The sequence below is a fragment of the Burkholderia sp. SR8 genome (genome assembly GCF_052851275.1).
This window is the reverse complement of sequence record NZ_JAULUC010000006.1, coordinates 285,270-342,392: the sequence shown is the minus strand read 5'-3', so window position 1 is coordinate 342,392 and position 57,123 is coordinate 285,270. Positions and strand designations below refer to the sequence as shown.

The window sequence follows — 57,123 nt, the reverse complement described above, 5'->3', positions numbered from 1 at the left end:
GCCGCGCGTGGCCGATCCGACGTTCGCCGATCCCGAGTACGACTTCACCGCGATTCCCGACGACACGTTCGAATCGGTCACGCTCGACCATCCGTTCCGCACGGCGTTGGCCGACCGGCCCGGCGTGATCGGCGACGCGGCGCGCGTGACGCAGCCGGGCGGCACGGTGAGCCAGCGCTGGCCCGGCTATTTCCTCGACGAAGCCGAACCGACCCGCGTAATCGACGACGTGATGCAGGCCTTCCATGCGGCCGGCCTGACCGACCTGCGTGTCGAGTTCGTGACGCACGACGGCCCCGTCGTGCTCGGCAGCGGCACCGATTTCGGTGCGCTCGACCCCGAGGCGGGCTGGTTCCGGTTCAGCGGCACGGTGCCGGACGCATCGACGGCCGGCGCGGCGCATGCGCCGGGCCGCACGCCGGTCGAGGCGAGGCTCGCGTTGCCGGAAGGCGCGCGGACGGTCACGCACGGCGAACTCGGCCAGGCGCTCGACAACGCGCATACCGGCCCGCGCAACCACGCGTACGTGCCGACCGAAGCGTTGCCGGACGGCACCGCGTTCGCACAGCCCGATCTGACGCCGCAGGAACGCGTCGCGGCCAGTGCCGCCGCGAACCTCGCGGCCGTCGACGCTGCGGCACCGGCCGACGTCGCGCTGCTGTCGGCGCTCGGTCACGATCCGGGCCGCGCGCTGCGCATCGCCACGCCCGACGGCGGCGAGCTGTACAAGCCGGCCGGTGTCGACATGTATGTCGTGCGAACCCGCGACCCGGCGACCGGCGACGTGTCATACCGGCTCGTCGGCATCGACCGGTCGGGATTGCCGGAAGGCTATGCGGCCGTGCATGCCGGCGGCGCGCGTGCGGTCGGCGCGAGCGACGGCCGCCCGACCTGGCCGACGATCGGCCCGGCGGGCCCCGCCGCCGGCCGCCTTGCAAGTCCGGCCGGCGAACCGTCCGGTGCGGCGACGCCTGCGTCCGCCTCCGTACACGCGAATCCGCCGGCGGTGCCGCAACCGTCGACGGCGGCCGAAGCGGCCGATCCGCAGGCGATTGCCGCGACGTGGCTCGACAGCCTCGGCCGGCGCACGCTCACGCGCGTCGACGGCCGGCACGCGCCGACACTGGACGGCCTCGGGCGCAAGCTCGGCCCCAACGCGCACGTGCTGATTACCGAGCACACCGACGCGCCGGCCGCCGACGGCGAACACGCGGCGCCGGCGTTCGTCGCGGTGCTCGAGACGGACGAGCATGGCGTGCTCGGCCCGGTGCGAATGCTGGACGGCTCGCGCGTGCCGAAGGCGCTACGCAAGGCGCTCGTGAAAACGGGAGCCAGCGGGCGCACGGCACGCCGGGCGTTCGATTTCTACGTGTCGCCGGTCGCGCACGACGAGCTGATGCAGTTCGGCGGCGCGTCGAAGATCGAGACGCGGGACGGCAAGTCGTCGTGGTCGGTGAGCGCGTCGGGCCATCCGGTCGACACCGCGCTTGCCGCCGACGTCGTGAAACTGCGCGACGCGCCGGGATTCAAGCGGCCGCGTCAGGCCGTGGCTGCGGTCGAGGGGGAACGGCGCTGGATTCATGTCGTCGAGGAGGAGACCGGCAAGGTGCTCGGCTACGCGGAGCGCAACACGAACCACGAATGGAAGTATTACGAAAAGGCGCCGCTCGGCGATACCGAGGTCCCCGAACAGGATCTGCGCACGGTGTTCCGGCGTCGCCGCCGCGGCGGCATTCCGGTGCTGCGCTCGCCGCGGCGTGGCATCCGGTTCGTCGTCAGCGACGTGAAGCCCGAGACCGTCGACCGAATCGGCGGCTTCCAGCCGGCGAAGGATCCCGCCGAGGTGGAGAAGCCGCCGCGCCGGACGCTCGGCGACGTGTTCCAGTCGAGGGTGCCGCTGCGCCGGCCGCTGACGCCAGCGGCGCAGGGCGGCGCGAGCGAAGCGGGGGCGCGGTTGCCGGTCGATCCGCACCTGTTGCCGTCGGACAAGTCCGTACTCAACGCCGTAGACTTCAGCGGCAACAGCGTGCCGCATCTGCTGACGGCGATTCGCAACGGCGCGGTCGACGGCAATCACCACGTGATCTACGTGTTCAAGACGGACGGCGCAGTGGGCGAAGCGCTCGGTAATCCGCTCGGCGTGATCGCGGCGCGCAACGGCGAGATGCGCTGGTTCGACGAGATCCGGCACGTGAACAACCTGCGTCATCAGGGCGTGCCCCTCGATGAAATGCCGATCGGCAACGATCGCTTCGGCACGGACATGCATTTCCTGCTCACGCAGTTGCGGCCGCGCGAGTTCCTGCGCAGCGCGAGGCCGACCCGCATCGCCGCGCTGCAGGCGCGCGAGAAGGCGCTGCGCGAGCAACTGACCGATGCGGAGGCGCGCGGTCAGTCGTCGGCGCCGTTCCGCGCACTCGCTGCGCGGACGCGGAACCGTTACAACGAGGTGCGCGCCGACCTGCATCGCTTGCGGCACGCCAGTACCGCGCCGGAGCCGCTGTCGATCGAGCCGTACCAGCCGGGGCTGTCGTCGTCGACCGTCGTCGCGTTCAACCTGCGCAACGGTGCGGCGAAGACCGAGCAGTATTTCCCGACGCACGATCAGATCGAGGCCTATAACAAGCAGGCGCAGCGCGCCGGCAAGGTCAAGCTCGTGCTGAAGGGCGAGCCGCAGGCCGTGATGGTCGACCCGGGCATGTGGCGCACGCTGCTCAACCGTCTGTATGTCGGGCGCGACGTGTCGACGTCCGCGTCGCGCTTCTTGCCGGTGCCGGGCAAGCTGCGCGCGCGCACGCGGAAGTTCGGCGCGGCGACCGTCGCCGATCACCGGATTCAGCAGTTCTTCACGCGCTCGGACCCGGCGTTGCAGGATCGCATGGTGCCGATGGCGCGTTCGCTGTCGCTGAGCGACGATCCGGTGCTGATGCGCAAGATGGTCGAGCAATACGGCGGCGTGACGCCCGTCGTGACGCTCGTGGTCGATCCGCATCTGCTCGCGGCCGTACTCGGCAAGGCGCATGATCCGGACTTCCTGCGCGCGGTGAAGGCGCTCGGCGACCAGAAGAACGCCGTGTTCGACGGCGAGAACGGCGTCATCCATCCCGCGCCCGGCACGGACGGGAAGGCGCTCGCGCTCGACCATCTCGCGCACCTGCATGCGTGGCTCGACGAAGCGGCGCGCACCGGCTTCGCGATCCGGCTCGAAACCGCGCCGTCGCGCGCGCTCGTGTCGGGCACCGACTACCGGTACCAGTCCGGCACCAACGACGCCTACCACGACTACGTGAGGGTCATGACGGCGCTCGAGAAGTGGTCGAACGCGAATCCCGGCAAGACCGCGCCGAACGTGATGGTCACGTTCCACGGCTGGGATGCGGTGCCGGAATCGGTGCCGGGCGCGGGGCACGAGAAGCTGCTGCGCGCGGTGCTCGAGCGCGAAGGGCTCGAATGGGTGCACGTCGGGCTGTCGCTCGGCACGCACGGCGCCGACTTCATCGGCAACCAGGACCTGACCGGCGCGCTCGCCAAACTGATCGTCGAGAACCGCAAGAATCCCGCGATCATCAATCGCCTGCACGGCGCCGATGCACTTACCCGCGTGTTCGAGCGTGTCGACCGGCAGACGCTCGCGAACCAGCATCAGCTGCTGTTCGCGGAAGTCGAACGGATCGGCGCTGCGGACGGGATGACGCCCGCGGAGATCGCCGGACTGCGCCAGAAGCTCTACGAAGGCAACACGACCGTGTGGCTGAACCAGGCGCGCAAGGCGACCATCGAGCATGCGACGGAGTACTGGAAGGGCGATGGCAACGAGCCGCATGGCAAGACGCAGAAGCTCGCACGCGCGTTCGCCGGGCGCTGGCTCGGGAAATACGGCGACGGCGTGCCCGATCGCGTGATCACGCGCGCTCGGCCGTCTGCCGCGGATCCGCTCGAGCACTGGAGTGCGGTCGTGCACGATCCCGCACTGATCAACGACGGCACCAAGCCGATCGGTACGAGCCGCCGGGAGACCGCGCAGGTCGCCAACGTGGAGATTCCCGATGCGGCGCGAGCGCAGGCCGAACTGCATGCACTGCGCGTGCACGACGAGCCGATCGGCCCCCACCGGCCGCCGCCGTCCGGAAAGCGGATCGCCCGCGAAATCGGCGGCGCCACGGTGACCGGCGCGGCCGCCGGGGGCGTGGTCGTCGCGACCGGCAATGAGCTCGTGCGCACCGCGTCCAATTCGCTGTACGCCGGCCTGCGGGTCGGTCGCGTGTTCCAGGCGCTGCATCACGGCGCGGTCGCGAGCCTGAAGAATGCCGATCCGCGCGTGTTCGATCACGTCGTCGACCGGCTCGTGCGCGGGCTGCAGAAACAGCTCAAGGCGAACGGCTTCGACGTCGACGGGCGCGGCACGCAGCTCGAGCAGATCGCGCACGAAGGCAAGGCCGCAGCCGCGCAATTGCGCGCGCTGAACGAAGAGGGGACGCTGACGTTCGACGAGACCGTGACGCACCTGAAGGCCATCGCGGACGACATGCTCGGACAGATGCAGGGCGTGGTCGGCGGGACGTCGCTGAAGCTGTTGCACCGCGGCAGCCCGCGGCATTCGGTCGGCCGGGTCGGGCGGCTGTTCGCGCTCGGCGGTTACGGCGGCACGATCACGATCAACGGATTCAAGTTCCTGCAGGGCAACTGGCTGGCCGGCGGGCAGGCCGTGGGCGGGATCATCAGCGCCGTGTCTACCGGGATCGTCTACAAAGGCGGTGCGCGCGGCGTGAATGCGGAGAATCGCAGTCAACTCGCGCGGATCGCGAGCGCGACCGGCGACTACGTGACGTCGGCCGTGAGTCTGACTACCGGCATCCACGGCGCGATAGCCGCGCATACGTTCGGCGACGGGATGACCGGCGTGCTCGGTGCGATGTCCGGCGCGCTGCTGGGCGCCGGGCGGCTGCATTCGCAATTCCCGAACGCGACGCCTTGGATGGCGCGCCTGCCGACCGGCATCGCGTTGCTGCCGGTGGGGATCTTCGCGATCACGCAGGGGTACGGGCTGATTGCGGCATTCACCGGGTCGGACGAGAAGGACAAGAAGCCGGGCTCCGGCGCGACGCCGAAGCCGACCCCTTCCGGTTCGACCAGCGCGTCGCTCGCACCGACACCCACGACGACGACGACACAGCCGGGCGCATCTGCGTCACCGACTGCGGCGGCGAAGCCGTCGGCTACGCCATCGCAACCGGCCCAGCCTTCGACGGGTTCACCGAGCGCGACGCCGACACCGACGCCCACGCCGCTGACGGTCAACGTCGTGGCCGGCAATTCGCTGTGGACGATCGCGGAAGATCACGAAGGATCGCTGCTCGACGCGGCGCACGTGCCGACCGACGAACGGCAACGGATGTCGGACGGCCAGCGGATCAGCGCGGCATTCAACGAGATCCTGCAGCTGAACCGGAATCTGGCGGGCCACCCCGGCGAGATCGATCCGGGGCAGCAGGTCATCGTCGGGTGAGAGGGGGAACGGGGGCGCCAGCGGAGGTTGGGGAGCGAACGCGGGCCTGGATCGACGTCCCGTGGCTGCGTTCGCTGCGCGTATCGTCGACGCGGGCCGCCACCCGATCGGCGACGCCCTTTCGCCGGGCGGAATTCTTTCTGCGACAATTGCCGGATTTTCGAACCCGCTCCCCCTGTTATGAAGAACGCGACTCCGACGATCCGCGATGTGGCAATGGCAGCAGAGGTATCGGTCGCGACGGTATCGAAGTACGTCAACGGAACCAAGCGCTTCTCGCCGGAAGTGGAGTCGCGCCTGAAAGCGACGATCGAAAAGCTCGGATACCAGACGAGCCCGCTGGCACGGTCGATGATTACGGGACGCACGCGTACCATCGGCCTCGCGATCCTGGACATCAGCAACCCGCACTTCGCCAGTGTCGTGAAAGGGGCCAATCGGGTGGCGCTCGCGCACGACTACACGCTGCTGCTGGTCGATACGGAAGAAGACCCGACGCGCGAGCGTTCGCTGATCGAGGCCCTCGCGCAACGCGTGGATGGATTGATCGTGAGCTCGCGGCTGTCGGAGCGTGAAGCCGACTGGATGCTGGGCCTGAAGAAGCCGGTCGTGATGCTGCGACATCTCGACGAACTCGCCCTCCCGACGGTCGGCATCGACAATCGTCTTGCCACTTATATGCTGGCCCGGCATCTGCTCGATCTCGGACACCGGAAGATCGCCTATCTGGGGTTTGGCCAGGCGTCGATCGACCCGGAGCGGATTCGCGGCGCAAGCGAATGCCTGGCGGAGGAGGGGCTGTCGCTCGATGTGTACGATGCGCATGCACCGACGTCCGTTGCCGGCGAACAGGCTTGCTCGAGAATCCTGCTGGGCCCGCGCCGGCCGCACGCGGTGATCTGCTACAACGACCTGATCGCGCTCGGATTCATGAAAGGCGCGAAGGCGCTCGGATTTCATCTGCCGCGCGACCTCGCGGTCACCGGCATCGACAATGCGCCGTACGGCGAATATTCGGAACCCGCGCTGACGACGGTCGATACCCAAAGCGAGAAGATGGGCGAGCTGGCAACGCGCAAGGTGATCGACGCGCTCGCCGGCCAGAACGATGCCGCGCGTCTTCTGCTCGAACCCCGTCTCGTCGTACGAGACTCCACTTCGATTCGCGCGCGGTCCTGACCGACCGCGGGGTCATTGCCGTTGGGACGCGGGCCGGCGGCGCGGCCGCACCGCGAAGCCGACCGGCTCGGGGCCGGACTGCCTTCCTTCTCTTTCGTCACGCCCGTGGCGATACTGCGCGCCGTGTTCGCGCGTCCTGCAGGATAAACGATTACCCATTCCAGGGTTCGCCTCGGTTTCGTTTCCCGGCGGGCGACGCTTCGATACGCGTTTATACCGACTAGGAAAACCATGTCCACCGCACTATTCTTGGATAAACGTTTTCCCGTCGCACTTGAGCCTGGCACGTTTGGCGAGCGGGGCACGCGGCGCGATGTCTCGACGTCGCCCGACCGGCACATCGGCGAGCGCCGCCCGCCGGCACATGACGCGATCGATTGAACGGAACGCAGCCAGCGCGCGGCGACGCGTTGGGAGCAGCTGCACAGCGTTGAAGCGACGACATGAATAAGTAGTGCAAAACATATCGAAAGATCGTCTGGAGACAACAGGAGCGAGACATGGGAATTTCGATCAGGAAATCGGGGGTCTGTCTGGCAGCGGGGTTGACGGTGCTGTTCGGCGGGTGCGGCGGCAGCAGCGACAGCAGTCCGACTGCATCGTCGCCAGCCGGCAATGCATCGCCGTGGATGGACACGTCGTTGAAGCCCGAGCAGCGCGCGGCCTTGCTGGTGGCGGCCATGGCGCTGCCCGACAAGGAAGAGCAACTGGTCGGCGGCCCCGGCGTGATTGCCGAGCTTCCGCAATGTTTCGGCGCGCGCCATATTCCCGGCCTCCCGAAATACCACATTCCGACGCTTCGCATCACCAATGGGCCGGTCGGCATCGGCCAGAACGATTGCGTTCCCGCCGGTTCGGCGTCGAGCGGTGCCGCGGCGCTGACGAGTGCGGCGTCGGCCAAGGCCACCGCATTGCCGTCCGCCATCGCGGTGGCCGCGTCGTTCGATCACACGGTGGCGACGCAATTCGGCGACGTGATCGGCAAGGAAGGCGCAAACCTCGCGCTTCACGTGTTCGAGGCACCAGGGCTGAACCTGGCCCGGCTGCCTGTCGGCGGCCGGAACTTCGAGTACATGGGCGAGGATCCGTATCTCACCGGCACGATGGGCGTCGCGGAGATCCAGGCGGTCCAGTCGCACGGCATGATCGCGATGGCGAAGCATCTCGTCGCGAACGAGCAGGAAACGAACCGGATGACCATCTCGGAAATGGTCGACGACCGGACGCTGCATGAGCTGTACATGCTGCCGTTCGAAATGGCGGTGAAGGACGGGCAGGTGGGTGCGGTCATGTGCTCGTACAACGCCGTCAACGGCTTCTCGATGTGCGAGAACAAGCACATCCTGACCGACGTGCTGCGCGGGCAATGGGGTTTCGGCGGTTACGTGCAGTCCGACTTCTTCGCCGCGCACAGCACCGCGGGAACGATGCTGGCCGGGCTCGACAACGAAATGCCGGGCGTGATCCTCCCGGGCGTGGCGACCTGGTGGACGCCGGACAAGCTGAACGCCGCGCTCGCATCCGGCGCGATCAAGACGTCGGATATCGATACGGCGCTGGCGCGCCGATATACGCAGATGTTCAAGGCGGGCATCTTCGACCGTGCGCTGGTTCAAACGCCGATCGATGCAGCCGCGGACGGCGCCGTTGCCAAAGCGATCGGCGAGCAATCCGCGGTGCTGCTGCAGAATGACGGCACGCTGCCTTTGAGCAAGGCGGTGCAGAACGTCGTGATCGTCGGCAAGGCTTCGCAGGTGTTCGCGCAGCAAGCGGTAGCGGGCGGCAGCAGCGTCGGCAACCCGATGGGGTCGGGCGGCGGCAGTTCGGACGTGGTCGCGCTCTATACCGTTTCGCCGCTGCAGGGGATGCGCGACGTGCTCGCCAACCTCGGCAATTCGACGGCGAAGGTTCACCTCGTCCTCGTCGACGATGCCAACGCGAACGCCACCATCGACGGTAGCGCGTCGACGTTCGCGGCGGCCCGGTCGTTGATCGGCAGCGCCGACGCCGTGGTCGTGATGGCAGGATCGATTTCGGAAGAGGGCGCGGACCAGACGACGTTCGTCGATGCGACCGGCTTGAGTCTCGACGCCGGCAAGTACCTCAACACGCTCGACTGGTACGGGCCGAAGGCCAGCGCGCTGACGACGACCGGTACCGTCAGGAGCAGCAATACGCTCGCGATGGTCCAGAGCGTGGTGGCCGCGAATCCGAAGACCGTGCTCGTGCTCAAGGACAACGCGGTCGAGGCGCTCGACCCGACGCTGCTCAAAGGCGGCGCGTCCGCGCCGGCCGCGATACTCGAGGCATGGTTCCCGGGGCAGGAGGACGGGCACATCGTCGCTGATCTGCTGTTCGGCGTGGCGAATCCGTCGGGCAAATTGCCCGTGACGTTCCCGCAGGTCGGCCAGGGGTTCATGGATTCGATCAGTGCCGCGCAGTATCCGGGCATCGCGGTCAACGGCGTGCCGACGGTGACCTACACCGAAGGGCTCAACATGGGTTATCGCTGGTACGACGCGATGAGCACGCGCCCGGCGTTCGAATTCGGGTTCGGGCTGTCGTACACGACGTTCACGATCCAGAACGCAGCCGTTTCGCCGGGCGGCAACGGCACGTACAACGTCACTGCGTCGGTCACGAATACAGGGAAGGTTGCAGGAGCGGAAGTCGTGCAGGTCTACGTCGGCTTGCCGTCGTCGTCCGGCGAGCCGCCGAAGCGCCTGGTCGGGTTCCGCAAGGTTCTCCTGAATCCCGGTGCATCGCAGACGGTCACGATCAACATCGATCCGAAGGCGAACAACCATCCGTTGAGCATCTGGGACAAGGATGCTCAACAATGGTCGCCTGCGAGCGGTGCGACGACGGTGTATATCGGCAATTCGTCCAGAAGCCTCGGCCCGGCAGGGACCATCACGCAGTAACGCCGATCCGAATCCCGGTTGGGCGGTCCGGCCGATTCACGGAGCACGGTGAACGGCGATGGCCGCTCTCCAGCCGCCATCGAAATTCCACTGCTTCCGGACGAACGACATGAGAAAAAGCAACATGGATCGGGGTCCGTCGGGCTCCGTTTCGGCCGCCCGCCGGACCCGGGCAAGTATGTCGTTGCTGGTGCCGCTTCTCGGCACGCTGTCGATCGCGGGCTGCGGCGGCGTTGATGCAGGCAATACCGCACCGGTCATTCAGCGCTTTGCCGCGAGTGCGCCGACGATCGCTGCCGGCCAGACCACGACGCTGTCGTGGGAAGCCGACGGCGCGAAATCGGTTTCGCTGAGCGGCGTGAGCGCCACACCGGCTGCTTCGGCCGTGGTCGCGCCCGCGGAGACGACGACCTACCGTCTCACCGCAACCAATGGCCCCGACGCATCGGCTACGCGGGATGTCACCGTTACCGTTGTGCCGTCCGCGACGATCGGCAGCGTCGCGGTGAATCCGGCACAGCGGGGCAGGGTGATTCCGGCAGGGTTTCTCGGTTTTTCGCATGAGTGGGGCCAGGGGCAGTTGTTGATGGGAGAACCGTCGAATCCCAACCCCATCTATCGACAGCTGATTGCGAATCTCGAGGCCTATGGCGGCGGCCCGGTGTCGCTGCGCATCGGCGGCAGTTCGACCGACAGCACCGGGCAGCCCGACGCCACGACGGTCGCCCGTTCGCACAGATGGTTGCGGACAGCAAGAGCATGCCGTCCGGTGTTTCGTTCATTCTCGGCGTGAACTTCAAGGCCGGCGACGTGGCGCTCGCGACGAACCAGGCGACGTCGTACCTCGACGGGATGTCTGACGGTTCGGTGCAGGCGATCGAAATCGGCAACGAGCCGGATCTTTACCAGAACACGACCTATCCGTTCTCGACGTTTCTGACGGACTTCCAGGCCTTCCGTCGGAGCATCCGCGCCGCGAAACCGGGAACGCTGCTCGTCGGACCGTCGATCGCGCGTTTTCCGAATACGCAATTGTCCAAGCGTCTGCCGCCGAGAACGGACTTCGCGACGACGGATCAGCTGAACACGTTCATCCAGCAGGAGGCGCCGTCGCTCGCGCTGGTCAGCTGGCATGCGTACGTGACGGCCGGCGCGAACGCGGGCAACACCGTTCCGTCGGGTTTCCTGCTTCAGCCGACGTCTTCGACGCTCAAGCCGTCGCTCGCCGCGCCGTACGTGCCGCCGGCCACTGCCGCGGGCAAACCGTTTCAAATGGCGGAGATGAATTCGCTGTCGTCGTCGGGCCAGGATGGCGTGAGCAATGCGTTCGAAGCCGCGCTTTGGGCGACCGATGCGATGTTCGAGTTCGCGAACGTCGGCATCTCGGGCGTCAACTTCCATAGCAACAACTGGAACAGCTTCAATCAGTGGGACGCGTATGGTGCGTTCCATTTCAATGTTCCGCAGTCGCAGTATGTGGCGTCGAAGGCGATTGCGCCGCCGGCCGGCACGCAGTTCTCGCCGCAATATTCGCTTCGCGAAGTGCAGTCGTTGTACTACGGGATGCTGCTGTTCGCGCAGGCGACCGCGCACCAGGCCCGACTGTTGCCGGTCACGCTGCAGACCAGTGCCAACGTGAAGGCGTGGGCGACGCTCGATCCGACGACGAACACGGTCAATGTGCTCGTGCTGAACAACGATCAATCGGCATCCGGCATCGTGAAGCTGGCGATTCCCGGTTACCGCTCGGGAGTCGTTACGCGGATGATGGCACCATCGTTCAGTTCCAAGATCGGCATCACGCTCGGTGGCCAGACGTTCGACGGTAGCCAGGATGGCAAGCCCGTGGGGATTGGATATGGCGAGACGGTGAGCGCCGCGGACGGTACGTTCACGGTGACCAGCGGCGCGGCGAGTGCGTTTCTGCTGACGCTGTCGCAGTAGTGCGGGATGTGTGTCGGGGTACCGGGGCGGCCCCGACACGCGCTCAACGTTGGTTTTGCTCCGTTCGTTGCCTTGCTTCGGCCGTTACGCAGTGTCGAAGGCCGGCGTCTGACGGGGAAGGGCGGCGGCATTTGTTTCGACCGTCGTCGCGGGCCGATCGCCGGCAAATTCCCGAAGCACCCAGCTTCTCAATATTGCCGTTGCCTCCCGGGTAGCGGAGCGCGGGCTATAGACGAGGTCGTACTGGAAGCTCTCCAACATCAGATCGAACGGCTGTACCAGCGTGCCGTTGGCGAGTTCGTTGGCAACCAGCGTGCGGCTTATCAAGCCGATTCCCTGTCCGGCAAGGGTGGCCTGCATCGCGTGGACCTCATCGTTGAACCGCAGGCCGCCGTTCGGATCGGTGCCTCGTATTTTTGCAGCGTCGAGCCAGCGAGCCCAGGTAATTGCCCGCGAATCGTCGCGAACGGGCGGGCCCCAATCGAAATGAATCAACGTCGCATGCTGCAGATCCTTCTCGTTCGCGATGGACAAATGCGGACGGCACACCGGCGTAAAGCGATCGCTGAAAAGCGGTTCCGAAACGAGGCCGGGATAATAGCCGGCGCCGTAACGGATCGATGCATGTGCGGACTGATCAAGGTCCACGATCGCATTGGTCGCATCGAGCCGGAGGGTCCAGTCGGGATACGCGGCACGAAATCCACCGGCGCGGGCGGCGAGGCATTTCGCGGTGAATGCGACGGTGGACGTCAGCGTGGCGACCCGGGTCTCGTCGATGTTGCGAGCCATCTCGATCGCACGCTCGAAGCTGTCGAAGCCGTCGCGAAGCGCCGGGAACAGCGCCTTGCCGTTCGCAGTGAGCCGCACTCCGCGCGTCTGGCGCTCGAACAGTTTGACGCCCAGCCAGTCTTCCAGCTGACGGATCTGATGGCTCACAGCCGTAGGCGTGACGTTGAGCTCCTCTGCGGCCGCCTTGAAGCCGGTGCGGCGCGCCGCAGCCTCGAATGCGCGTAGCGCGCTCAACGGAGGTAGTTTGCGCATGGATTAGCTGAGCTCATCTGTAAGGTGAGAATTGACCATTTGTTGCGCCGGAAAGCTCCGTCGATACTGCGTTCTGACGATCAGCCAAAACTCGATAGAGGGCCTTTCATGAAAATCGAACAAGTGCACACGAATCCCGATCCCTATGCGCCGTTTCTATTATCACAGGCAATTCGGGCCGGCGGTTTCGTCTTCGTTTCGGGGCAGCCTGCCATTGGCGACGACGGTGAAATTGACGGTCCGGGAGATTTCGATCGCCAGGCCAGGCGCGCCTTCAGCAATCTGGAGCGCGTGTTGAAGGCGGCCGGCTCGGGAATGAATCAGGTCATCAAGACGACGATTTACCTGACGTCGATGTCGTATCTCGACAGAATGGTCGATGTGCGTCGCGAATGGTTTTCCGCGCCGTATCCGGCCGAAAGTCTTGTCGAAGTCTCGGCCCTGTATTCACCGGACGCGATGATCGAGGTCGAGGCCATTGCCGCCGTGTCGGATGCCGCGTCGTAGAACCGTTGGCCCGGGTGGTTGAATTAAGTTCAGCTGGTCCAGCTCCGATATCTCGTCAAATTGCTTCTTCCGGCTCGGCCGCGTTTCGAGTGTGCGCGTCGAGTCGCCTCGATGTATTCGCACGCGGTATTCGCTATCGCTTTGGCGCCCGCCGCTGCACAGGCACAGCATTGGCTCCGGCGTCCAGGTGTCGAAAGAAATGGCCAGGAATGCTCGGCCTTTTCGCAAGCGATCGAACATCGAGCCGAGGTATCTCATGAACTGGATCGGTACGTGGCGTAATCAATATGGTTCCACACTCAACATTACAGACGACAAGCAGGGCGTCATACGCGGTGAATTCAGTACGGCGTTGCAGGACAGTGCCTTTTTTGGTGAGGATCTGCCTGTCTCCGGCGTCTGGTTTGGCGATTGCATCAACTTCGCCTTCGGTATATCGAACGACCGTGCTACGGCGATCTGTTCTTTCACGGGCATGCTCCGTGATGGCAAGCTGCAAACCTTATGGCATGTCGTGACCAGCAAGGCGCCTCGACATGGTTCTCAGCCATCGGGGCTTGGATGGGCACATGCTGTTCAAACTAACGGCGATACGTTCGAGAAAGTCGCGGATTGAGCCAGCCATCGTGATCCGTTCCGTTGCAGCCATCGCAGCCTCCGGCGCCGGGAAACCGGCAGCCGGACAGCTTACGCGGCCCGAAAGCGGACATTTCAACTTTGCCCAGCTACGACATTACAAGTTTGCTCCTACATCGATCCGGTTGATAATTCACGTTATGTAAAATCAAAAGCACCACGGAAATCCGACCTGCCTCCAGCTTCTTCCATTCCATCATCCCGCCACCGACGAAAAAGGCGCGCCGCGTACCCCGCAACGCGCCCCCGCTCAATCTACGCCCATCAAACCGCCATCACCGTCACCGACTTCGTGACGAGATACGGCTCCAGCGCTTCCGGGCCGCCTTCCGATCCATAGCCCGAATCCTTGACGCCGCCGAACGGCATTTCCGGCCACGGCGTCGCCGGCTGGTTGATCCACAGCATCCCGACTTCGAGTCGCTGCGTCAGCAGATGCACGTTCGCGAACGAACGCGTGAACGCGTAGCCGGCCAGCCCGAACGGCAGCCGGTTCGCTTCCGCGATCGCATCCTCGAGCCTGTCGAAGCCGCGGATCGCCGCCACCGGGCCGAACGGCTCGTTGTTGAACACGTCGGCTTCCAGCGGCACGTTCGCGATCACGGTCGGCGCGAAGAAGTTGCCTTCCGAGCCGATCCGCTCGCCACCGGTCTCGATGCTCGCGCCGACCTTGCGCGCGTTGTCGACGACCGACGCCATCGCGGTCAGCCGGCGCGGATTCGCCAGCGCGCCGAGCGTCGTGCCTTCCTCGAGCCCGTTGCCGACCTTCAGTCCCTGCGCATGCTGAACCAGCGCGCGCGTGAACTCGTCGCGGATGCTGTTGTGCACGAGGAAACGCGTCGGCGAAATGCACACCTGGCCCGCGTTGCGGAACTTCGCGCCACCGGCGGCCTTCACCGCCAGCGCGACGTCCGCATCCTCGGCGACGATCACCGGCGCGTGGCCGCCCAGCTCCATCGTCGCGCGCTTCATGTGCTGGCCCGCGAGCGCGGCGAGCTGCTTGCCGACCGGCGTCGAGCCCGTGAACGTCACCTTGCGGATTACCGGATGCGGAATCAGGTACGACGAGATTTCCGCCGGATCGCCGTACACGAGGCCGATCACGCCGGCCGGCACGCCGGCATCGACGAATGCGCGCAGCAGCGCGGCCGGCGACGCCGGGGTTTCTTCCGGCGCCTTCACGAGGAACGAGCAGCCGGTCGCGAGCGCGGCGCTCAGCTTGCGCACGACCTGGTTGACCGGGAAATTCCACGGCGTGAATGCCGCGACCGGACCGACCGGCTCCTTCACGACCGTTTGCTGCGCGCCGAGGTTGCGCGGCGGCACGATCCGGCCGTACACGCGGCGGCCTTCGTCGGCGAACCATTCGATGATGTCGGCGGCCGACAGCACTTCGACGCGCGCTTCCGTCAGCGGCTTGCCCTGCTCCTGCGTCATCAGCTGCGCGATGCTGTCGGCACGTTCGCGCACCAGCGCGGCGGCCTTGCGCATCGTCGCCGCGCGCTCGTGCGCGGGCACCTTGCGCCATGCTTCGAAACCGCGCTGCGCCGCGGCCAGCGCGCGGTCGAGATCGGCGATGCCCGCGTGGGCCACCTTGCCGATCGCCTTGCCCGTCGCCGGGTTCACGACGTCGATCGTCTTGCCGCTCGCGGCGTCGACCCACTCGCCGTCGATCAGCAATTGCGTATCCGTATAAGTCACGTTAGCCATCCAGACACCCCTACTTGCGTCGATAAAACGCGCGCTGCCGCGAACGGCCGCGCGCAGGTTGACAGAAAACGCTGCGTTGCCGGGCGCCCTGCACCCGGCAACGTGCGAAGACAGGCACGCGTGCCCGCCATTGACCGCCGCGGCGGGCCGTGCTCAGCGCGCGGCTGCCGTCGCGTTGCGGAGTTTCGCGACGTCCGCCGCCTGCACGGCCGGCGCGCCGTTGTTCCAGCCGGCGCGCATGAACGTCAGCACGTCGGCGATCTGCCGGTCGTTCAGCTCGTTCGCGAACGCCGGCATCGGATACGCGGACGGCACGCCGCCGATCACGAGCGTGTCGCTGCCGTTCAGCGTCACGTTGATCAGCGACGATGCATCGGCCTCGAGCACGTTCGGATTGCCGGCGAGCGGCGCGAGCAGCGACGCGTAGCCGCGGCCGTCCGCGCCATGGCAATGCAGGCAGTAAGCGTTATACACCTTTGCGCCCGGATCGTTCGCCGGCCGGCCCAACGCGACCTGCGTCGCCTTCGGATCGTAACGATAAGGCGGCGCGCCGTTGCCGCCCGCCGCCGGCAACGATTTCAGATAGCGCGACATCGCCGCCAGATCGTCGTCGGTCAACGCCTGCGTGCTGTGGTTGATCACGCTGACCATCGAGCCGAACGCGGTCGCATGCCGGTTCGCACCGGTCTTCAGGAACTGCGCGACGTCGGCCTCGTTCCAGCGGCCGAGCCCCGTATTGTGCTCGCCGGTCAGGTTCGACGCGAACCAGTTGTCGATCGGCGCGCCCGACAGGAACGCGGCCCCGCTTTCGTCCAGCGCCTTTTCCTGGAAGCCCGCGCCGCGCGGCGTATGGCACGACCCGCAATGCCCGAGCCCCTGCACGAGGTACGCGCCGCGGTTCCACATCGCGTCCTTCGCCGGCTTGTCGGTATACGGCGTCGTGTCGAGGAACACCGCGTTCCACAGCGCGAGCGGCCAGCGCATGTTGAGCGGCCACGGAATGTCGGACGCACGGTTCGCCTGCTTCACCGGCTCGACGCCGTTCATGAAATACGCGTACAGCGCCTTCACGTCGTCGTCGCGCAGCTTCGCATACGACGGATACGGCATCGCCGGATACAGGCGATGGCCGTCCTTCGCGACGCCCGAGCGCAGCGCGTTCGCGAACTCCGCTTCCGTATAGCCGCCGATACCCGTGTCCCGATCGGGCGTGATGTTGGTCGTGTAGATCGCGCCCATCGGCGTGACCATCTTCAGGCCGCCGGCAAACGGCGCGCCGCGCGGCGCGGTGTGGCACGCCACGCAGTCGCCGGCCTTCGCGAGATACGCACCGCGTGCGACCAGCGCGCTGTCGGCCGGCGCCGTTTGCGCGGCCTGGCTCCCGGTACCGGCCATCAGCGCGGACAGCGCGAGCAGCGATCCGCCGAGCGTGCGGGCCGCGCGGTTCAGGCGGTGCCGACGATTCAGGGTGAGGTTTCGCATCGTTCGTCCCTCCCCTCAAGCCGTCTTCAGCTGGCTGCCGACCGGCAGCTTGCGCAGCCGCTTGCCGGTTGCCGCGAAAATCGCGTTCGACAGCGCCGCGGCCGTCGCGGCGGTGCCCGGTTCGCCGATTCCGCCCGGCGCTTCGGCGCTTTTGACGAGATGAACCTCGATCGGCGGCGTCTCGTTGATGCGCATCATCCGGTAGTCGGTGAAGTTGCTCTGCACGACGCGGCCGTCCTCGATCGTGATCTCGCCGTACAGCGCGCCCGTGATCCCGAAGATGATGCCGCCCTGCACCTGCGCCTCGATCGTGCTCGGGTTCACCGCCATCCCGCAATCGACCGCACACACGGCGCGCTTGACCTGCACTTCGCCGTCGTCCACCGCGACGTCGATCACGATCGAGAAGAAGCTGCCGAACGCATGCATCACCGAGACGCCGCGCCCTTGCCCCTTCGGCAGCGGCGTGCCCCAGCCGGCCGCCTTCGTCGCGACGTCGAGCACGTTGCGCGCACGCGGCGTCTTGTCGAGCAGCGCACGGCGATACTGCGCGGGATCGGCCTTCGCCTGGGCGGCGAGCTCGTCGATGAAGCTCTCGACGACGAACGTGCTGCGCGTCGGGCCGACACCGCGCCAGAACGCGGTCGGCACGTGGCGCGGCTCCTGGCGTACGTAGTCGACGAGCTGGTTCGGCAGGTCGTACGGAAGGTCGTTCGCCACCTCGACCGCGTCCGGATCGACGCCGTCCTTGAACGCGGGCGGCGCAAAGCGCGCGAGGATCGACGAGCCGACGATCCGGTGCTGCCATGCGACCGGCTTGCCGTTCGCGTCGAGCCCGGCCGAGATCCTGTCGTAGTAGTACGGGCGATACATGTCGTGCTGGATGTCTTCCTCGCGCGTCCATACGACCTTCACCGGCGCACTCACCTGCCTCGCGACCTTCACGGCCTGCGCGACCATGTCCGTCTCGAGCCGCCGGCCGAAGCCGCCGCCGAGCAGGTGGTTGTGCACGACGATCTTCTCGGGCGGGAACGCCGTGATCCGCTGCACCGTGTCGCGGGCGCGCGTCGGCACCTGCGTGCCGAGCCAGATTTCGCAGCCATCCGCGCGAACGTGCACCGTGCAGTTCACAGGCTCCATCGTTGCGTGCGCCAGGAACGGCTGTTCGTAGACGGCGTCGATGCGCGTCTTCGCGTTCTTGAACGCGCTCGCGACGTCGCCGTTCTTGCGCGCGACCGCGCCCTTGCCGTTCGCGGCCGCCTGCGCGAGATCGGCGACGATGTCCTTCATCGACACCTTCGCGTCCGCGCCTTCGTTCCACTTGACGACGAGCGCCGCTGCACCGCGCTTCGCGGCCCACGTGTGGTCGCCGACCACCGCGACCGCATTGTCGACGCGCACGACCTGGCGCACGCCCGCGATCTTCTTCGTGGCCGTGTCGTCGACGCTCGCGACCGTGCCGCCGAACACCGGGCTGTTCACGATCACCGCGTACAGCATGCCGGGCAAGCGCACGTCGAGACCGAACTGCGCGGTGCCGTCGACCTTCTCCGGCGAATCGAGCCGCTTCACCGGCTTGCCGATCAGCTTGAAATCGGCCGGCTGCTTCAGCGCGACGTCCTTCGGCACCGGCAGCTTTGCCGCGGCATCCGCGAGTTGGCCGTACGCTGCGCGCCGGCCGCTCGACGGGTGCTGCACTTCGCCGTTTTCGGCGCGGCACGTGGCCGGATCGACGTTCCATTGCTTCGCGGCCGCCGACACGAGCAGCGTACGCGCGGTGGCGCCCGCACGGCGCAGCGGTTCCCACGCGTAGCGCACCGACGTCGAGCCGCCGGTCAGTTGCCCGCCGAGCAGCGGATCGAGGAACAGCTTCTCGTTCGGCGGCGCATGGTCGAGCGTCACGTTCGACAGCGGCACCTCGAGTTCCTCGGCGATCAGCATTGGCAGCGCCGTGTAGACGCCCTGCCCCATCTCGACCTTCGGCATCACCAGCGTGACCTTGCCGCTGCGGTCGATCTGCACGAACGCATTCGGCGCGAACACGCCGGCGCGCGCGCTTTCGTCGGCATCGCCGCCGATCACCGAGCGCCGCGCATCGTCGCCGGCGGCCGGCATGCTGAAGCCGAGCAGCAACCCGCCGCCTGCGGCCGCGCCGAGCGACATGCCCAGCTTGAGAAACGAACGGCGCGACACGCCCGTGCCGGCCCGACCGGCTTCGATCAGTCCTCGCGACATGTCAGCTCCCCTTCGCGGCGTGCTTCACGGCCGCGCGAATCCGGTTGTACGTGCCGCAGCGGCAGATGTTGCCGGCCATTGCCGCGTCGATGTCGGCATCGCTCGGGTTCGGGTTCGATGCGATCAGTGCGGTGGCCGCCATCACTTGCCCGGACTGGCAGTAGCCGCACTGGACGACGTCGAGCTCGCGCCACGCTTCCTGGACTTTCTGCCCGGCCGGCGTCGTGCCGACGGCTTCGATCGTCGTGATCTTGCGGCCTGCGACAGCCGCGACCGGCAGCACGCACGAGCGCGCGGCGACGCCGTCGAGATGCACGGTGCACGCGCCGCATTGCGCGATGCCGCAGCCGAATTTCGTGCCGGTCAGGCCGACGACGTCGCGCAGCACCCACAGCAGGGGCATGTCGTCGGGGGCGTCGACCGTGCGGTTCTCGCCGTTGATATTGAGGGTGACCATTCAGCCTCCGGGGGCCGGTGTATTTGGGGGAGGCGGCGCGACCGGCGCGCCGGATCGTTCATCGCCGTTGCGCAACGCAGCGGCTGCCGCGCGGCCCGGGTGGGAACGAGCCGCGGCGGGAATGCTTGACTGCCGCTTATTCGGCCGCGTCGATGCCCGACAGCACCTTGATGACGGGCGGCGCCGAGAACCAGTCGGCCGACTTGCTGCGAAACGCGGTGAAGTGCGGGCTCGCGAGGTGGGCGTCGAATGCGGCCTGGTCGTCGTAGATCTCGAACAGGTGCAGCGCCGGAGAACCGTCCTGTTCGCGGAACAGGTCGTAGCGGCGGTTGCCGGGTTCGACGCGCGTCGCCGCGACCATGCTGCGCAATTCGGCCTCGACGGCCTGTGCGTGTTCGGGTTTCGGAAACACCGAGGCCATAACGTAAAGCGCCATGTTTTTCACTCCTTGGGAAACGCAATCGAGGATGTCACAAGCCGGCGCCGCAGGACGCCAGCGTACAAATGAACGGACAATGAACGCTCGCGTCAGGCCAGTTCGTCCGGCCCTACGCGCACGACGACCTTGCCGAAATTCTTGCCGGCGAGCAAGCCGATCAATGCATGCGGCGCATCGGCGAGATCGGCGACCACATCCTCGCGCGTCTTGACCTTGCCTTGCGCGACCCACTCGCTCATCTCCTTCAGGAACGCCGCATAGCCCGTCGCATAGTGATCGAGAATGATGAAACCCTGCATCCGGATGCGCTTGCGCAGAATCGTGCCCATCAGCGCCGGCACGCGATCGCGGCCGCTCGATACCGCGGTGTCGTCGTACGCCGCATCGTTGTAATGCGCGATGATTCCGCACACCGGCACGCGCGCATGGTCGTTCAGCAGCGGCCACACCGCGTCGAACACGGCGCCGCCGACGTTCTCGAAATAGACGTCGATGCCGTTCGGGCAGGCGTCCTTCAGCCTGGCCGCGAACTGCGGGTCACGGTGATCGACGCACGCGTCGAAGCCGAGCGTGTCCTTCACGTATGCGACCTTGTCGGCGCCGCCCGCGACGCCGACCACGCGGCAGCCCTTCAGCTTCGCGATCTGGCCGACCACCGTGCCGACCGCCCCGCTCGCGGCGGCCACGACCACGGTTTCGCCGGCCTTCGGCTCGCCGATCTTCAACAGGCCGGTGTATGCGGTGAACCCCGGCATGCCGAGCACGCCGAGCGCATACGACGGATGCGCGAAGTCGCGACCGAGCGGAATCAGATCGCTGCCGTCGGACAGCGAATAGTCCTGCCAGCCGCCGCCCGCGACGACCAGATCGCCTTCGCGGTACGCGGGCAGGTTCGATGCGACGACGCGGCTGACCGTGCCGCCGACCATCACGTCGCCGAGTTCGACCGGCGGCGCATACGACGGCGCGTCGCTCATCCGGCCGCGCATGTACGGATCGAGCGACAGCCAGACCGTGCGCAGCAGCACCTGACCGGCGCCGGGGGCCGGTACTTCGACGGTCTCGGTGCGGAAGTCGTTCGGGGTGGGTGCGCCGACCGGGCGCGAATTCAGGACGATTCTGCGGTTTGCTGCCTTGCTTTGCGGCATGGGAACCTCCGTCAACAGGAATGGACGTGCAACGGACACGAACGGATCAACGTCGAGCCGTCGTGATGCGTATCGCCGCGGCCGTGCGGGCCAACGTGGGGCGCAGCGTCGCAGCGATACGGTGAAGCAATCTGGTTTTCGCATGAGTAGACCAGTCGTCTAGCTCGCGCGGAAAAACAAGGCGCGCCAAAGCGCGCCGCGGTTACACCTGCCCGCCATCATCCGCGACGGGCGGCAGGTTCAGCATCCGCCGCGTTTCGCGCATCGCGCGTTCGAGCGGTTTGCGGTTGCGGTGGATCTTCTCCAGCAGCGTGGCGCCCAGCCACAGCTCGTACAGGATCGCGGCCGTGTACGCCGGATCGTCGACACCGCTCAGCGAACCGTCGGCCAGCCCGGCCTCGATGCCGCCCGCGAGCCGCTCGATGATCTGGCCCGTGCCGCGCCGCAGGACCGCGCGCATCGCCTCGGACAGATCGGACACTTCCGCGCCGAGCTTCACCGCGAGGCACTTGCCTTCCGGATCGTCCGCGCACTGCGTGTGCAGCCAGTTGCCCCAGTACGTCATCAGGCGCTGCGCGCCCGTGCCGGCCTGATGCTTGAGCAGGTTGTCGAGATGCTCGAGATAGCCTTCGAAATACGATTCGAGCAGCGCCTCGCCGAACGCCTCCTTCGAGCCGAAGTAATGGTAGAACGAGCCCTTCGGGATGCCCGCCGCAGCGAGAATCTCGTTCAGACCGACCGCCGAAAACCCCTTGTGGAGCATGATCGGTTTCGCGATATTCAGGATGTGCTGGCGGACTTCCGCGCCTGAAGATGCATTCATGATGGCGTATCTTAGCAACGATTAGACCGGTCGTCTAGTAACGTCGAGCCGGCGAATTGAGCGGCACTTTACCCGAATCGCGACGCGTCGCGGGCGTGGTGTCACCGTACCGTCGCGCCCGCGTCACGCGGGTTTGGGAGCACGTTTCCGGGCGACCGGTTTCGCCGCGCGCAGAACGCCGCCAGCCGGGCGGCCCGGCGCCCTGCGCGCGGGCGCGCGCGCTGCACGTTCCGCGCGTTCGGCACGCAATGCGTCGAGCTCGGCGACGTACGCTGCGTTGGCCGCGCGGACCCCGTCGAGCTGGCCCTCGAGCATCCCGCAGCGATGTTGCGTGTCGGCCAGTTGCGCCTGCAGCGTCGCGAGATCCTTGCGGTGCTGTGTATCGCGCTGTTCGGCGCGCGCTGCCGCCGCGTCGAGTTCCTTTTGCAGCCGGGCGGCGACGAGCCGTTCGCGATCGATCTCCTGAAGCGCCCGTTTCTCCGATGCGCGCAGGCGGTCCTCGGCACGGCTGGCGTCGTCGCGCAGACGGTCCAGCTGCGACGTGAAATCGGCGCGGGCCTGCGCCAGTGCGCGGTCGGCGTCTGCGTTGTCGGATTTCAGCCGGTCGACTTCCGCTTGCAGTGCGCGGCGCGAGGCTTCGTCGGCCGCCCTCGCCTGCTCGAGCTCGTGGATGCGCACCTGCGCAGTCAGCAATGCCGCCGTGCGTTGCTCCAGCGCGGTTTCGGTGCGGGACAGCTCGGTTTGCAACGCGGCGACGTCCGCCTTCGCGGCCGCGCGCTCGGCCTCGACGTCGGCGCGCAACGCGTCGAGCGCGGCGGCGGCTTCCGTGCTCGACCGCTTCCACAACGCAGCGATCAGTTCGCCCGCAGCCGCCTGCAGATCGGCCGGCAAGTCCGGATGCTCGATGCGCACGCGGCTCTTTTCTCGCAGCTCCGCCCAGAACTCGCCGAGCACCGCCGTCGGCGTGCTCATGCTGCCCTTGCGCACCAGCTGGTAGAGGCGGTTCGCGGTGGGTGTGATGCCGAAGCGGAAGAACATCAGCGCGCAAACCTCGCGGTACAGCTCGCGGGTTTTCGGAAAGTCGACTTTCAGGCGGTCGATTTCGGCAATCAGGCGGGATTCGTCGGCGGCGAGGTCGGACATGGCGGATTTTCGAATGAATTTCGTTGATAATATAACGTAAACCGTTGAATATCCAATCATTCGGCGCCGATGATTTGACATTATTTCTATAATGTCGAGAATGCCGGGCGGCGAACTTCACGCGCCGCGTCTGCCCTTGCAAATGGACAGGCGGCAGTACTTCGGAGGGGAAAAACGAGCAGCAGACGACACGAAAGCCGGGCGCGCGGCGAGTACAGTCGCACCCGCCCTTCCGCGAGGTTTCGCCCGGCCGCCAGGAAAGCATGAGCACGCGATGGCGCGCCCGTATCAGCGACGCGGTGTCGCGTCCTTGAAGAACTCGATCAATTGTTCCGTCAGGAATGCGGGGTTCTCGTCCGGCAGCCAATGACCCGTATCGGGCGCCACGCCGCCGCGCACGTCGAGCGCCAGCTCTCTCGCCATGTCGAGCTGCTTCGACCCGTTGCTTCTGTCGCCGGCCAGCGCCAGCACCGGCATATCGAGTTTTCGCTTCATGAACGCCTTGAACCGCACCTCGTCCTGAGGAAACGCGCGGTAGAGTTCGAAGCCCGCACGGAGCGCACCCGGCGCCGCGTATGCGTTCGCGTACACGGCAATGTCGTCGTCCGACACCGGAACATGGGCTCTCTTCTTGTAGAAATCGAGGATGTACGCGTGCTCCTTTCCGGTAATCAGCATTTCGGCAATGTCGCGCTGTTGATGCAGTCCGAAATGCCAGATTTGCGGATCGGAACGGGCCTTCGCGTCGTCCCACACGCGCGTTCCAGGCACGGGAACGTCGAGCATGGCGAGCCTCAGCACGTCGGCGGGCCATTGCGCGGCATACGCGTAGGCGACCATCACGCCTATGTCGCGCCCGACGAGATTGATGCGCGCCGTGCCGAGCCGTCGGACGAGCGCGCGGATGTCCGCAGCCATGGCGGCCTTGTCGTAGCCGCCGAGCGGCTTGTCGGATTCCCCCGCGCCACGGTACTCGACTGCGACCACGCGATAGCCGGCTTCCGCAAGCGGCGGCATCACGTGACGCCACGTGTACCAGGTTTGCGGCCAGCCATGCAGCAGGACCACCGTCTCGCCATCGTCCGGTCCACCGATCACGTAATGGAGCCGGATATCGCCGACGCACTCGTGGCGTCGGCTGAAGCATCGATCGAAACCGGCCGGCAGGCCGGCCGGCGGCATGCCGGAAGCGTGTTCATCGTTCATGGGTCTTCATTCCCTCCGTTTCTGTCGTTCACCCGATCGACCTGGTTCACGCCCCGGAGCAGCCATGGCCGGAGTTGCCTCGTAAGGAACGGCATGATGATCCAGGTCAGCGACGAGGTCAGGAGGACCGAGCTGATTGCGAGTTGAACAGGACGCCCCAGTCCGGGCAGCAGCGCATCGAGCGCGTAGACGATGAGCAGGAGAACCGGATACACCGCCATCCACGTGACGAGAAACGTCTTCCACTTCGGCGTGGCCGGCTTGCCGGCGATCGCGAACCATGCATCCATGCCGATGGCGGCGTCCCGATGCTCGTCCGATATCTCGTCGCCTTTCGCGACGAGTCTTCGCCGTTCGTCGGAGGCTTCCCACGCATGCAGGTGCTCCGGCGAATCGAAGCGATAGACCAGATAATTTATGCCGCCCGCATCGTGCAGCCGGACATTGCCGAGATGTCCCGGATAGCGCCGCGCAACTGCATCGATTTCGCGCGCCCATTGGTCGAATTGCCTTTCTCGCCCCGGATGGACGACCCGGCTGACAACGATCGTGCTCGATTCGCGCAGGGCGTCGGACGGTGAGAGACGTCGACTATCGTGCATCGGGTTGCTCGAGAAATGATCAATGAAGGTTGCCGTCCGGTGGCGTGACCGTGCGACCTGCGGTTCCAGCCTGTCGACCCATTGGCGGCCCTTGCCGCTCGCCTCCGCCGGTGCCGCCGAACCGGCAATCCGTCGACGGACGCTGTAATTTTTTCAGCGCAGTGGACGCCGAGGTGCAGCGCTTTTCAAAGCGTGCCGCGCCGATGCCGCCTCAACGCGCCGCTTTCGTCTGTCATTTGCGTGCCACCACGCCCGCGTACCGTTCGAACTTGCCCCGATTTCGACACACGAGCAGCCATGCAGCGCACGTCGCGTGCCACGCCCCACACTTCTGCGGCCACGTCCCGCGCCCTTGCCGTCAGTCTCGCGATCAACCTGCTGTTGCTCGTCGCCGAGGCGAGCGCGGCATGGTCCGCGCATTCGTCCGGCCTGCTTGCCGATGTCGCGCACGCTGCGATCGATCTCGCGGCCGACGCGCTGATCCTCGTCGCGTGCCGGCTCGACGCGCGACTGCCGCCGGAACGGCGCCCGACGTACGAACCGCTCGCGCTGGTCGGACTCGGTGCGTTGCTCGTCGCGACGGGCGTGCAGATGATCTGGCATGCGGCCAGCCGGTTCGATGCGCCGCCGGCCGTGCAACCCGGCGCGATGACGTTCGCGTTGATCGTCTTCACGTTGACAGGCAAGGCCGCGCTGTCGCGGTGGATGCTGTGCAAGGCCCGCGAAACCGGCTCGGCGCTGCTCGAAGCGAGCGGCTGGCATGTGCGGACCGACGCGCTGTCCGCGTTGCTGGCGGCGCTCGCGCTGAGCGCGGCTGGGGTCGGCCTGGGTCGGCTCGACGATGTCGCGGCGCTTGCGATCGGCGCGATCGTGATCCGGACGGGCACGGGTTTCATCCGGCGCGGTTGCGGGCAATGGCCCGCGTTGTCGGGATGGGCGAATCGCTCGACGCACGAGTCGTGACGATTGACGAAGCGCGAGATCCGTTCGCGCGCCGAGTGCAGCGGAGGCACCGATACCCTTCATCGGCAGCACATGAAACGAACGAGGCTCGCACCGGGCGAGCCTCATCTATGACATGACCGTATTGCCGCACACTTACCGCACCCCCATGCATTGACCATCGCCGACTGCCCGGCAGACGAACGCGTACGTTACCGGTCGATGCAGCGCCGTACGACGGCGCGGCCGCCGTCAACCCAGCGGCACCACGCTCCCGAGCAGGATCCGCACGAGCGTCGCCTGGCGCGTCACGCCCGTCTTCGAGAAGATCGCCCGCAGATGCGTGCGCGCCGTGTTCTTGCTGATCCCCGACTCCTCCGCCGCCTCCTCGAGCGTGAGCCCGTTCGTCAGCAGCAGCGCGAGCGACGTCTCCGCAGGCGTCAGGTCGAACAGCTTGCGGATGATTTCCTGCGCGCCCTGCGGCTTGCGATCGGGGTCGCGCAGGAACAGCGTGACGGCCGGTCGGCGCTTGTTGTCCTCCGACCAGTCGGACAGCAGCACGGTGCGCACCAGCAACCCGAGGCGCGGCTTGTCGAAGCTGCGCGTGATCGGCATCGCTTCGACGATCGCCGCGGCCGTGCCGTGGTGCCCCATCACCGCATGACGAATCAGCCGCTTGAGCGTGCGGTTCTCCTGCGCATCGGTCGCCTCGATCGTGCCGCGCGCGGCCGTCAGCCCGTTGTTCTGCTTCAGGATTTCATCGGCGACGCTGTTCATGTCGATGATCGTGCCGTTCTCGTCGAGCGTGATCGTGCCGATCTGCATCCGGTTGATCGCGTTCGCATAGATCGAGCGCTCGACCTCGGCCGTGTCGAGCCGCGAATGCAGCTCGACCGCGCGCTTCAGGTGCGGCAGCAGCAGCGCGCAGATCGCCTTGTCGCGCGCGGAGAACTGCTTCGACGCATGATTGCGGCACACGCGGAACCGGCACTCGACGCCCGATGGCGTGCGCAGGTCCGCACCGAGGATGTAGCGCACGTCCTGCGGCTTCAGGAACTGCTTGTACAGTTCGCTCGACAGCCAGCCCGTATCGCCGAACACGTCGTCCACCGTGACCACGCGATCGGCCGGCAGGCCGACGAACGGATCGAGCGAATAGTAGTAGTTGTTGTACGACGCCTCGCCGTCACCGGGCACCACCGGCCCGAATTCGGATGCGTGCACGGACAGCGGCGCGCGACGATCGCTCGCCGCCGCACGCAGGATCAGCGTCACGTAGTTGGCGTGCAGCAACCGGCGCACCATTTCGAGTGCACCGGCCCACGGCGGCGCCTCCATCGGCCCCTGGTAGATGCGCGCCATCAGTTCGCTGAAATCCGCGACGCCGATGTCGGCCTCATCGCTTGTTGACTGGCTCTCTTGCGGAGCCCATCTCGTCTCCATCAGCACGCTCCATCCTCCATGCGACTCGTTGTCGGTGCGACTCGTCCGCGCCGCCATGATTAAGACGTGTCTTAATTCCGGCGTCATCGGGACATTCACTGAATGGTGAGCTTTGGCCATCCGCGCGCGCGAACCATCGTCCAATCGGATGATGTGGCGCACGGTCCGCTGCGCTGGAATGCCCGTCAGGCCGTGCCGGCAAGCATCCGGCGCGGGCTCAGGGAAAACCGCGATGCGGGTTTACCTGATTCAGACCGCATCCGATTCAGACAGGAGTCCCCATGCCGCTCGACCCTCAGGCGCAGGCGCTGCTCGCCGCGCTTGCCCACGCGCCCGCGATCGATTTCGATCGACTGACCGTTGCCGCATACCGCGCGAGCCTCGCCGGAGGCAGCGCGTTCGCACCCGGCGACGCGATTGCCGCCGAAGCGGACTGGCAGATCCCTGCGACCGGGCGCCAACTGTCCGCGCGACTGTATCGGCCCGACGCCGAAGGACCATTGCCGCTGACCGTGTTCTTCCACGGCGGCGGCTTCGTCGCATGCGGGATCGACTCGCACGCAAACCTGTGCCGCAGCCTCGCCGCGCGGGCGCGCACGCTCGTGCTGTCGGTCGCTTACCGGCTCGCGCCCGAAGCGCGCTTCCCGGCGGCCGCGCAGGATGCGTGCGATGCCGTGCGCTGGGCCGCCGCCGGCACGCGCGATCTCGGCGCGCGCGCCGGTGCGATCGCCGTGGCCGGCGACAGCGCCGGCGGCAACCTGGCCGCGGTCGCCGCCCTGCAGTTGCGCGGCTCGGACATCGCGATCGCGCATCAGCTGCTGCTGTACCCGGTGGTCGATTGCGCGACCGAGCATCCGTCGTACGAATCGCTCGGCGACGGCTATTTCCTGACGGCGGACGCGATGCGCTGGTTCAAGCGCCAGTATTTCGACGACGGCGCCGACCGCGCGTCACCGCTGGCGAGCCCGCTCGCCGTGGCAGACCTGTCGGGTGCGGCGCCGGCCACGATCGTCAGCGCCGAATTCGATCCGCTGCGCGACGAAGCCGAGGCATACGCGCTGCGTCTCGCGCAGGCCGGCACGCCCGTGTCGCTCGTACGCTGGCCTGGGCAGTTGCACGGCTTCGCGAGCATGCTCGGCGCGGTCGACGCCGCCGACCGCGTGCTGACGTTCGGCGCCGACGCGCTGCGCCGCGCGTTCGACGCAACGGAGGCGCAATGACGCTCGCCGGCACGCTCGAGATCGTCGACGAACTGCGTGCGGGGCGGATGGTCCTGCTCGTCGACGAGGCGGATCGCGAAAACGAAGGCGACCTCGTGATCGCGGCCGATCACGTGACGCCCGACGCGATCAACTTCATGGCGCGCTTCGGACGCGGGCTGATCTGCCTGACGCTGACCGCCGAGCGCTGCGAGCGACTGCGGCTGCCGCCGATGGCCGACCACAACGGCACGCCGTTCGGTACCGCGTTCACCGTCAGCATCGAGGCGGCCGCCGGCGTGACGACCGGCATTTCGGCGGCCGACCGTGCGCGAACGATCCGCGCGGCGGTTCGCTCGGGCGCGCGTCCGGAGGATCTCGTGCAGCCCGGCCACGTGTTTCCGATCGCGGCGCGCCCGGGCGGTGTGCTGGTGCGCGCGGGGCACACCGAGGCCGGTTGCGACCTCGCGGCGCTTGCCGGGCTCACGCCCGCGTCGGTGATCTGCGAAGTGATGAACGACGACGGCACGATGGCGCGGCTGCCCGAGTTGAAGGCGTTCGCCGCGCATCACGGGCTGAAGATCGGCACGATCGCGGACCTGATCCATTACCGGCGCGAACACGAGTCGCTGGTCGAGCGCGTCGGCGAACGGCCGCTGCATACGCCGTGGGGCCGGTTTCGCGCGATCGAGTATCGCGACACCGTGCACGGCGCGCCGCATCTCGCGCTGGTGCGCGGCGAGCCGGATCCGGCGGCGCCCGTGCTGACGCGCGTGCACGAATGCCATTCGCTGCTGGACTTGCTCGACGCGGAACCGTCCGCGCATTCGTGGCCGCTGCACGCGGCGCTGCAGCGGATCGATGCGGCCGGCTGCGGCGTCGCGGTGCTGCTCGACTGCGACATGCGCGGCGACGCGATGCGAGCGTCCGCCGGCCATGCGCGCCGCGACGGTCGCGTGTCGGGGATCGGCTCGCAGATCCTGCGCGAGCTCGGCGTGCGGCGGTTGAACGTGCTGTCGAGCCCGTTCCGGCTGCCCGCGCTGTCGGGGCACGACCTCGAGATCATGGCGTTCATTCCGCTCGGCGACGACGATCCCGAAAGCGTGCGCGCCGCGCACGGGAGCCCGCTGCGGGCCGCGTGATACCGGGCGGCCGGGTCGCTCGACGGGCTGTCCGCGTGACAGGCTATCGTTTGTTTTTGTGAAATACAGTCTCAGGTTTGTATTTTGACGATACATACCATAGACTGTATTTTTTCAATACAAGCGATCGCCTGTCATCTCGCGGAGAGCCCATGGCATTCCCTGTCCAGACCTTGAGCCAGTTGCGCCCTATCCTCGTCGGCTTCCGGAAGTCGGCGGGATTCACGCAGGCGCAGCTCGCCGCCCGGCTCGGCGTCACGCAGCAGTCGTACGCGCAGCTCGAAGCCAATCCGTCCGCGGTCAGCATCGACCGGCTCTTCAAGGTGCTGAACGTGCTCGGCGTGCGCCTGACGCTCGAGCCCGGTACGCCGGACGCCGCAGCGCCGCCCGACATCGCACCCGTGCCCAAGCGCGTGACGGCCGCGCGCCGCCGTTCGTCTGCTCTGCCCGATACGCCCGGCACGGCCGATACGCCGGCCCGCGCGCCGGCCGCCGCGAAGACGCCATCCGCCGCCGCGCGAAAGCGCGCTGTCGCGGCGGCGCCCGGCAAGCGTCGCGACACCAAGCGGGAGGACTGGTGACGATGGCCCGCCGCCCTCGCCACGACCGCCTCGACCTGTGGATGAACGGCATCGCGGTCGGCTACTGGGAAGTCCGGCGCGGCGTCGAGCGCCTCGTCTACCTGCCGGCGTGGGTCGACGATCCGCAGGGGCGTCCGCTGTCGCTGTCGTTGCCGTTCACGCCCGGCAATCAGCCGCACCAGGGCGCGATCGTCGCCGACTATTTCGACAACCTGCTGCCGGACAGCCAGCCGATCCGCCGCCGCATCGCGCAGCGCTACCGGCTCGGCTCGACCGCGCCGTTCGACCTGCTCGCGTCGATCGGCCGCGATTGCGTCGGCGCGCTGCAACTGCTGCCGCCCGACGAGACGCCGGTCGACCTGCAGGCGATCGACGGCACCGTGCTCGACGACGCAGCGGTCGCCGACGTGCTGCGCCACGCGACCGCCGCGCCGCTGCCCGGCCACGCGGATCCCGAAGCCGAGCTGCGCCTGTCGATCGCCGGCGCGCAGGAAAAGACCGCGCTGCTGCGCCACGGCAACCGCTGGCTGCTGCCGTCCGGCAGCACGCCGACCACGCATATCTTCAAGCTGCCGCTGGGGCGCGTCGGCAACATGCAGGCCGACATGCGCACGTCGGTCGAGAACGAATGGCTGTGTTCGAAGATCGTCGCCGCGTACGGCCTGCCCGTCGCCGCGTGCGACATCGGCCGGTTCGACGACCAGAAAGCGCTGATCGTCGAGCGCTTCGACCGCCGCCCGTCGCGCGACGGCACGTGGATCCTGCGGCTGCCGCAGGAGGACATGTGCCAGGCGACCGGCACGCCGTCCGGCGCGAAATACGAATCCGACGGCGGCCCGGGCATCGCGACGATCATGGGCATCCTCGCGAATTCCGTCGAGGCCGCGCAGGACCGGATCAACTTCTTCGTCACGCAGCTCGTGTTCTGGGTGCTCGCGGCGATCGACGGCCACGCGAAGAATTTCAGCATCGCGCATCTGCCGGGCAACACGTATCGCAGCACGCCGCTGTACGACGTGCTGTCCGCGCATCCGATCATCGGCACGCGGCGCAATCAGCTGCCGCCGCGGCGTGCACGGCTCGCGATGGCCGTGTGCGGCAAGAATCGCCATTACGTGATCGGCGACATCCAGCCGCCTCACTGGATCGCGCAAGGTGCGCGCGTCGGCCTGACCGAAGCAGACGTGCGCGCGGCGATGGCCGGCGTGGCGGCACGCACGGAACCGGTGATCGCCGACGTCGCGTCGCGCATTCCCGCGGATTTCCCGATGGACGTGGCCGATGCGATCTTCGACGGGATGCGTCGGCACGCGCGCAAGCTGGACGCGGCCAGCTAGGGGTGTGCTTCCGCTGATGGCGCGGGTTCCGTTGTGTGGAAAGAATCGTTCATGGGGTAATCGTGAAGTAACCGGGTTATTACCGGGAGCGGGCCCGATGGCCCGTCCGGCGCCCGGTCATCCACGTGGACGATGCGCGCCGGCACCGACTCCGCACAATGGTCGCCGTGCCCATTCCCGACGCCCGCCCGACATGGAACCTGCCGCTCTCGATACCGCGTTCAGCCCGCTGCAGATCGGCCCGCTGAGGCTGCGCAACCGCCTGATCAAATCCGCGACCAACGAAGGGATGACGCCGAACGGCGTGCCGTCGCGTGCGCTCGTCGGGTTTCACGAGCGCATCGCCGCCGGCGGCGCCGCGCTGACGACCGTCGCGTACTGCGCGGTCAGCGACGACGGCCGCACGTTCGTCGACCAGGCGCGGCTCGATGCGCCGACGGTCCGGCAATTTCGCGCGCTGACCGACGCCGTGCACCGGCACGGCGCGGCGGCGTCCGCGCAGATCACGCATGGCGGCTGCTTCACGTTTCTGCCGACGCTGTCGACGAAACGGCCGTTGAGCGCGTCCGGCGGGTTCAACAAGGTCGGCGTGATGAGCGGCCGTTTTCTGAAGCAGGCGATGACGCGCGACCAGATGAACGCCATCGCCGACGAATTCGCGCGCGCCGCGCGGCATGCGCGCGACGCGGGTTTCGACGCGGTCGAGATCCACATGGGGCACGGCTATCTGCTGAGCCAGTTCCTGTCGCCGCTGTACAACCGTCGCCGCGACGCATACGGCGGCGATGCGGCGCGCCGCGCGACCTTCCCCGTCGACGTGCTGCGACGTGTGCTCGATGCGGTGGGCCGCGATCTCGCCGTGGTCTGCAAGATCGGCGTGACCGAGGGGGTGCGCGGCGGCGGAACCGCCGACGACGCGTGCGAGATCGCGCGGCGGCTCGAAGCCGAAGGCGCGCACCTGCTCGTACTGAGCGGCGGGATGAACGTCGAGTCGGTGTGGCAGCTGTTCGGCAGCCCGCTGCCCGGCGATGCGCGCGCGAATGCCGACAACGCGATCGTGCGCGCCGCGATGGCGCTGCAGAAGCTCGCCGAGCCGAAGATGGGCGCGTTCCGCGACATGTATTTCCTCGAGCAATCGAAGCAGGTGCGCGCGGCCGTCAGGATGCCGCTCGCCTATCTCGGCGGCGTGCGCTCGCGCGAGAACGTCGCGCTGGCGATGCGCGAAGGCTTCGACGCGGTGGCGCTTGCCCGCGCGCTCGTGTTCGAGCCGGACTTCGTGAACGGGCTGCGCGACGGCCGGATCGCGCGGTCGGGCTGCACGTCGTGCAACCGCTGCGTCGTGTCGATGTACACGCCCGGCGGCACCGCGTGCGTGCTCAACGCACCGAACGATCCGGCGCCGAACCGCGTGCCTGCGGCCGGCGCTTGAGGCCGGATTCCGTCTCTGCGGCGGTGGCCGCGACTGCCGGCGCTGCCGCGACCGTCGCTGTTCAACCGGCGTCGCGTGCGCGGGCGAGCGCCGCGAGGTTCCCTTCCCCGAATCCGTGGTGCCCCTGCCGCTGCACGATTTCGAAGAAGATCTCGCCGGGCCGTCGTTTGACGAAGGTCTGAAAGAACAGGCGCGGCACGCCGTCGCTGCCGACTTCGCCGTCGACCAGCACCGCGCGGCGGCGCAGCGCATCGAGATCGACGCCATGCCCCGGCAGCCGCGCATCGACTTCGTCGTAATACCGCGCCGGCGGCTCGATGAACTCGACGCCGTTCGCGCGCAGCGCATCGACGCTCGCGAGGATGTCGTCGGTCGCCAGCGCGACGTGCTGGACGCCTTCGCCCGGATGATCCGGCAGATACGCATGCATCAGTTCGGTGCGGCGCGTGCCTTCCTCGTAGACCGGAATCCGCACCGCGCCGCAAGGCGACACCATCACGCGCGATTCTTCCGACACATGCCAGTGCGCGTCGATTTCGTGGATTTCGCGGAAGTGCAGCAGGTCGTGGTAGAAGTCGAGCCACTCGCGCATACGCCCCGCGCCGACCGTCTGCGTGAAGTGGTCGACCTGCTGCAGGCCCGTGCCTGCGCAGTCGAGATCGGCATGCGCGGTCGCGATGTCGATCGGCCGAAAATCGATGTCGAAGATCGAGATGTCGCCGACGCCGCCGCGCTGACCGCCCCGCCCGCGCCAGCGGTCGACGAAATAGAGGTGCGAATCGCCGATTCCCTGGATCGCGGGAATCTTCAGTTCGCCGACCCCGATGCGCTCGCCCTCGAACGCCCACGCGCCGAGCTCGATCGCACGCTCGAACGCGCGCCGCGCGCTGGCCACGCGCAACCCGATCGCGCAGACGCCCATTCCGTATTCCTCCGCGTAGCGTGCAGCGAACGAATCGGGCTCCGCGTTGATCAGGAACTGCATCTGTCCTTGCCGGTACAGCGTGACGTTCTTGCTGACATGGCGCGCGACCGCCTTGAACCCGAGTTGCTCGAAGCGTTGCGCGAGCGCGTCCGGCACCGGTGCCGCGAATTCGACGAATTCGAGCCCGGCCATCCCGAGCGGATTGGCGGCCGGATCGGCAACAGACGGCGTATCGCAGGACAGGGGGTGGGAAGTGCCGGGCATTCCAGTCTCCGGGGGCATGCGTTGGATGGGGATCACGTCCGGCGCGCGGCACGTCCGGCCGATCGGGTCGCCGGACATCCGCCCGATCCGGGCGAGGTTTTGATGGTCCCGATTTTAACCAGATCGTTCACGGCGGCACACCCTGGCCGAACGGGATATCGGCGGCCCGCCTAGTGCAAACCCGGAAATCGTTCGATAATCGCACACGATCGAACGATGATCGCGCACTTTGACCGATCGGCTAATTGCCGTGGCGAAGCGCGCGCCCTATTCTCCGCTCACCCTTCGACTTCAATGCAGCATCGGACGCGGCGCCGCCACGATTCCACGATGCGCCGTGCCAGGAGACTTCGCCATGACCCCCACCTTCGACACCCTCGACGCGGCCGCGAGCGCCCGCGCCCGCAGCCAGGCCCGCAAGGCCGCCGTCGGCAGCTTCGTCGGCGCCGTCGTCGACTGGTACGACTTCCTGCTGTACGGGATCGTCGCCGCGCTCGTGTTCAATTCCGAGTTCTTCCCGAAGGTCAGCCCGACGATGGGCACGCTCGCGGCGTTCGCGACCTTCGGCGTCGGTTTTCTGTTCCGTCCGCTCGGCGGCGTCGTGTTCGGCCATTACGGCGACCGGCTCGGCCGCAAGCGGATGCTCGTGCTGACCGTGATGCTGATGGGGCTGTCGACCGTCGCGATCGGCCTGCTGCCGAGCTTCGCGACGATCGGCTGGTGGGCGCCCGTGCTGCTGGTGCTGATGCGCGCGATCCAGGGCTTCGCGGTCGGCGGCGAATGGGGCGGCGCGGCGCTGATGGCCGTCGAGAGCGCGCCGAAGCAGAAGAAGGCGTTCTACAGCAGCGGCGTGCAGGTCGGCTACGGTGTCGGACTCGTGCTGGCCACGGGCATCGTGTCGATCCTGAGTCATACGCTCGGCGACGCCGCATTCAAGTCGTGGGGCTGGCGCCTGCCGTTCGTGTTCAGCATCGTGCTGGTGCTGATCGGGCTGTGGGTGCGCAAGAGCATGGATGAGTCGCAGGAGTTCGTCGAGAAGGTCGAGCACGGCAACCGCAAGCTGCGCCTGCCGGTGCTCGAGGCGCTGACGCGCCATCCGAAGGCGTTCCTGCTGATCGTCGCGCTGCGGCTCGCCGAGCTGTTCACGATGTATATCGTCACCGCGTTCGCCCTCAGCTATTCGACGTCGAACCTCGGCCTGTCGCGCGACCTGTTCCTGAACATCGGCCTGCTGGTCGGCGCGATCAGCTGCGTGACGATCCCGTGCTTCGCCTGGCTCGCCGATCGCTTCGGCCTGCGCCGCATCTACCTGATCGGCGCGCTGATCGGTCTGGCGTCGGCCGTGCCGTTCTTCGTCGCGCTGGAGTCGCGCTCGATCGCGTGGATCGTGCTGTTCTCGATCCTGCTGGCCAATGCCGCGCACGACATGGTCGTGAGCGTCCAGCAACCGCTTTTCACCGAGCTGTTCGGCGCGGAATACCGCTACAGCGGCGCGGGTGTCGGCTATCAGTTCGCGAGCGTGGTCGGCGGCGGATTCACGCCGTTCATCGCGGTGGCGCTGGTCAGCCTGGCCGGCGGTTCGTGGCACCTCGTCGCCGGTTATCTCGCGGTGGGCTGCCTGATCTCGCTGGTTGTCGCCGCGCGGATGCGGGCGGCGCAGTGATCGCGTGACTGCATGGCCGGCCCGACTCGCGGCCGGCCATTTTCGCAACGGCTGCCGGTTCCGGCCTGCCACCCCATCCAACGTCAAACACCGTCAATCCCCGCGCAGAAGCCCTTTTTCCCCTCTGAACATCCCACGCCGCGCGCCGACCAATGGCATCATATGGGCCTACGTCAGTCACCGATACGCCCCCATATCATGTCGAATCTCATCGTCCACGGCGGCACCCCGCTGCGCGGGGACATCAAGCCGTCCGCGAACAAGAACGCCGTCCTGCCGATCCTGTGCGCCACCCTGTTGACCGATCAGCCGCTGCGCCTCGTCGGCGTGCCCGACATCACCGACGTGCGCAAGATCCTCGACATTTTCCGCACGCTCGGCAGCGACGTGTCGGTCGACTTCACGACCGGCATCCTCGAACTCCACCATCGCAACACGACGTTCGACCCGGCCGTCCATCGCCTGCCGGAAGCGATGCGCTCGTCGATCATGCTGATCCCGCCGCTGCTCGCGCGTTTCGGCGTCGCGCGCCTCGAGAACGACGTGAAGGGCTGCACGCTCGGCGTGCGCGAAATCGATCCGCACGTCGAGGTGTTCGAGCGCTTCGGCGCGCATATCCAGCGCACGCCGGATTCGCTGATCGTCCGTGCCGACGGCCCGCTGACGGCCAACGATCACTGGCTCGACTACGCGTCGGTCACGACCACCGAGAACTTCGCGCTGTGCGCGACCGCCGCGAGCGGCACGTCGACGCTGATGAACGCGGCGTCCGAGCCGCACGTGCAGGAGTTCTGTCAGTTCCTCGCGATGATCGGCGTGGCGATCGAAGGCATCGGCACGTCGCGCCTGTGCGTGACGGGCGTCGGCAAGCTCGGCGGCGGCGAATTCCGCTTCGCCGAGGATTTCCACGAGATCGCGACGTTCCTCGCGCTCGGCGCGATCACGGGCGGCGACATCACCGTGCGCAATTCGTCGCCGGAGCATTTCCCGCTGATCGACCGCACGTTCGCGAAGTTCGGCGTGAACGTCACGCACCGCGACGGCTGGTCCCGCGCGGAGCGCGACGGCCCGCTGCGCGTGCGCCGGCCGTTCACGCAAAACATCCTGACCAAGGTCGAAGCGGCGCCGTGGCCGTACCTGCCGGTCGACCTGCTGCCGATCTTCATCGCGCTCGGCGTACGCGCGGAAGGCAGCGCGATGTTCTGGAACAAGGTTTACGACGGCGCGCTCGGCTGGTCAGGCGAACTGTCGAAGTTCGGCGCGCACGTACTGCTGTCGGATCCGCACCGGCTGATCACGTTTGGCGGGCTGCAATTGACGCCGGCACGCGTCGAGAGCCCGTACATCATCCGCGTCGCGATCGCGCTGCTGATGGTGGCCGCGAGCATCGAGGGCCGCTCGGAAATCATGAATGCGCTGCCGATTCGCCGCGCACACCCGCATTTCGTCGAAAACCTGCGTTCGGTCGGTGCGAACGTCGAGTGGACGAGCAGCGAGTAAGGTTCGCATGGATGCGGCGCGCGTGACGGTCGTGCCGCATCCGGGTCCCTTCGTTTTTCGCGCGGTATGCTGGCGGCGTCGATGAAACGCAAGGCCTCTATAATGGTCGGTCTTCACGCAAACGGGTTTCGCAATATCGGGCCGCCGTCCAGTTGCAATCCGTCGTGCATGTCCTCCGTGTACAGGTATTCACACCCCTCGATCGAAGCAGTTGCCACGATGCATGCGTCGTAGAATGAGAAGCGATGCCACTCCGCCAGCCGTCGCGCAAGGTCGTGCACATCGACAGTCAGCGGCACGACATGACACAAGCTCCTGACCGGCTCCAGAAACTTCCCCACCTCGCGCCACGACATCCGCAGTTTGCGGTTGCAGACACTGGCGACTTCATTCAATACCTGGACGCTGATGGTTGGCCGCCGAAGGAACAGCGTCTCCGCGCGATTCGCCTTGGTTTCGTCCTCGGACAGCAGATAAAGCACGACATTGCTGTCGACGAACGATTTGTCCGCCTCAATCCTGCTCATTCGCATCGTCCCGGCTGAACTTGAAATCGGCGGGCAGCTTGCCCCTGAAACGCCTCAACCGCTCCAAAAGCTCGTCGGGACGCGGCTTGCGGCTTACAGCGAAAACCCGGGCGCTGTCGACCACGATTTCGATGTCGTCACCTTCCCGTAGTTCCAGTGCCTCGACCACACTGGCCGGAAGGCGAACCGCCAGGCTATTGCCCCACTTTGCGACCTGCATATGAGTCTCCATAGATATACAAAAAATATTGTATATCCTCAATGCAAATCCGCAAGTCGGCCGAATGGACAATTCGGATCCCACACACCCCCAACTCGCGCGATAATCGCCCACTCCTGCGCGAACACCGCGCGCCCATAGCCCGCCTCCGACGATGAAAAAGCCCGACCTCGACCGACGCGACTGGATTGCCGGCCTCGAAAAAGGCTTGATGATCCTCGAAGCGTTCGACAGCCAGCACGCGCGAATGACGCCCACCCAGGCCGCCGCCCGTACCGGTCTCACGCGCACGGCCGCGCGGCGCTACTTGCTGACGCTCGAATCGCTCGGCTACGTCTATACCGACGGCAAGCTGTACGGCCTCACGCCGCGCGTCCTGCGGGTCGGCTGGTCGTATTTCGATTCGGCGCGCCTGCCGCGCACGGTCCAGCCGTATCTGCAGCAACTGAGCGCGTCGCTGAACGAATCGGCGTACGTGAGCGTGCTCGACGGCTGGGAACTCGTGTTCATCGCCCGCAACGGCGTGTCGCGCGTGATGACGACCGGCTTCGTGCTCGGCGCGCGCGTGCCGGCCCCGTTGACGTCGCCCGGCGTCGTGCTGCTCGCGCATCACCCGGATCGCGAGGCCGTCCGCGCGTGGCTCGACGAGACCGAACTCGCGCCGTTCACGCCGCACACGATCACGAACAAGCCGCGCCTGCTCGAACAGGTCGACCACGCGCGCGACGCCGGCTTCGCGGTGATCGAGCAGCAATTGCAGGTCGGCGTACGCGGCATCGCGGTGCCGCTGAAGAATCGTCACGGCGAAGTCGTCGCCGCACTGAGCACGAACATGCCGATCGGCGCGGAATCGACCGACGCGGCCGTGCGGCGCGTGCTGCCGCATCTGCAGGAAGCCGCGCTGGCCATGCTCAACGTGCTGTAGGCGGGTCGGCGCACTCGCGACGCCCGGCCCGGCGTCACCCGATCCGCCACCACCGCGGCAGCAGGTCGCGCACCTCCCGCCGCCGGTAACGATCGTCGATCAGATGCACGACACCCTCGTCGTGTTCGGTGCGGATCACGCGTCCGGCCGCCTGCACGACCTTCTGCAAGCCCGGATACAGGTACATGTAGTCGTACCCGTTGCCGAAACGCGCATCCATCGCGCGCCGCATCTGCTCGTTGACGTCGTTCACCTGCGGCAGCCCGAGCGTCGCGATGAACGCACCGATCAACCGCTCGCCGACGAGGTCGACGCCTTCGGAAAACGCGCCGCCGAGCACCGCGAAGCCGACGCCGCGCCCGCCGGCGTCGAAGCGCGCGAGAAACGCGTCGCGCTCGCTTTCGGCCATGCCGGGCGCCTGGGCCCACACGGGCACGTCCGGATGACGCGCCTGCATCAGCGCGACGACGCGGCCCAGATAGTCGAAGCTGCTGAGAAAACCGAGGTAGTTGCCGGGGCGCGTCGCATATTGCGCGGCGATCAGGTCCGCGATCGGTTCGAGCGAACGGTCGCGATCGCGCCAGCGTGTCGACACATGGCTCGCGACGCGCACGGTCAATTGCTCCGCGCGGAACGGCCCGTCGACATCGAGCCAGCCCGTATCGGCCGGCAACCCGAGCGTGTCGCGGTAGAAATGAAACGGGCTCAGCGTGCCGGAAAACAGCACGGTCGCGCGCGCGGCGTCGTAGCGCGGTGCGAGAAACCCGGCCGGGATCACGTTGCGCACGCACAGCGTCGACTGGATGCGTCGGCGGCGCCCGGCCGGCGCGACGCCGTCGAGCCCCGGCTGGCGCGGCAGCGGCTCGCCGTGCAGCGTCGCGTCGAAGATCGACGCGCTGTCGAACGCGTCGGCGAGCACGCCGAACTGGATCGCGTCGAAATGAAAGCGCAGCAGCGCATCGTCGTTCGCGCGCGGCGCATCGGTCAGGTGTTCGCCGATCGCCGCGACGAGGTTCTGGACCGCCGACACGATCGGGCCCGGAATGTCCGGATATGCGGCGTAACGCTCGGCCTGCGCGCGATTGAGCGTCCCCCACGCGCGTGCGAGCCGGTCGAACGCCTTGCGCAACGCCGCGGGCGCCGCGTCGCGCGCGGCCGCGAACGCGAACGGGTCGAGCGACGCGCTGTACATCTTGCGTGCGCGATCGAGCAGGTTGTGCGCTTCGTCGACGAGCACGCCGACGCGCCACTGGTTCTGCTGCGCAAGCGTATGCAGCATCGCGCTGCCGTCGTAGTAGTAGTTGTAGTCGCCGATCGCCATGTCGGACCAGCGCGCGAGCTCCTGCGCGAGGTAATACGGGCAGACGTCGTGCGCAAGTGCGGCCGCGCGCACGGTGCCGCGATCGAGCAGCCCCGCGCCGATCGCCGCATCGCGCGCGGCCGGCAGCCGGTCGTAGAAGCCCTGCGCGAGCGGGCACGATTCGCCGTGACACGCGCGGTCCGGATGCTCGCACGCCTTGTCGCGCGCGACGAGCTCGAGCACGCGCAGCGGCAGCGCCGGCGTACCGGCGCCGAGCGTCGTCGCTGCTTCGAGCGCGAGCGCGCGACCGGGCGTCTTCGCGGTCAGGAAGAACACATGATCGAGCTCGCCCTCACCGCACGCCTTCAGCAGCGGGAACACCGTACCGAGCGTCTTGCCGATGCCGGTCGGCGCCTGCGCGATCAGGCAGCGTCCGTCACGCGCGGCCCGATACACGGACACGGCGAGTTCGCGCTGCCCGCTGCGGAACTGCCCATGCGGAAACGTCAGCGCACGCAGCGCCGCATCGCGCGCCGCGCGGTGCGCGGTCTCGCGCTCGGCCCAACCGACGAAGCACGCGCACTGCTCGGCGAAGAACGCGGCGAGCGCGCTCGCGCCGAGCGTTTCCGTCAGCACGGTCTCGCGTTCGGACACGATGTCGAAATACACGAGCGCGACGTCGATTTCCGCGAGGCCGCGGGCGTCGCACATCAGGTGCGCATAGACCTTCGCTTGCGCCCAGTGCAGCGCGCGATGATTGGCCGGCATCGCATCGAGGCTGCCGCGGTAGGTCTTGATTTCCTCGAGCCGGTTCGCGACGGGGTCGTAGCCGTCCGCGCGCCCGCGCACGGTGAGCGTGCCCCAGGTGCCGGTCAGCGCGATTTCGGTTTCGTAGCGTGCGCCGCGTTTCGACGTGACGGCGCCGTGACCGGCAATGCCTTCGAGCGCGGTCGGCGCCGGCGTGAAGCGCAGGTCGAGATCGCCGCGCCGCGCGGTGAACTCGCACATCGCCCGCACCGCGACGACATAGCTCATGCCGACAGCCCCGCCGCTTCGGCCTGCTCGACGCCGACGCCCGCGCCCGCCCATTCGACGTCGACGACACGCACCGGCATCCCGTGCGCGATGCAGTACGCGAGCCAGCGCGTCTGGTTGTCTTGCAGCCGGTCGCCCGGCCCTTTCACTTCGATCAGTTCGTAGCGCCGCTCGCCGGGCCAGAACCGGACGAGGTCGGGCAGCCCCGAACGGTTGCTGCGGATGTCCGCGAGCAGGCGCGTGAACCACAGCCGCAGATGCTCGGGCGGCAGGCACGCGAGCGCCTGGTCGAGCAGCTCGCCGGTCAGCACGGCCCAGAACACGAACGGCGACTGCAGCCCCATCTTCGTCGCGTAGTGGCGGCGGATCGTGTCGCGGTACGCGCCCGAATCGAGTTGCGCGAAACACGCGGCAAACGCGTCGTCGCGGCGCAGCGCGAAGTCGGGCGCGTGCAGGTCGGCCGGCCCGCGCTGGAACGGGTGGAAGAACGCGCCGGGCACGGCCGCGAACACGGGCTCCCAGCACAGCAGGCCGAACAGCGAATTGATCAGCGTGTTCTCGACGTAGTGCACCGGTGCATCGGGCTGAAAGAGATGGTCGCGCACCGCGCATTCGACGCTCACGAACGCTTCGGGGCGCACCAGCACCAGCGTCTCGCGCGGCGCGCCGGACGCTGCGGCCGCCCGTTCGACCGGCTGCCCGAGACGGCGCTGCAGGCGCGGCAGCATCCGTTCGACACGCTGGCGCTCCTCGTCGCTTTCGAACGCGCCGCGCGCATCGAGCGCCAGCGCGAGCGCGTCGTCGTCGCGCCCGCAGCGCTCGAGCACGCGAATGCGCCGGTGCCGGCTGCCCGGCCACGCGCTGCGCGCATACGCGTCGAGCGCGGCGCTCCAGTCGGCGCGCCGTTCGCAGGCCTGCCCGAGCGCGAACAGCAGCTTCGCGCGGCGCGTCGCGAGCCACGGCTGCGCGCAGCCGACCGCGTCGATCGCATGCAGCAGGTCGTCGAACGGCACGTCGTCGGGCCACGCATCGAGCGCTTCGCGGCACGCGTGCAGCGCGAGATACGTATCGACGTCGCCGCGGTGCTGGAACGCGCGCGACGACGGCGCGATCGGCACGCTTTCGTACTGGAACACGCCGAGATCGGCGAGCACGAATTCGCTCCAGTCCTGATGCAGGTTGCCGAAGAACATCAGCCGCAGCCGGTCGCACAGCGCACCGACGGTCACGCGCAACACGCGATCGTCGGACTGCGGCCACCACGCGGCGAGCGGCTGCGCGACAGTGTGCGCGGGCCGCAGTCGTTCGAGCCAGTCGGGCTTGCGTTCGCCGGCGTGCGCGGCGAGCGACGGGAACACCTTCAGCAGGTCGGCCTTGGTCGACAGCGCGAACAGCTCGTCGAGCGCGAGTGCGGGCGCCGGATCGACCCAGCCGAGCGCGACGAGCGGCGCGGCCGCGTCGAGCGCGCTGCCGATTTCGTCGTACACGAGCTTGCTCGCGCGAAAGTCGGAGCCGGTGCGCATCAGCATCCGCACGAGCAACGCGCGCGACGCTTTCGGCAACCGCGCGAAATCCGCGAGAAACGCGTGTTCGTGCGCGTCGAACAGGTCGTCGTAACGCTCGCCGAGCCAGGCCAGCGCGCGTTCGAAATTGGTCAGGTAGTAGAACGCCGGGGGCGTCGGCGATGCAGGTGTCACGGGGATCGATCACTGTACGTTTGTACAGGTTCGAATCATATCAAATGTGCCGACAAACGCCGCACGGGGCCGCACCGCGCGGCCGCGCCCGGCTCCGGTCCGGGCACGGCCACGTCGGTCCGTCAGAACTGGTAGTTGACCGACATGTCGAACACGCCGTTCGTCGACTGCTGCGTGATCGGGCTGCGCCGCGCGCGGCCGACGAGCTGTTCGATCGCGCCGTCCATCGTCACGAACCAGTGCTTGTTGACGAACCAGACCATCGTCACGCCGGCGCCGAACGACTTCATCCCGGCACTCGCCGAATAGGCCGGCAGCCCCGAACGCGCGGATGCGCCCGGATTCACGCCGAACCAGCCGTTCATGTAGTGCGAGTCGGCGAACGATACCGTCGGCCCGGCGAACCAGAAGAAATGTTCGTTACTGCCCGGCATCGGCATGTACGCGGAGAAATCGCCGACCCAGCCGTTCGAGCCGCCGATGCTGCGCCGCACGTCGGCGCGCAGCACGAGCGGGAAATCCTTCGAGATCACGTAATCGGCCGCGAGCTTCATCACCGGCGCCGCATTGATGTTGTCGAGGCCGTTCAGGTGATCGAGATCGTCGGCCGAGCGGCGTCCGAGGTCATAGCCGACCGACAGGCTCACGCGCCAGTTCGGCCCGCGCAGCACGTTCGCGCCGAGCCCCTCGCCGGTCGACAGGAAGAACAGGTCGCGATAGCGGACGTCCAGGTTCGGGCCGCCCATCACGCGATAGCGGTCGGAGCCCGCGTAGCGCGGCTGCAGCGTCATCGCGGCGCCGACACTCACCTGCCACGTGGGCACGGTCGGGTCGAACAGCTTCTGCAGCGGGACGCCCGCCGAATACTGCCATTCGCCGAGCGGCGAAGGCGTCTGGGCCGACGCATCGCGGGCGTCGGCGGCCGCGAGCGCGGCGAAGGCCGACAGGCTCGCGACGAAACGGCGTGCGCCGGGTGACAGCAACGGGCGAGCAACGGTCATCAAGATGGTCTCCGTCGGTTGCGCTACACACACCTGAAGGAAAGCGCGTCGCGTCTGTTCGGCTGCAGCGGCAGACAGTCGCCGGCGCGAAGGTAGCGTGCGCTGAATAAGTGAACATCCTACGCGACGCGCGTGAAGCCGCAAAGCGCCCGTCGAGCACGGGCACTTTGCCGGTTTCCGGCACGCGCCGGTGGAAAATTGCGGAATCAGAAACGCTCGACGTGATAGTCGCCGGCGAGCGCGGCGGGGCTGCGCGTCGACATCATCCGCGAGAACCCGTCGGCGAGCCGGCCGAGCGCGAGCTGCTTCTGGCTCGCGTCCCAGTGCGTATAGGTGTCGTATGCGGAGTCGTCGAACGACACGGTGACGGCGACCGGCCGGCCGCTGGCACGAAACCCGATATGCAGCACGCCGCCCGGCAGCTCCTCGATGTGGTAGCGCAGCGAACGCGACTCGAAATAGCGGCCCAGCACCTGAGCGATCGCGCGCTTGTCCGGAGATTGCACGTGAATGTCCATGATGGTCCTCCTTTCAGTGATCGCGCGGCCGGCCGCGGTTGACTGCGCCCTCCCGGCATCCGCATCGGCGGCGGGTGCGACGGCGGGTCCCCGTGCGGCGGGCCCAACGGCACGGGCGGATCGACCGGATCGTCGTGTTCGGGCAGCGTCGGGTCGGGATCGACGTCGGGCGTCGGTTCGGGACGGTGCAGCATGGATGGCGTGTTCATGTCGCTCCTGCGCGGCGGCTCGCGCGTGTCGATTGGCGCGGCGACCGCACGCAACCGGCGTGCCCGGTCGTGCGCGACGGCAGGCGATCATGCGCCGTAAGCCGCCATCACGAGCCACATCGTCCGCCCTTCGGCCGCGAGCTGGACCGCGAGCGCGAACGGATCGGACGGCGTGCAGCGCGCGACCAGCGCCCGCTGCGCGCTTGCGGGCCCCGCGTAGACGGTATGGTTCAGCGCGCGCACTTCGTCCTTGCCATCGAACAGGCGGCGCTCGGGCCGATAGACCCGCGATTCGCGCTTCCATCTGTCGAAGCGCTCGCGCACCTGACTGAAATCGCCGCCGCACACGTTCGCGTCGTAACGTATCCTTTCCATGGGTTCATTCATCGCGATGTCCTCTCGTCCACGCCGACGGCTGGCTCGCCATGTGCCGGCCAGCCCGGCCGCTCGACGGCTGCAAGCGTCATGCCGCCGGCACCCGTGGGTACGGCGCTTGCGCCCTCGCAACCTGTAAGGAGGTTCGATCATGACCGCTCACGCCACCGGCCGCCGCGACGCCGTGTTACCGGCCGCCGGACCCGGCCTGTCCGCCGCATCGCGCAAACCGTCCGACGACAAGACGGAAGAGCGCATCGACGAAGGGCTCGAGGAAACGTTCCCGGCCAGCGATCCGCCCGCCGTCGGCGGTGCGACGCGTATCGACCCCGCCAAGCCGTCCGGCGAACGCGACCGTCGCGCGCCCGACGCCCCACCACCGCCCCGCGATCACGGCTGACGGCGGCACCCGGCTCCGGACGCGCGGCAGCACGGCGCCGGGCCGGCCCAACCGGAGTGATCTGATGAAACGCATGGAACGAGCCTGGAACGAAGTCAGCGGCGCCGCCGGCGTTGCGGCACTCGCCGCGATCGAGAGCGCGCTGGTATTCGCGATCGTCGTGATGACGGGCGTCGGCCACTGAGCGACGCTTGGGCCGCGCCACGGCGGCCGCCGTGGAAGATGTACAACCCGGCTGGCAAATTTCTCCGTGGCCCGGCCGCGCAGGCGCAACGCGCGCCGATCGCACGCGGCACGCGTCCTGCTCCCGGATCGTCTCGCTCACGAAGGAGGCGTTCATGTATCGCGTCAACGAGATCATGTCGCGCGACGTAGTGTGCGTCGCGCCCACGGACACGATTCGCCATGCGGCCGCATTGATGCAGCGCTTCGACATCGGCGTGCTGCCGGTCTGCGACGGCAACGCGCTCGTCGCGATCGTCACGGATCGCGACCTCGCGGTGCGCGCGCTGGCGCACGGGCACTCGCCCGACACGCCGGTGAAGGACGTCGCGTCCGCACCCGTCCAGTGGTGCGTCGAAGACGACGGCGTCGGCGACGTCCAGCAGCGCATGGCCGACGTGCAGTTGCACCGGATGCCCGTGCTCGACGCACAGCACCGGATCGTCGGGATCGTATCGCTGGGCGACATCGCGACACGCGCAGGCGGCCCGGCACGCGACGAGCTCGCGAATACGCTCGAGGACGTATCGCTGCCGCGGCGCCGATGACGGGCCGCCCGCTCACTACACGCGTTATTACGCGCGTTCCCACCCGCGCCGCGCGCGCATCATGCGCCGCGCCGCTTCGACCAGGAGGCAAGCGATGACAACGGATACACCGTCGCGTATCGCCGGCGACACGGGTCGCTCGTCCGGCGGACCGGGGCCGGACGTGATGGCCGCCGGCACGCTCGAAGGCGATCGCGTGCTGACGATCGACGGCGACGACATCGGCAAGGTCACGAACATCATGCTCGACGTGCGCGCCGGCCGGATCGCCTACGCGGTCGTGTCGTCGGGCGGCTTTCTCGGGCTCGGCGACAAGCTGCTCGCGGTGCCGTGGCATCTGCTGACGCTCGACGTCGAGCGCCGCTGCTTCGTGCTGCCAGTCCCGACCGAGCGCGTGCGCGAGGCGCCGGGCTTCGACAAGGACCGCTGGCCGACGATGGCCGATCCCGCGTGGGCCGAAGCGCTGCACGCGTACTACGGCGCATCGCCGTACTGGCTGATCGAGGAAGGCGAAACGGCGCTCGACTCGCCGCCGTACGAAGCGTCGCCGGGCGGGCCCGAGAGCGACACACGGCGGCACTGACGCGCGGGCACGCCGCGCGGCGCTCAATGGGCGGCGGCGACCGCCCTCTCGAGTTCGCGCGCGGCACCGAGGTGCGCCTTCAGCGTCGGCAGCGCGGCGGCCGCGAACGCGCGCAGCTGCGCATCTTGGCCGTCGCGCGCTTCGGCTTCGTACAGCTTGATCGCCGCCTCGTGCGCCGTCGGCCCTGCGATCGCGACATACCCGGTGTCGAAGGCGCGGCCGGTCTTGGCGCGCAGCGCCGTCACCGCCGGATCGACGAGCATCTTCGCCTGCACCGGCACGCCCTTGCGCGCGCCGAGCTTCTGCAACTCCGTGGTCATGCGGTCGTGATCGTCGAGCATCTTGCGCGCGAAGGTCTTCACGTGCGGATTCGACGAGCGGTCGAGCGCCAGCTGGCTCGCCTGCAGTTCCGTCTTGCCGATGATGCCGGCCTTGTCGACGAACTCGGCATCGATCCCGGTCGGCCGCCGCGTCATGTCCGCTTCGTCGGCCGTCTCGCCGGGACGAATCACGCCCGGCGCGACGTGCACCGACGATGCCGGCGGCGCCGGCGCATCGCCGGGCGCGCCGAACGCCGCCGCGAACATGCCCGATACCAGCATGCACGCGGTGCCGGCGAGCACCACCGAGCGGCGCGCGTTCCGGGCGGCCCTCGTCGACCGGACCTCGTTCTCCGCGAGCCGTTCGGGGCCGGCCGCGCGCTTCGAGGTGCGTGTCATGCCGGACGATGCGCGGACGTGAAGAAATCCGTCCACGCGCCCTTGCTCCACGCCCCCTCGACGCGCTCGATCGACAATGCCCCGGCCGCCAGCAGCGTGCGCTCCGCGAACGTCGCGGTGCGGCGCGTCACGTGCGCGGCCAGCACGACGCCGTTCTCGCACTCCTTCAGCGCGCCATGGCCTTCCGGCGCGTCGCCGCGCATCTTGCCGAGCGCGCCGCACAACGCGCCGACGTAGCCGCCGACCAGCGGCACGCCGATCCACGCGAGCGACGAATGGAGCCCGACCAGATACAGCAGCGCGGCACCGACCAGCCCGACGATCGCGCCGATGGCCACGCCTTCGAGCGCGCCGATGCCGCCGGGGCGCGCCGCCGAATCCGCGTACACGTCGCCGCCGAGCCAGAACAGCGCATGCTGGCCGGGCGGATTGAGAAAGAAGACCTTCACGTCGTCCCGATGCATGGCGTGGCCGCGCAATTGCGCGGCACAACGCTCCGCCTGCTCGAGCGTCGAGAAACGGCCCGCGATGATGGTGTCCATGTCGAACCCTCCTGCACGGTGTCGCGCAGGGCCGCAAGGCGCGCGATGCCCAACCGGCCCGACGCTTGCCCGCGCATCACGTTACTTCCGGCGGATCTGCAGCCTGTCGCGCACGCCGCGCACGCCGTCGATGTCGTGCACGACGCGAACCGCGGTCGCATGCTGCCGCTCGTCGGGCACGCTGCCCGTGAGCTCGGCCACGCGGCCGTGGACCTGCACGTCGATGTCGCCGGAAGCCAGCCCGCGCTCGGCGACGAGCGCCGCCCGGATCCGGGACGCGAGGGTCGCATCGCGCAACTGGCCGCCGACGGCCGACGCCTGGCTCGCGAGCTTCGTCCGCACGCTTTCGTCAGCCGATGCGATGCGCGGCGTCGCGATCCATGCACACGACATCAACAGTATGCTCGCGATCGACACGACCGGCGGCATGCGCGCGATGCGCGCCCGGCGGCCGCCGATGCCGTCGCGCTGCGTATTGTCCGATCCTTTCATCGTGCCTCCTGGGGTTGACGGATTCTGCGGTGCTTCAACGGCGGCGGCTGTCGCCGGCCGCCGCGTCGACCGGCGACACGTCCGCGATCACGCCGGCGAGCGTCGGCATGTCGACCGGCTTGCACAGATACGCATCGAAGCCGGCGGCCATCGCGCGGCCGCGGTCGGTCGAGCTCGCATGCGCAGTCACCGCGATGACGGGCAGATGCCCGCCGGCGTCCGGCAAATGGCGGATGTGGTCGACCAGCCAGAAACCGTCGCCGTCCGGCATCGCGAGATCGGACAGCACGACACTCGGGTGCTGCTGCGCGATCGCGCCGAGTGCATCGCGCCCCGACCGCGCGGTGGATACCTGCGCGCCGAGCGTTTCGAGTGCCGCCGCGAGGCTGGCGAGCGAAGTCGCGTCGTCGTCGACCAGCAGCACGCGCTGGCCGTCGAGCGCGACGGCGGTCGACGCGCCGCGGGGCCGCAGCGGATGGCCTGTCGGATCGTCGCTGCCCCAGTCCACCGGCAGCGTGACCGTCACGGTCGTGCCGCGTCCGGTGCCGCCGCTGGTGGCCGCGACCTCCCCGCCGTGCAGCCGTGCGATGTTGCGCACGATCGACAGGCCGAGCCCGAGTCCGCGTTTCGGCGATGCGGACGCGCCTTCCGGCCGATTGAACGTGTCGAACAGATGCGGCAGGCGTTCCGCGGAAATGCCCTGCCCCGTATCGGCGACGGACAGCCGCACGCGCGCACCGGCGCGCGTCAGCGACACCTTGATGCGTCCGCCTTTCGGCGTGAACTTGATTGCGTTCGACAGCAGGTTCGACAGCACCTGGCGCATGCGCTCGCCGTCCGCGGAGATCACGCAGGTGGGCATCGCACACTCGGTCGCCAACTCGAGGCCGTTCGCCTCCGCACTGCCGGCGAGTTCCCGCACGGCCTCGCGCACGATGCGCACGAGGTCGACCGGCGCACGTTCGAGCCGCATCCGGCCGGTCGCGAGCGACGATGCGTCGAGCAGATCGCCGACCATCCGCGACAACGACCGGGCACTGCGGTCGATCGCGTCGACCGCCTGTTGCGCGAAACCCGGCCCGTCGACGCTGCGCAGCACTTCGACCCAGCCGTAGATCACGTTCAGCGGCGTGCGCAGTTCGTGCGACACGGTGGCCAGCAACTCGTCCTTCATCCGGTTCGACGCGTCGGCCTGCACCTGCGCGTCGCGTGCGCCGCGCAGCGAACGCAGGTCGCGCCGCTCGTCGTTGCGGCGTTCGCGCGCCTCGCGCAGCGTGATCGACATGCCGGTGCAGTTGCCCTGCGCATCGACGATCGGCGATGCCGCGAAGGTCGCGCGAAAGCGGGTGCCGTCGCGGCGTACGCACAGAATGTCCAGCGGGCTGGTTGCCGCATGCGCGCGCGCGAATGAAGTCGGAACCGGATGCAGCCGCAGCCAGCGCGGCGCGATCAGCGTCGTGACGTCGCGTCCGATCACCGACGCGGTGTCGATCCCGAAGATGCGCCGCGCAGCGGGGTTCCAGCTGGTGATCCTGCGCGCCGCATCGACGCCGACGATCGCGTCGGGCGATGCGTCGACCACGCGCCGCAGCAGCACGTCGTCGAGCGCGCGAGCAGCAGGCGCCGGCTCGCGTCGTGGCACGCGCGTGTCGCGTTCGGTTTTCTCGTCGGCGTCGTCGCCGCCGTGCAGCCGGTCGTTCGCGAGCAGCGGTTTGACGGCCGCCACGAGCACGCACTCGACGAAGCCGATCGCGACGAACGTGCCGGCGTGCGCCAGCCAGTCAGGCAGCGGCGCGCCTCGCCACCACAACGCGCTGATCACGGCGACGCTCGCGGCCGTCGCGGCCAGCCCGCCGGCGAACGATGTCAGCCACGCGGCGGCCGCGACTGCGGCGTAGAAAGGCAGCGGTGCAAACGGTGCATGCACGCCGACGACATGAATGGCCCACACCTGCAGCGCGGATGCCAGCGCGACGGCCAGCACGACCCATGCGCCCTGCCGGAACAGCTCACGGGTAAAGGTCCTCATCGTTTCCCTGCATCGCGCCGGCGGCCGTGGCTTGACGGCCTGAGCCTCGGCGGTCGGCATGCCGCGAAGCGTGCCGGGCGAGGGTCTGCGGGCACGCAACCCGCGTGCCCGCCGCGCTGCGCCGGCCGACGTCGCTCGGCCGCACGATCGGCGGGAAACGGCGGACATCATGCGGCCCTTCGCGCGCCGCGCATACGGGCGGTAAAGATTGCTGGTGCGTATCGCCTTTTTATCGGACGGATGTAAAAAGGCACCGGCAGGTCGCGGCCGCTGACCCGAACCGGCATGATGGCGGCGCGATCGACGGCCGCTAGCAGCGTGGCCGCGGGCATTGGAAATTTCTATTTTTGCGGCACCTTCCATGCGGTTCCGCTGTCGATGATAAATATTGCAACGAAGGGAATGCGCGATGCCGATTTTCAAAACGGCCCGCTGAAACCTATGGCTGAATCCGCAAACCGTCCGAAGCAACGCGCCGACGCGCGCCGGCTGTCCGGCCGCTCCGCGGCGATGCGCACGCTGCTCACCCGTATCGAAAAAATCGCGCCGACCCGCGCGAGCGTGATGATTGCCGGCGAAAGCGGGGTCGGCAAGGATATCGTCGCGCGCCGGTTGCACGATCTCAGCGCCCGCTGCAACGGGCCGTTCGTCCCGGTCAACTGCGGCGCGATTCCGGCCGACATCGCCGAAGCGCAGTTGTTCGGTCACGAGAAAGGCAGCTTCACCGGCGCAATCGCGCAGCGCGAGGGATTCTTCGAAGCTGCGTGCGGCGGCACGCTGCTGCTCGACGAGATCGCCGAAATGCCCGCGTCGCTGCAGGTGAAGCTGTTGCGGGCGCTCGAATCGAACACGATCGTGCGGGTCGGCGGCACCGAGTCGATTCCGCTGGATGTGCGCATCCTGTCCGCGACCCGCCACAATCCGGCCGAAGCCGTGCGCGACGGGCGGCTGCGCGGGGACCTGTTCTACCGTCTCGCCGCCTTCGCGCTGTACGTGCCGCCGCTGCGCCAGCGCAGCGGCGACGTCGAGGCGATCGCGCACGAGTTCGTCGCCGCGCTCAACGCGCGGCACCGTTCGCACAAGCGGCTGACCGATGCAGCGATCGCCGCGCTGCGCGCGTATTCATGGCCGGGCAACGTGCGCGAGCTGCACAACACGATCGAGCGCGCCTACATCCTCGCGGACGACGGCATCGACGTCGCGCTGCCGAAGCCGACGATGCTGCCCGACCACACGTCCGACGATGCGATGGCGCTGCCGCTGGGCGCGACGCTGCGCCACGCGCAGCAGCGCTTCATCGCGGCGACGCTCGAGCACTTCGACGGCAACAAGCCGCAAGCCGCGAAAGCGCTCGGCATCAGCCTGAAGACGCTCTACAACCGGCTCGCGCTGATGCGCGACCACGACAGCCGCGCGTGAGCGTCGCCACACGCATGGCTGCGTGTGCGGGATCCGGTGCAGGTCATGCGACCTTGAACTGCCCGACCGTCGTCGCGAGCGCGTTCGCCTGCGTCTGCAACGCGGTCGCCGCCGCGGTCGACTGTTCGACGAGCGCCGCGTTCTGCTGCACCATTTCGTCGAGCTGCGTGACCGCGCGATTCACCTCCTGAATGCCGCGCGTCTGCTCGTTCGCTGCGTGCGTGATCTCGGAGATGATCGTCGTCACGTTGGCGACGTTCGCGACGATCTCGCGCATCGTGTCGCCGGCCTGGCGCACCTGCCCCGACCCCGCCGACACGCTCGCGACCGTCGACTCGACCAGCACCTTGACCTCACGGGCGGCCTGCGCGCTGCGCTGCGCGAGACTGCGAACTTCCTGCGCGACCACCGCGAAACCGCGGCCCTGCTCGCCCGCGCGCGCGGCTTCCACGGCCGCGTTCAACGCGAGGATGTTGGTCTGGAACGCGATCCCGTCGATTACGCCGATGATGTCGCCGATCCGGCCCGACGCCTCCTCGATCTTCTCCATCGTCGACACCACGTCCGACACGACCACGCCGCCGTGCGACGCGATCCGCGATGCGGCGGCCGCGCGTTCGTCGGCCTGGCCCGCGGCCGCGGCCGACTGGCCGACCGTCGCGGTGATCTCCTCCATCGACGCGGCCGTTTCCTCGAGGCTCGCGGCCGCCGACTCGGTGCGCGACGACAGATCCTGGTTGCCCGCGGCGATTTCGTTTGCGGCCGTGCGCACCGATTCGCTCGCGTCGCGGATCTGCCGCATCACGTCGTTCAGCTTGTCGACGAAGCTGTTGAACGAGCGCGCGATGTCGGCCACTTCGTCGCTGCCTTCGGCCGGCAGGCGCTGCGTCAGGTCGCCCGTGCCCGAGCCGATCGACGCCATCGCCTGTCGCACCTGCGACAGACGGCGGAACGCGGTCGTGGTGATCGCGCCGACGATCAGCGATGCGATGCCGACGATCACCACCAGCGTAATCAGCGACGCGGTCAGCAGCGAGCGCATCCCGGCCGTCGCTTCGGATTTGTCGAGCAGCACGAGCGCGTACCAGTCGGTGCCCGGCACGGCCTGCGCACGCACCAGCTTCGCGTCGCCGCCGACGTGCACTTCGACCGGCGCGGTGGCCGCGGCCAGCGACGCGGCGCTCATCCCGCCGAGGTCGGCCGATACGTCGGCGACCGGCTTCAGCGTGAGCTTCGCGTCCGGATGCGCGACGACGTGCCCGTTGCTGTCGATCAACATCCCGAAGCTCGCGGGCGTCGGGTGGATCGTCTTCACGTTCGCGATCACGCTGTCCATCGCGACGTCGGCCGCGACCACGCCCTTCAGCCCGCCGTCGCGCAGGATCGGCACCGCGAACGTGACGACCAGGTTGCCGGTGCCTGCATCGACGTACGGCGGCGTGACGACCGGCTTGCCGGCCTGCGCGGCCTGCTTGTACCACGGGCGGCCGGTCGGGTCGTAATCGGGCGGAATGCCGGTCGGGTCGGAGAAATGGAACGCCTTGTCCGCGTAGCCGGCGTACACGTTCGTGAAGCCGCCGGCCGCGGCCATCTGCTTGAACACCGGCAGCGGATCGGGCGACAGCGCGGCGTCCTGCAGCGACGCGATCATCCGGCTCTTGGTCGCGACCCAGTCGCCGATGCCGACCACGTGGCCGCTCGCGACGGATGTCAGGTTGCGGTCGATCGCATCGTCGTTGTACGCGTGCGCGATGAAGTAATTGATCAGCGTGGTGGCGACGAGCGCGAATACGACGATGGCGACGCACGCGGCAAGAATGCGGGTGCGGATGGACGAGAACATGGCGACAGCTCGGTAAGGGGGCGCGAACGCGCGGTGGACGGATTCACCGGGTAAACGGCATTCGCGCCGCCGACTTGAGGCCGTCGTGACAATTCGATGAAAGTATGAAGAAAGCGTGCGCCGGCCGTAAGCAGGTTGTCAGCGCGCTGGAAGATGGCGGCCGCGCGTCACAGGCGCTGCCGCGTGCCGGCGTCCTGCTCGTCGTCGTGCTGCATCCCGGCCGACGTATCGCGCTCGAGTTCGTCCTGTCTGCGCATCCGTTCGCGCAGGTGCCGGATCGCGAACACATGGATGTAGTCGTGCACGCGTGCATCGGACGACAGTGCACGCACTTCGTCGTCGAGCATCGTGCGCAGCTGGTCGTCGCCGATCGCGCGCTGTTCGGCGACGGCCTTCAGAGATTCAAGCAAACTGTCCTGTGACATCGACGGGCTCCTGACGGTCGAGGAACGAAAGGAAAACTGACGCTACGAAAGATTAGGACGTGGATGACCGCCCGGCGTTCGATGCGCCGGCGCGTGTTTGCGCACGATCAACGGCACGTTGCGTGCCGCCGCGCCCATCCGTCGCCGGACCGGCACGCGCGCAGGATTCGCGGCGCACACGGCCGCGAACGACTGGAAGGATTGCCGCGCCACCCCGAGGCGCGGCACCGCTGCTCGCGCTGACGATGCAACGTCGCGCGACGCCGGTGCAGTGGGGAAACTTAGACCCGTCGAAATCCTGAGTCAAGCATGCGTGCCGGCCCCCATTCGTCAGTTCAATGCAGCGGATCGCGCTGCGTTGCATGGCGCGTCGGCTCTCGCGAACCTGCGGCAGCCGATCGTCGGTTCCGCGTGTCAGCGGATTCCGATAGCCGCCACGCGATGCCTGACAACGACTTCGGCGTGCACCGATTGGCAGCGCCATTTTCCCGGCGGATACTGATGTCATGAACGATGCGTTCATACCCGGTCATCGCTCAGCCGGCCGTCGAGCCGGCGCGCGGGGTCCGGCGCAGGAGACCAGTCATGGCACATCGCAACTTCCCGGCCCGGGACGGACAGCGGCGCACACGCGCATGGTCCGCTTCCGGGAAGCCGGCCGCTATTCACCCGTCCGAGGATCTCGACGCGTTGCTCGCGCTCGCGCGTGAATCGGGCCTGCTCGTCACGCTCGACGGGCAGATCGGCCGCGAGAAATACCAGAGCGTCGTGGGCTCGGTCCTCGCGCTGCAGCGGTTCGCCGCCGCACTGTGCGCGCGTGCCGGCGCCGACGCGCCGGTCATGTCGACGCCGCGCCGCAAGACGCGCCCCGGCTGGCCGCGACTGCGCGATCGTACGGGCGGGCGCGCACGCCTGCGCGGCGTACGTCGGCGCGCCCGCGTGTGCCGCTTCGCCCGCCGCCACGATGTCCACGCACTGCGCGCTGCATAGCAGCGCGGCATGCGGCTGACGCGGCAAGGGGCCGCGTCATGCTGCGCCGCCAATCCGGCACCGACGTCTGCGCGCTGCGCGCGACTGCACCGCGGGTGCCGTCATTCACACCGAGCGACAAACGCGCGATCGCGCGCCGCGACGCGCCGTTTCGCACGGCGACATCGATACAGGAACCACCCGCGAGGAACGCGGTTTGCACGGGGTCAGGAAAGCGGACGGGGTGACATGCACCCCGTCCGTCGTCCAAGGCAGCCGTGGGCTGCCTACCCTCGTGCCGGAGAGTTCGTTGACCGGTGCACGCGCGACGCGATGCGCGGCGTCGGAAGACGGGCGAATCGCCACGGCGCCGACTCGTCGCGATGCATGCAGACGACAGCGGGTCCGCGCACACCGGCGCGTTGCGCCACTGTCTCACGCGATGCGCTTAACGTTTCTGATGCAGGTCAACCAAGGTTCGCTTCGCGTCGCCCGCCGCGTTGGGCGCTTCACGCGGCACCGCGCACGAGCAGCACCGGCACCTGGGCGAGATGCGCGACCCGGCGTGCGACGCTGCCGATCAGCCAGGCGGCGATGCCGCGGCGGCCGTGCGTGCCGACTACGAGCAGTTCCGCGTGCCAGTGCACGGCCTCGCGCATCAGCGCATGGGCGACGTCGTCGCTGGTCGGACGGGTTTCGACGATACCGCGCTTGCTCGGGTTTCCGGTCGCATGGAACAGCGGGCCGATGCGCGCGAGCGCGTCCTCGCCCTCCGCGCGATACGCATCCTCGAGCGCGCGCACCGGCACGATATCCGTCAGGCGAACCGCGCGATCGACGACGTACGCGCCGTACAGCAGCGTCATCGGCGCCGCGAAGCCGAGCCCGACGCGCACCGCGTGCAGCGACGGCTCGCTGCCGTCGACCGCGAACATCATGCGCTGCAGCGGCCCGTCCGACGGGCGCGCATAACCTGCGGGCACGATCAGCAGCGCGCACTGCGCGCGCGCGGCCAGCGTGTCGGACATCGCGCCTTCGACGAGCCGCAGCAGACCGTGGTGCGGATTGGCGCCGACCACCAGCACGTCGGCATGCCATGCGGACGTATCGTTCGCGAGCGCGCTGGCCACCGTGCCGCCCGTGACCGATGTGTCGACGACCACCTGCTCGACCTCCGCGCCGCTGCCGGCGAACAGCTCCGCAGCACGCGCGAGCGTCGCCTGCGCTTCTCGTGTCATATCGTCGCGCGCCGAGCTCAGCAGCGCGTCGATGCGCGGGATGTCGGGCAGCACGAGGCGCGGGTTGTCGATCGCGCAGACGATGCGCACCTGCATGCCGGGACGCAACAGCGTGCGCGTGTAGCGGATCGCGGACAGCGACTCCGGCGTCAGGTCGACGGCCAGCGCGATTCGCGCGAGCGCAGGAATGGTCGGTGTGGGTTGCATGGCGAAGGCCTCCTGGCGGACGCGTCGTCGCGGACGACGACCGGAGCTTCGCGAGGTGCGGCCGTGACGGCCGGACGGCCGGCGCGGGCGCAGGAATCGGCGGATGGCCACGCGAAGCGCGGACAAGCGATTCAGACAGCATATGACGTCCTGCCCGCGCGTGCATGATCGCGATCAAACGCGGAGATGCTGCGCGCGCGTGTTGGGCGCGAGCGTTGTGGCGCGGTGGCCGTTGGCTGGCCGGATCACGGCCGGGCGATGCGGATGCGT

At 68.0% G+C, this 57,123-nt stretch carries 49 protein-coding genes (1 of these 49 cut by a window edge); 22 read left to right on the top strand and 27 right to left on the bottom strand.

Annotated features, from left to right (window positions below):
- The 6 genes from Q3A80_RS10600 to Q3A80_RS10575 all read left to right on the top strand — a co-directional run.
- A protein-coding gene (locus Q3A80_RS10600; RefSeq protein ID WP_446328996.1) for an LWXIA domain-containing protein crosses the window boundary here: on the top strand, positions 1-5,506 show its 3' end. Its footprint begins 6,839 nt before the window's first position; only the last 5,506 of its 12,345 coding nucleotides appear in the window; its start codon lies beyond the left edge, outside the window; it ends in the stop codon at positions 5,504-5,506.
- Positions 5,507-5,686: 180 nt separating this feature from the next.
- Positions 5,687-6,685: a LacI family DNA-binding transcriptional regulator gene (locus Q3A80_RS10595; protein ID WP_446329006.1), complete on the top strand. Its 999-nt coding sequence runs from the start codon at positions 5,687-5,689 to the stop codon at positions 6,683-6,685.
- A gap of 231 nt (positions 6,686-6,916) precedes the next feature.
- Positions 6,917-7,066, top strand: a complete 150-nt coding sequence (locus Q3A80_RS10590; RefSeq protein ID WP_446328995.1) for a hypothetical protein — start codon at positions 6,917-6,919, stop codon at positions 7,064-7,066.
- A 119-nt stretch (positions 7,067-7,185) separates the two neighbouring features.
- Positions 7,186-9,609, top strand: a complete 2,424-nt coding sequence (locus Q3A80_RS10585) for a beta-glucosidase (protein WP_446328994.1) — start codon at positions 7,186-7,188, stop codon at positions 9,607-9,609.
- Between the two features lie 58 nt (positions 9,610-9,667).
- A complete protein-coding gene (locus Q3A80_RS10580) occupies positions 9,668-10,402 on the top strand; it encodes a hypothetical protein (RefSeq protein WP_446328993.1) in 735 nt (244 codons plus the stop codon).
- Positions 10,369-11,553: a glycosyl hydrolase family 79 C-terminal domain-containing protein gene (locus Q3A80_RS10575; RefSeq protein WP_446328992.1), complete on the top strand. Its 1,185-nt coding sequence runs from the start codon at positions 10,369-10,371 to the stop codon at positions 11,551-11,553. Before Q3A80_RS10580 ends, Q3A80_RS10575 begins: the two co-directional genes overlap by 34 nt.
- An 84-nt stretch (positions 11,554-11,637) precedes the next feature.
- Here the strand turns inward: Q3A80_RS10575 and Q3A80_RS10570 are convergent, their stop codons facing one another.
- The gene (locus tag Q3A80_RS10570) at positions 11,638-12,597 is read right to left on the bottom strand and encodes a LysR substrate-binding domain-containing protein (protein WP_446328991.1); all 960 of its coding nucleotides are present in this window, start codon (positions 12,595-12,597) and stop codon (positions 11,638-11,640) included.
- A gap of 108 nt (positions 12,598-12,705) precedes the next feature.
- Here Q3A80_RS10570 and Q3A80_RS10565 point away from each other — a divergent pair, with 108 nt between their 5' ends.
- Positions 12,706-13,104: a RidA family protein gene (locus Q3A80_RS10565; RefSeq protein ID WP_446328990.1), complete on the top strand. Its 399-nt coding sequence runs from the start codon at positions 12,706-12,708 to the stop codon at positions 13,102-13,104.
- A 256-nt stretch (positions 13,105-13,360) separates the two neighbouring features.
- A complete protein-coding gene (locus Q3A80_RS10560) occupies positions 13,361-13,720 on the top strand; it encodes an avidin/streptavidin family protein (RefSeq protein WP_446328989.1) in 360 nt (119 codons plus the stop codon).
- A gap of 284 nt (positions 13,721-14,004) precedes the next feature.
- On the opposite strand, the gene Q3A80_RS10555 is transcribed toward Q3A80_RS10560, so the two are convergent.
- The 10 genes from Q3A80_RS10555 to Q3A80_RS10510 form a co-directional block, all read right to left on the bottom strand.
- On the bottom strand, positions 14,005-15,450 hold the full coding sequence (locus Q3A80_RS10555; protein ID WP_446328988.1) for an NAD-dependent succinate-semialdehyde dehydrogenase: 1,446 nt from the start codon (positions 15,448-15,450) through the stop codon (positions 14,005-14,007).
- Positions 15,451-15,603: 153 nt separating this feature from the next.
- On the bottom strand, positions 15,604-16,932 hold the full coding sequence (locus Q3A80_RS10550) for a c-type cytochrome (RefSeq protein WP_446328987.1): 1,329 nt from the start codon (positions 16,930-16,932) through the stop codon (positions 15,604-15,606).
- A 15-nt stretch (positions 16,933-16,947) separates the two neighbouring features.
- Positions 16,948-19,167: a molybdopterin cofactor-binding domain-containing protein gene (locus tag Q3A80_RS10545; protein WP_446328986.1), complete on the bottom strand. Its 2,220-nt coding sequence runs from the start codon at positions 19,165-19,167 to the stop codon at positions 16,948-16,950.
- Between the two features lies 1 nt (position 19,168).
- On the bottom strand, positions 19,169-19,624 hold the full coding sequence (locus tag Q3A80_RS10540; RefSeq protein WP_446328985.1) for a (2Fe-2S)-binding protein: 456 nt from the start codon (positions 19,622-19,624) through the stop codon (positions 19,169-19,171).
- Between the two features lie 136 nt (positions 19,625-19,760).
- Positions 19,761-20,060, bottom strand: coding sequence for a putative quinol monooxygenase (locus Q3A80_RS10535; protein WP_446328984.1), 300 nt, complete (start codon positions 20,058-20,060; stop codon positions 19,761-19,763).
- Between the two features lie 92 nt (positions 20,061-20,152).
- Entirely contained in the window at positions 20,153-21,211 is a 1,059-nt protein-coding gene (locus Q3A80_RS10530; protein ID WP_446328983.1) for an NADP-dependent oxidoreductase, read from the bottom strand.
- Positions 21,212-21,413: 202 nt separating this feature from the next.
- The gene (locus tag Q3A80_RS10525; RefSeq protein WP_446328982.1) at positions 21,414-22,034 is read right to left on the bottom strand and encodes a TetR/AcrR family transcriptional regulator; all 621 of its coding nucleotides are present in this window, start codon (positions 22,032-22,034) and stop codon (positions 21,414-21,416) included.
- Between the two features lie 123 nt (positions 22,035-22,157).
- Positions 22,158-23,177, bottom strand: coding sequence for a DNA-binding protein (locus tag Q3A80_RS10520; RefSeq protein WP_446328981.1), 1,020 nt, complete (start codon positions 23,175-23,177; stop codon positions 22,158-22,160).
- 288 nt (positions 23,178-23,465) lie between these two features.
- The gene (locus Q3A80_RS10515; protein ID WP_446328980.1) at positions 23,466-24,359 is read right to left on the bottom strand and encodes an alpha/beta fold hydrolase; all 894 of its coding nucleotides are present in this window, start codon (positions 24,357-24,359) and stop codon (positions 23,466-23,468) included.
- A gap of 20 nt (positions 24,360-24,379) precedes the next feature.
- Entirely contained in the window at positions 24,380-24,985 is a 606-nt protein-coding gene (locus tag Q3A80_RS10510) for a hypothetical protein (protein ID WP_446328979.1), read from the bottom strand.
- 297 nt (positions 24,986-25,282) lie between these two features.
- Here Q3A80_RS10510 and Q3A80_RS10505 point away from each other — a divergent pair, with 297 nt between their 5' ends.
- A complete protein-coding gene (locus Q3A80_RS10505; protein ID WP_446328978.1) occupies positions 25,283-25,948 on the top strand; it encodes a cation diffusion facilitator family transporter in 666 nt (221 codons plus the stop codon).
- 231 nt (positions 25,949-26,179) lie between these two features.
- Here the strand turns inward: Q3A80_RS10505 and Q3A80_RS10500 are convergent, their stop codons facing one another.
- Complete coding sequence (locus Q3A80_RS10500) at positions 26,180-27,370, bottom strand: helix-turn-helix transcriptional regulator (RefSeq protein ID WP_446328977.1); 1,191 nt, start codon at positions 27,368-27,370, stop codon at positions 26,180-26,182.
- Positions 27,371-27,651: 281 nt separating this feature from the next.
- Here Q3A80_RS10500 and Q3A80_RS10495 point away from each other — a divergent pair, with 281 nt between their 5' ends.
- From Q3A80_RS10495 to Q3A80_RS10475, 5 genes are all read left to right on the top strand, one after another.
- On the top strand, positions 27,652-28,590 hold the full coding sequence (locus tag Q3A80_RS10495) for an alpha/beta hydrolase (protein WP_446328976.1): 939 nt from the start codon (positions 27,652-27,654) through the stop codon (positions 28,588-28,590).
- The gene (gene ribBA, locus Q3A80_RS10490) at positions 28,587-29,711 is read left to right on the top strand and encodes a bifunctional 3,4-dihydroxy-2-butanone-4-phosphate synthase/GTP cyclohydrolase II (RefSeq protein ID WP_446328975.1); all 1,125 of its coding nucleotides are present in this window, start codon (positions 28,587-28,589) and stop codon (positions 29,709-29,711) included. The genes Q3A80_RS10495 and ribBA overlap by 4 nt, the downstream gene beginning before the upstream one ends.
- 152 nt (positions 29,712-29,863) lie before the next feature.
- The gene (locus tag Q3A80_RS10485) at positions 29,864-30,292 is read left to right on the top strand and encodes a helix-turn-helix domain-containing protein (protein ID WP_446328974.1); all 429 of its coding nucleotides are present in this window, start codon (positions 29,864-29,866) and stop codon (positions 30,290-30,292) included.
- Between the two features lie 2 nt (positions 30,293-30,294).
- A complete protein-coding gene (locus Q3A80_RS10480; protein WP_446328973.1) occupies positions 30,295-31,629 on the top strand; it encodes a type II toxin-antitoxin system HipA family toxin in 1,335 nt (444 codons plus the stop codon).
- A 193-nt stretch (positions 31,630-31,822) separates the two neighbouring features.
- Complete coding sequence (locus Q3A80_RS10475; protein WP_446328972.1) at positions 31,823-33,058, top strand: NADH:flavin oxidoreductase; 1,236 nt, start codon at positions 31,823-31,825, stop codon at positions 33,056-33,058.
- A gap of 61 nt (positions 33,059-33,119) precedes the next feature.
- On the opposite strand, the gene Q3A80_RS10470 is transcribed toward Q3A80_RS10475, so the two are convergent.
- Positions 33,120-34,247 carry a 4-hydroxyphenylpyruvate dioxygenase family protein gene (locus tag Q3A80_RS10470; protein ID WP_446328971.1) on the bottom strand — a complete coding sequence of 376 codons (1,128 nt, stop codon included), beginning with the start codon at positions 34,245-34,247 and terminating at the stop codon, positions 33,120-33,122.
- A 355-nt stretch (positions 34,248-34,602) separates the two neighbouring features.
- Here Q3A80_RS10470 and shiA point away from each other — a divergent pair, with 355 nt between their 5' ends.
- Together shiA and Q3A80_RS10460 are read left to right on the top strand one after the other, a co-directional pair.
- A complete protein-coding gene (shiA, locus tag Q3A80_RS10465; protein ID WP_446328970.1) occupies positions 34,603-35,910 on the top strand; it encodes a shikimate transporter in 1,308 nt (435 codons plus the stop codon).
- Positions 35,911-36,108: 198 nt separating this feature from the next.
- Positions 36,109-37,410 carry a UDP-N-acetylglucosamine 1-carboxyvinyltransferase gene (locus Q3A80_RS10460; protein ID WP_446328969.1) on the top strand — a complete coding sequence of 434 codons (1,302 nt, stop codon included), beginning with the start codon at positions 36,109-36,111 and terminating at the stop codon, positions 37,408-37,410.
- 113 nt (positions 37,411-37,523) lie between these two features.
- On the opposite strand, the gene Q3A80_RS10455 is transcribed toward Q3A80_RS10460, so the two are convergent.
- Together Q3A80_RS10455 and Q3A80_RS10450 are read right to left on the bottom strand one after the other, a co-directional pair.
- A complete protein-coding gene (locus Q3A80_RS10455; protein ID WP_446328968.1) occupies positions 37,524-37,937 on the bottom strand; it encodes a PIN domain-containing protein in 414 nt (137 codons plus the stop codon).
- A complete protein-coding gene (locus Q3A80_RS10450) occupies positions 37,924-38,157 on the bottom strand; it encodes an AbrB/MazE/SpoVT family DNA-binding domain-containing protein (RefSeq protein ID WP_446328967.1) in 234 nt (77 codons plus the stop codon). The genes Q3A80_RS10455 and Q3A80_RS10450 overlap by 14 nt, the downstream gene beginning before the upstream one ends.
- A 154-nt stretch (positions 38,158-38,311) precedes the next feature.
- On the opposite strand from Q3A80_RS10450, the gene Q3A80_RS10445 reads away from it, so the two are divergent.
- On the top strand, positions 38,312-39,082 hold the full coding sequence (locus Q3A80_RS10445) for an IclR family transcriptional regulator domain-containing protein (protein WP_446328966.1): 771 nt from the start codon (positions 38,312-38,314) through the stop codon (positions 39,080-39,082).
- Between the two features lie 34 nt (positions 39,083-39,116).
- On the opposite strand, the gene Q3A80_RS10440 is transcribed toward Q3A80_RS10445, so the two are convergent.
- From Q3A80_RS10440 to Q3A80_RS10420, 5 genes are all read right to left on the bottom strand, one after another.
- Positions 39,117-41,417 carry an ATP-dependent DNA helicase gene (locus Q3A80_RS10440; protein ID WP_446328965.1) on the bottom strand — a complete coding sequence of 767 codons (2,301 nt, stop codon included), beginning with the start codon at positions 41,415-41,417 and terminating at the stop codon, positions 39,117-39,119.
- Complete coding sequence (locus Q3A80_RS10435) at positions 41,414-43,114, bottom strand: VRR-NUC domain-containing protein (RefSeq protein WP_446328964.1); 1,701 nt, start codon at positions 43,112-43,114, stop codon at positions 41,414-41,416. Before Q3A80_RS10435 ends, Q3A80_RS10440 begins: the two co-directional genes overlap by 4 nt.
- Positions 43,115-43,236: 122 nt before the next feature.
- A complete protein-coding gene (locus Q3A80_RS10430) occupies positions 43,237-44,115 on the bottom strand; it encodes a MipA/OmpV family protein (RefSeq protein WP_446328963.1) in 879 nt (292 codons plus the stop codon).
- A gap of 206 nt (positions 44,116-44,321) precedes the next feature.
- Positions 44,322-44,633 carry a hypothetical protein gene (locus Q3A80_RS10425; protein ID WP_096498664.1) on the bottom strand — a complete coding sequence of 104 codons (312 nt, stop codon included), beginning with the start codon at positions 44,631-44,633 and terminating at the stop codon, positions 44,322-44,324.
- 296 nt (positions 44,634-44,929) lie between these two features.
- A complete protein-coding gene (locus Q3A80_RS10420; RefSeq protein ID WP_446328962.1) occupies positions 44,930-45,229 on the bottom strand; it encodes a hypothetical protein in 300 nt (99 codons plus the stop codon).
- A gap of 139 nt (positions 45,230-45,368) precedes the next feature.
- Between Q3A80_RS10420 and Q3A80_RS10415 the strand changes: the two genes are divergently transcribed.
- The 3 genes from Q3A80_RS10415 (at position 45,369) to Q3A80_RS10405 (ending at position 46,970) form a co-directional block, all read left to right on the top strand.
- Entirely contained in the window at positions 45,369-45,617 is a 249-nt protein-coding gene (locus tag Q3A80_RS10415; protein ID WP_446328961.1) for a hypothetical protein, read from the top strand.
- A 338-nt stretch (positions 45,618-45,955) separates the two neighbouring features.
- Positions 45,956-46,387, top strand: coding sequence for a CBS domain-containing protein (locus tag Q3A80_RS10410; RefSeq protein ID WP_446328960.1), 432 nt, complete (start codon positions 45,956-45,958; stop codon positions 46,385-46,387).
- A gap of 94 nt (positions 46,388-46,481) precedes the next feature.
- The gene (locus tag Q3A80_RS10405) at positions 46,482-46,970 is read left to right on the top strand and encodes a PRC-barrel domain-containing protein (protein WP_446328959.1); all 489 of its coding nucleotides are present in this window, start codon (positions 46,482-46,484) and stop codon (positions 46,968-46,970) included.
- A 23-nt stretch (positions 46,971-46,993) separates the two neighbouring features.
- On the opposite strand, the gene Q3A80_RS10400 is transcribed toward Q3A80_RS10405, so the two are convergent.
- The 4 genes from Q3A80_RS10400 to Q3A80_RS10385 all read right to left on the bottom strand — a co-directional run bounded on the left by Q3A80_RS10400 (position 46,994) and on the right by Q3A80_RS10385 (position 50,752).
- Positions 46,994-47,572 (bottom strand): DUF4142 domain-containing protein, encoded by a 579-nt coding sequence (locus tag Q3A80_RS10400; protein ID WP_446329005.1) that lies wholly within the window; start codon positions 47,570-47,572, stop codon positions 46,994-46,996.
- A 113-nt stretch (positions 47,573-47,685) separates the two neighbouring features.
- Entirely contained in the window at positions 47,686-48,231 is a 546-nt protein-coding gene (locus tag Q3A80_RS10395) for a hypothetical protein (RefSeq protein WP_446328958.1), read from the bottom strand.
- An 81-nt stretch (positions 48,232-48,312) separates the two neighbouring features.
- Positions 48,313-48,723, bottom strand: coding sequence for a BON domain-containing protein (locus Q3A80_RS10390; RefSeq protein ID WP_446328957.1), 411 nt, complete (start codon positions 48,721-48,723; stop codon positions 48,313-48,315).
- A 34-nt stretch (positions 48,724-48,757) separates the two neighbouring features.
- Positions 48,758-50,752: a PAS domain-containing hybrid sensor histidine kinase/response regulator gene (locus Q3A80_RS10385; RefSeq protein ID WP_446328956.1), complete on the bottom strand. Its 1,995-nt coding sequence runs from the start codon at positions 50,750-50,752 to the stop codon at positions 48,758-48,760.
- Positions 50,753-51,130: 378 nt separating this feature from the next.
- Between Q3A80_RS10385 and Q3A80_RS10380 the strand changes: the two genes are divergently transcribed.
- Positions 51,131-52,171, top strand: a complete 1,041-nt coding sequence (locus Q3A80_RS10380; protein ID WP_446328955.1) for a sigma-54 interaction domain-containing protein — start codon at positions 51,131-51,133, stop codon at positions 52,169-52,171.
- A 43-nt stretch (positions 52,172-52,214) separates the two neighbouring features.
- Here Q3A80_RS10380 and Q3A80_RS10375 read toward each other — a convergent pair whose 3' ends face one another.
- Positions 52,215-54,014: a methyl-accepting chemotaxis protein gene (locus Q3A80_RS10375; RefSeq protein WP_446328954.1), complete on the bottom strand. Its 1,800-nt coding sequence runs from the start codon at positions 54,012-54,014 to the stop codon at positions 52,215-52,217.
- 167 nt (positions 54,015-54,181) lie between these two features.
- Complete coding sequence (locus tag Q3A80_RS10370; RefSeq protein WP_446328953.1) at positions 54,182-54,439, bottom strand: DUF3562 domain-containing protein; 258 nt, start codon at positions 54,437-54,439, stop codon at positions 54,182-54,184.
- A 585-nt stretch (positions 54,440-55,024) separates the two neighbouring features.
- On the opposite strand from Q3A80_RS10370, the gene Q3A80_RS10365 reads away from it, so the two are divergent.
- A complete protein-coding gene (locus tag Q3A80_RS10365; RefSeq protein ID WP_446328952.1) occupies positions 55,025-55,429 on the top strand; it encodes a hypothetical protein in 405 nt (134 codons plus the stop codon).
- Between the two features lie 488 nt (positions 55,430-55,917).
- Here Q3A80_RS10365 and Q3A80_RS10360 read toward each other — a convergent pair whose 3' ends face one another.
- Positions 55,918-56,853, bottom strand: coding sequence for a universal stress protein (locus tag Q3A80_RS10360; protein ID WP_446328951.1), 936 nt, complete (start codon positions 56,851-56,853; stop codon positions 55,918-55,920).
- Between the last annotated feature and the right edge of the window lie 270 nt (positions 56,854-57,123).

Excerpts from the sequence above, each read along its gene's own strand:
- Q3A80_RS10595 (WP_446329006.1), top strand. The coding sequence starts at position 5,687 with ATGAAGAACGCGACTCCGACGATCCGCGATGTGGCAATGGCAGCAGAG.
- Q3A80_RS10590 (WP_446328995.1), top strand. The coding sequence starts at position 6,917 with ATGTCCACCGCACTATTCTTGGATAAACGTTTTCCCGTCGCACTTGAG.
- Q3A80_RS10585 (WP_446328994.1), top strand. The coding sequence starts at position 7,186 with ATGGGAATTTCGATCAGGAAATCGGGGGTCTGTCTGGCAGCGGGGTTG.
- Q3A80_RS10580 (WP_446328993.1), top strand. The coding sequence starts at position 9,668 with ATGGCCGCTCTCCAGCCGCCATCGAAATTCCACTGCTTCCGGACGAAC.
- Q3A80_RS10575 (WP_446328992.1), top strand. The coding sequence starts at position 10,369 with ATGCCGTCCGGTGTTTCGTTCATTCTCGGCGTGAACTTCAAGGCCGGC.
- Q3A80_RS10570 (WP_446328991.1), bottom strand. The coding sequence starts at position 12,597 with ATGCGCAAACTACCTCCGTTGAGCGCGCTACGCGCATTCGAGGCTGCG.
- Q3A80_RS10565 (WP_446328990.1), top strand. The coding sequence starts at position 12,706 with ATGAAAATCGAACAAGTGCACACGAATCCCGATCCCTATGCGCCGTTT.
- Q3A80_RS10560 (WP_446328989.1), top strand. The coding sequence starts at position 13,361 with ATGAACTGGATCGGTACGTGGCGTAATCAATATGGTTCCACACTCAAC.
- Q3A80_RS10555 (WP_446328988.1), bottom strand. The coding sequence starts at position 15,450 with ATGGCTAACGTGACTTATACGGATACGCAATTGCTGATCGACGGCGAG.
- Q3A80_RS10550 (WP_446328987.1), bottom strand. The coding sequence starts at position 16,932 with ATGCGAAACCTCACCCTGAATCGTCGGCACCGCCTGAACCGCGCGGCC.
- Q3A80_RS10545 (WP_446328986.1), bottom strand. The coding sequence starts at position 19,167 with ATGTCGCGAGGACTGATCGAAGCCGGTCGGGCCGGCACGGGCGTGTCG.
- Q3A80_RS10540 (WP_446328985.1), bottom strand. The coding sequence starts at position 19,624 with ATGGTCACCCTCAATATCAACGGCGAGAACCGCACGGTCGACGCCCCC.
- Q3A80_RS10535 (WP_446328984.1), bottom strand. The coding sequence starts at position 20,060 with ATGGCGCTTTACGTTATGGCCTCGGTGTTTCCGAAACCCGAACACGCA.
- Q3A80_RS10530 (WP_446328983.1), bottom strand. The coding sequence starts at position 21,211 with ATGCCGCAAAGCAAGGCAGCAAACCGCAGAATCGTCCTGAATTCGCGC.
- Q3A80_RS10525 (WP_446328982.1), bottom strand. The coding sequence starts at position 22,034 with ATGAATGCATCTTCAGGCGCGGAAGTCCGCCAGCACATCCTGAATATC.
- Q3A80_RS10520 (WP_446328981.1), bottom strand. The coding sequence starts at position 23,177 with ATGTCCGACCTCGCCGCCGACGAATCCCGCCTGATTGCCGAAATCGAC.
- Q3A80_RS10515 (WP_446328980.1), bottom strand. The coding sequence starts at position 24,359 with ATGCCGCCGGCCGGCCTGCCGGCCGGTTTCGATCGATGCTTCAGCCGA.
- Q3A80_RS10510 (WP_446328979.1), bottom strand. The coding sequence starts at position 24,985 with ATGCACGATAGTCGACGTCTCTCACCGTCCGACGCCCTGCGCGAATCG.
- Q3A80_RS10505 (WP_446328978.1), top strand. The coding sequence starts at position 25,283 with ATGCAGCGCACGTCGCGTGCCACGCCCCACACTTCTGCGGCCACGTCC.
- Q3A80_RS10500 (WP_446328977.1), bottom strand. The coding sequence starts at position 27,370 with ATGGAGACGAGATGGGCTCCGCAAGAGAGCCAGTCAACAAGCGATGAG.
- Q3A80_RS10495 (WP_446328976.1), top strand. The coding sequence starts at position 27,652 with ATGCCGCTCGACCCTCAGGCGCAGGCGCTGCTCGCCGCGCTTGCCCAC.
- ribBA (WP_446328975.1), top strand. The coding sequence starts at position 28,587 with ATGACGCTCGCCGGCACGCTCGAGATCGTCGACGAACTGCGTGCGGGG.
- Q3A80_RS10485 (WP_446328974.1), top strand. The coding sequence starts at position 29,864 with ATGGCATTCCCTGTCCAGACCTTGAGCCAGTTGCGCCCTATCCTCGTC.
- Q3A80_RS10480 (WP_446328973.1), top strand. The coding sequence starts at position 30,295 with ATGGCCCGCCGCCCTCGCCACGACCGCCTCGACCTGTGGATGAACGGC.
- Q3A80_RS10475 (WP_446328972.1), top strand. The coding sequence starts at position 31,823 with ATGGAACCTGCCGCTCTCGATACCGCGTTCAGCCCGCTGCAGATCGGC.
- Q3A80_RS10470 (WP_446328971.1), bottom strand. The coding sequence starts at position 34,247 with ATGCCCGGCACTTCCCACCCCCTGTCCTGCGATACGCCGTCTGTTGCC.
- shiA (WP_446328970.1), top strand. The coding sequence starts at position 34,603 with ATGACCCCCACCTTCGACACCCTCGACGCGGCCGCGAGCGCCCGCGCC.
- Q3A80_RS10460 (WP_446328969.1), top strand. The coding sequence starts at position 36,109 with ATGTCGAATCTCATCGTCCACGGCGGCACCCCGCTGCGCGGGGACATC.
- Q3A80_RS10455 (WP_446328968.1), bottom strand. The coding sequence starts at position 37,937 with ATGAGCAGGATTGAGGCGGACAAATCGTTCGTCGACAGCAATGTCGTG.
- Q3A80_RS10450 (WP_446328967.1), bottom strand. The coding sequence starts at position 38,157 with ATGCAGGTCGCAAAGTGGGGCAATAGCCTGGCGGTTCGCCTTCCGGCC.
- Q3A80_RS10445 (WP_446328966.1), top strand. The coding sequence starts at position 38,312 with ATGAAAAAGCCCGACCTCGACCGACGCGACTGGATTGCCGGCCTCGAA.
- Q3A80_RS10440 (WP_446328965.1), bottom strand. The coding sequence starts at position 41,417 with ATGAGCTATGTCGTCGCGGTGCGGGCGATGTGCGAGTTCACCGCGCGG.
- Q3A80_RS10430 (WP_446328963.1), bottom strand. The coding sequence starts at position 44,115 with ATGACCGTTGCTCGCCCGTTGCTGTCACCCGGCGCACGCCGTTTCGTC.
- Q3A80_RS10425 (WP_096498664.1), bottom strand. The coding sequence starts at position 44,633 with ATGGACATTCACGTGCAATCTCCGGACAAGCGCGCGATCGCTCAGGTG.
- Q3A80_RS10420 (WP_446328962.1), bottom strand. The coding sequence starts at position 45,229 with ATGAATGAACCCATGGAAAGGATACGTTACGACGCGAACGTGTGCGGC.
- Q3A80_RS10415 (WP_446328961.1), top strand. The coding sequence starts at position 45,369 with ATGACCGCTCACGCCACCGGCCGCCGCGACGCCGTGTTACCGGCCGCC.
- Q3A80_RS10410 (WP_446328960.1), top strand. The coding sequence starts at position 45,956 with ATGTATCGCGTCAACGAGATCATGTCGCGCGACGTAGTGTGCGTCGCG.
- Q3A80_RS10405 (WP_446328959.1), top strand. The coding sequence starts at position 46,482 with ATGACAACGGATACACCGTCGCGTATCGCCGGCGACACGGGTCGCTCG.
- Q3A80_RS10400 (WP_446329005.1), bottom strand. The coding sequence starts at position 47,572 with ATGCTGGTATCGGGCATGTTCGCGGCGGCGTTCGGCGCGCCCGGCGAT.
- Q3A80_RS10395 (WP_446328958.1), bottom strand. The coding sequence starts at position 48,231 with ATGGACACCATCATCGCGGGCCGTTTCTCGACGCTCGAGCAGGCGGAG.
- Q3A80_RS10390 (WP_446328957.1), bottom strand. The coding sequence starts at position 48,723 with ATGAAAGGATCGGACAATACGCAGCGCGACGGCATCGGCGGCCGCCGG.
- Q3A80_RS10385 (WP_446328956.1), bottom strand. The coding sequence starts at position 50,752 with ATGAGGACCTTTACCCGTGAGCTGTTCCGGCAGGGCGCATGGGTCGTG.
- Q3A80_RS10380 (WP_446328955.1), top strand. The coding sequence starts at position 51,131 with ATGATAAATATTGCAACGAAGGGAATGCGCGATGCCGATTTTCAAAAC.
- Q3A80_RS10375 (WP_446328954.1), bottom strand. The coding sequence starts at position 54,014 with ATGTTCTCGTCCATCCGCACCCGCATTCTTGCCGCGTGCGTCGCCATC.
- Q3A80_RS10370 (WP_446328953.1), bottom strand. The coding sequence starts at position 54,439 with ATGTCACAGGACAGTTTGCTTGAATCTCTGAAGGCCGTCGCCGAACAG.
- Q3A80_RS10365 (WP_446328952.1), top strand. The coding sequence starts at position 55,025 with ATGGCACATCGCAACTTCCCGGCCCGGGACGGACAGCGGCGCACACGC.
- Q3A80_RS10360 (WP_446328951.1), bottom strand. The coding sequence starts at position 56,853 with ATGCAACCCACACCGACCATTCCTGCGCTCGCGCGAATCGCGCTGGCC.